This is a genomic window from Clostridia bacterium (assembly GCA_017438525.1).
GTDB lineage: Bacteria > Bacillota > Clostridia > Oscillospirales > RGIG8002 > RGIG8002.
The window spans coordinates 1-50289 of sequence record JAFRVI010000052.1 but is presented as its reverse complement, the minus strand read 5'-3'; the positions used below and the strand labels follow the sequence as shown (position 1 = coordinate 50289).

Below are 50289 nucleotides of genomic sequence, written 5' to 3'. Positions count from 1 at the left end.
GTTGAGCATTTCCGGCACTTCGCCGTTGGCGATCTTCAGCGCAAGCCCTTCCGCGATCGCGGTCTTGCCCACGCCCGGTTCGCCGATCAGGCAGGGGTTGTTCTTCGTGCGGCGGGAGAGGATCTGCGTGATACGCTCGATCTCCTCCTCCCTGCCGATGACGGGGTCGATCTTGCCCTGCGCCGCGAGCGCGGTCAGGTCGCGGCTGTACTTTTTCAGCGCGTCGCCCTTCGCCTTGCGGCCGCCTCCCTCGGGCTCGCCCTCCTCGGCCTCCTCCTCGTACGCCTCGCGGCATTCGGAAAGCAGCTCCTCCATAACGGCGCTGACGTTTCCGCAAAGCTCGCTGATGATGCGGCAGCCGATGTTGTTGTTCTCTTCGATTATCGCTATGAGCAGGTGCTCGGCGCCGATGAGCTGCTTGCCCATGCGGTTCGCCTCCGCGAGCGAAAGCTCGACGATGCGCTTGGTGCGCGGAGTCAGCTCCGCGTTGACCACCTGCGCAGGATCGCCCCTGCCGATGGCGGCTTCTATCTTTTCGCGGACGGCGTCTTCGGTGACGCCGTTGTTCTCAAGCACCTTCGCGGCGACGGAGCCGCCCTCGCGGAGCAGTCCGAGCAGCAGGTGCTCGCTGCCTATATAAGCGTGGCCGAGCTCCTTCGCGGCCTGCACGCTCAGTTCAAGCGCCTTTGACGCTTCTTCGGTAAATCTTCTGTTATACATAAGTCATTCCTCCTTTTCGGCGTTCGGGAAATCGCGCTTACGCGTTCTTTCCGCGCAGCACGTCCCTGATGCGCGCCGCCTCCTCGAAGTTTTCCTCGGCGACGGCCTTTTTCAGCTGCGCCTCGAGCTCCTCGCGCGAAGGCGTTTCGTTCTTCGGCGGTTCCTCGCCGGGCTCGCGCTTCGGCTTCGGCAGCGGCATGCCGCCGAAGACGCTGTAGCATTCGCCGCAGCCGAGGCGGCCGTTGCGGGTTATATCCGCGAGCGTGGAGCCGCAGACGGGGCAGCGCTTTTCGCCGCGGGGCTCGCGCCTGCCGCTTTCGAGCGCGAAGGACGGCATCGCGGCGTTCAGCAGGCCGTTGAAAAGGCCGCCGCCGAACAGACCGCTGCCGAAGTTCAGCATCTCCCTGCCGAAGTCGGGGATGCTGACTCCCTTTTCCGCCGCGCAGTCGGGACAGAGCTTGTAGCTCTTCTTCTTGCCGTTTATGTTTTCCTCGTAGAAGACGGTCGCTTCTCTTTTCTTGCAGTTTTCACACAACATATCAAACACCTCTTTCAAGTGATATTTATATAATGTAGGATTTGCGCTAAATATTCATGAGCATATTTTTGAGAAGGTCGGCGCGGATCGCGCCCGCGGTCTCCGGCGGAAGCGACGCTACGCTCCTGCTGCGGAGCGCGGCGAGGATCAGCTTGCCCTCCTTCTCGGTCAGGCAGCCGTTGGCGACGAGGTTGCGCAGTATCGCGAAGGCGGAGTTCATATCTATATATGCGCCGATGCTGTTGACTATATGCATCCGGTAGCCGTCGCGGCTGCCGTCCACCATTCTGATGCGGATGTAGCCGCCGCCTCCGCGCCGGCTCTCCACGATGTAGCCCTGCTCCGGCGTGAAGCGCGAGGAGATAACGTAGTTTATCTGGCTCGGAACGCACCCGAGCTTACCCGCGAGCTCGTTGCGGGCGATCTCCGCGGCGCCCTCGCTTTCGATAAGCTCACGTATCATCGCGTATATCCTGTCGGTCATTGCCATATCGTTTCGCCTCCGTTATTTGACTTTGACTTTCTTTGACCTTCCGAGACATATTATAGCACCCCTTTCGGATTTGTCAAGGGGTGCGGAGAAAATTTTTTGAAAATTTTTCGGGAGCGGTCAGCCGAGGGCTTTGCAGAAGACGGGGGTGTAAACGAGGCGGCCGTCGACGCGGTCGGAGCGCATGAGGACGAACTCCGTGACCGGCGCGGAAACGGCGGGCAGCTCGAGCCGCGGTTTCCCCTCGCAGACGGCGCGGCGCGCGAGGGTGACGTGCGGGCGGAAGGGCTTCGGGTCGAGCGCGAAGGCGGCGGCGTTGAGCGCTTCGCGCACCTTCGCGGCGAGGAAGTCGAGGTCGGGCTCGCGGCGGAGTCCCGCCCAGAGCAGGTCGCCGAAGGCGCCGGAGCCGCCGAGCGCGACGCGGAAGGGGCGCGCTTTCACGGTATCGAGCGCCGCCTTCGCCTCGGCAAGGCGGTGTGTCTCGCCGATGAAAGCGAGCGTCAGGTGCATATTTTCGCGGCGGGTGAAGTTCGCGGACACGCCCTGCTGTTTCAGCGAAACGATTGCGGCGGAAAGGGCGTCCTTTATCTCCGGCGGGAACTCTATGGCAACGAATAACCTCATAGGCGGCTCCTTATATAATAACGGTTTCTATCATTATATCACCCGACGGCGCGGATTTCAATTATAAAAGAGCGATGCTTTCGCATCGCTCTTTTGAATGTCAAAGACTGACCAAAAGGTACATTTTCAAGCTAAAACTGACCAAAAGGTACGCGAGCCTGCCTGCTCGACAAACCGGGATTTGTCTTAATATGTATTTGTGTTTTTTCATAAATCCGCGTCGAAATCAACACAGCTTATCAATTTCTTTTCTGAGAGCTAGTTTCATTTCTTCGAGCTTTTCTGACGACGGCATATTCAAAGGATCGTTCATTACCTCAATCGGTGTCCACCACACTGGACCTGGCAAACCATCCGGTCTGTATTGCAGAATATCATCTTTTCGTCGAGGAAAAATATGCCAATGAACATGTGCATCTCCGTTGCCAAGCAGTTCACAATTCATTTTGTCGGCACCGAATGCTTTTGACACTGCCTCCTGAACGATGGACATTTCTTCAAGAAATTTGATTTTGAAATCACGATCAAGATAATGCAGTTCCGTTTTATGCTCTTTGCATAGAAACAGTGTATAACCGTAAAAATGCTGGTGATCACCGATTACGACATACCCGGTTTCAAGTTCACGCACAAAATATGGATTTCTGCCTTCCTTTATCCAGTTGATTCTATCGCATATTACACACACAATATGCCTCCGCAAATTCTGATTTATCGCGTTCATTATAGCACAATTTCGTGAACTTTTCAACCGATTTCACTTAAAAAAGCCCTCGGCTTCCGACTGCTGACAGTTGGTGGAAAGAATGAAGTCACTCGCTTTGCTCGTTAATGAAGCGTCGGCGTTGCCGCCATGAAGACGGGCTTCGCCCTGATGAAGCGAAGCCGCCCCTTGTTTCTCCCGTTCTCCCATTTTCATTTCTTCATTAGCGGCAGTTGCTTCGCAACTGCTGGCGTCTTCATTCCTTCATTAGCCCACTTGTGGGCGACTTCATTCAAAAAACGCACTTTGTCTTGGTAGACAAAAGTGCGTTTTTTGTTGGAGCCGGTGGACGGACTTTCTTCTCCCTTGCGCAACGCTCCCCCGGAGCGTTGCTGCCGATTCGCCCGCCGCCGTCAGCGGCGGCGAACCGGAGTTCGTTTCAAGTCCGTTCACAACTTATAATAAATATCAGAGGGCGGGTCTATGACCCGCCCTCTGATATTTGGAGCCGGTGGACGGACTTGAACCCCCGACCTGCTGATTACAAATCAGCTGCTCTACCGACTGAGCTACACCGGCGACAAGCGTTATTATATTATCCGCGCGTCAATTTGTCAATATATTTTTCCAAAACGCGCCGCGTTCCGCCACGCCGCCGATACCCGCGATCGCACGTTTTCTTCCATATTAAAATAATTGACTATACATTTGCGAAAATTTGTGATATAATTCATATGGTATATACTAACACACAGGAGGACTTTTTATGAAACGTCTTATTTCGATCATTATCACTTTCGCAATGCTCATCGGAGCCGCGCCGCTCGCGGTCTTCGCCGGCGGCGGAAACGACTTCCCGCCGGAGGGCTGCATCAACAGCGAGCCGCTGCGCCCGGAGGGCAGCTTCACCTTCAACTTCACCGGCGAAGGAGTCTATATCGACTTCTATTCCGGCGCAGAAGGCATCTACGTCTTCGAGTCGTCGAGCGACCTCGATCTTTTTGTCAGAGTCTATGACGGCGAAGGCAACGAGATAGCGTATAACGACGACGGCGACAACACTCAGGACTTCAAGTGCTACTGCCCCGTCGGATACAGGACCGACGTCTACCTCTATATCGGCGAATGGGGCAGCGAAACCGGCAGCGTGACCGTCACCGCTACCTATTCCGACGTTGAAAGCGTCACCCTCAAGCAGTATCCGACGAAGACGACCTACCTGCCCACCGACTGGTCCCCCGACATCACGGGCGCCGTATTCGAGATCAGCTACAAGAACGGCGACAAGGCGACCTGGATCCCCGCGTCCGGCGGCTACACCGAGGTCGGCTCCCCCGACGGCGTCAACTGCAGCCGCGAATTCGTAAACGAGCTCCAGCCCGGCTACGCCAATCAGGTCAGACTCAGCTGCTACGGCTACGAATTCTACTACGACATCAGCGTTCGCGACTACTACTTCGACGAGGCGCGCGTCACGCGCATGCCCTACCGCTCGGAATATATCGTGGGCGTCGACGACCATTCCTTCTACCCCGACGGTATGCTCGTCCAGCTCTATAAAAACGGCTCGCCGGTCGAAACGGTAAACTTCCGCGGCGACTCCCCGATGCACCCGCTCTTCCAGCAGTTCGCCATGCCGGACGAATACGCCCTCGGCGAAAACGAGGTATCGGTGAGATTCGCTAACGGCGTTTCCGCCGAGCTGACCGTCACCGGCATCGAGAACCCCTATGAATCCATCGAGATGGTCAAACTCCCCGATAAGACGGTCTATGACACGACGCCCAACGGCTTCTTCCCCAACCCCGAACTCGCGGGCGGCGTGCTGCGCGTGCACTACAAGAACGGCGCATACTACGATCACACCTTCGACGACAGCTACGACAATCAGATACTCGGGCGTTATTACTATTATTCTTTCACGGAGTGGCAGCTCAAAGTCGGCGCGAACACGATCATGATCGATTTCTGCGGCCTGACATGCACTTTCGACGTCACCGGCGTCGAATCCACGATCAAGAGCGTCGAGCTGCTCAGGCAGCCCGACCGCCTCAACTATTATATCGGCGAGGTCGGTCTCTCGATCAAAGGCGCTCGGCTCCGCGTCAATTATACCGACAACACCTATAAGATCATCAACTTCACCGACGAAAACAGATATATAGACGGCTTCTACGTCGACTATGCGCTCGAAAGCGCCCCCGTCGTCGGCGAAAACGTCGCTACGCTCTGGTACGGCGGCTACAGCGCCGAAGTGACCGTCACCTTCCACGAGAACGACGTCAAGCGCGTCACCGTCGCGAAGGATCCCGACAAAACCGTATTCGGTCTCAACTCCGTGGTCCTTCCCGAAGACCTCGCCGGGCTCGTTCTCAACGTGACGTATAAGGACGGCACGCGCGAGACCTGGGACTATTCCGCCAACAACGGCGTCTTCAGAGGCGTCGAGGTCTTCGGCAGCGCGTATATCAGCAACTACGGCTACAACGCGCTGACGCTGAACATGGCCGGATACTACGCGAACGTCTACGTCCTCTCGAAGGATCTCTTCGTGATGAGCTACGACGTCGTAAGAGGCCCCGACGCCAACGGCAGCAACGCCGTGATCCGCTTTTCCCTCGAGGACGGCGCCTCCTTTGAGGCGACCTTCCCCGGCAACTACAACTCCGACGATTACGCCACCGGCTTTCTGAACCTCCCGGGTTACGGCAGATACAGCTACGATCTCTACCGCAACGCCAATATCGGCGGCGACAAGTACGTCGTGCTTTACGTCTTTGAGATGGAAAACCCGATCCTTCTGCCGATGGGCGGCTCCGCGGCACAGAAGGGCGACTTCAACGGTAACGGCAAGATCGAGGTAGACGACGCGCTCGCCGCGCTCCGCATCGCCGCGAAGCTGGCTGCGGAAACGCCCGAAGCGATCGCGATAGGCGACATCGACGGCAACGGCAAGGTCGAGGTCGACGACGCGCTGGCTATACTCCGCGTCGCCGCCAAGCTCGCCGACCCGAGCAGCCTGGGGTGAGTTTTTAGAAGGCAATTGAAGGCATCCATAATTACGGAGGAAAAAATGAAACGCATTCTTTCAATTATAATCGCGCTCGCGATGCTCTCCGGCATCGCTCCGCTCGCGGTCTTCGCGGACGGCGGAAAGCCGGTTGAATCGAGTTTCAACATCACCTACGATCCTTCGATGGTAATCGCCACCACCCGCCTGACCGGCAAAGACGTATCCAAAATGCTGAGGCGCGCCGTCACCTCGCTCAAGAGCACCGACTATTACGGCGACGATCAGGGCTGGTACGTTTACGCGAATCTGAACGCGGACGCCAGCGAATACACCTCGCTCGGATATTTCGAAGACGACCGTTTCTGCAGTCTTGCGGATTCGGAAGAGTACCTGACCGCAGACAGAGAGTATTATTACGAATTCAACGTCGAGAACACGAGCGGTTATATCTGGGACGTAGACAATCTGCCGGCCGTGACGGTCAACGGCGAACCCGCCGACGTCAAATGGAGAAACCGTGACGAAACCGGCGATATCGACGTCTTCGTCAAGGCGCCGCTCGACGATAACGGCCACGCCGTCGCGCAAGTCAAAGTAAATCCCGATCACGCCATAGTTCAGCGCGGAACGCAAAAGCAGTTCTCGCTCGAAGTGCTCGGCACCTCCAGCGCCGCCGAATGGACGGTCATCGGCGCCGAAAGCGCGTCTACGCGAGTCGGCTCCGACGGCCTGCTCACGGTCGCCGCAAACGAGACCGCGGACCTCATCCTCGTCAAAGCGTCCTCCGCTTATTCGACCGCGTGGGCGCAGGCGCAGGTAACGCTCATTGACGAGCCCGTCGGCATCGACAGCGTTACGCTCGACGTTTCCGAAGCAGTCGTTCCGAGAGGCGGCGCGCTGGATATCGAAGCGACCGTCACCGGTACGGACGTGCTCGACGTCGAATGGACGCTCGACGGAGACGGCATGGATACCGAAACCGAACTGACGGCCTTCGGATCGTCCGCTCACCTTAACGTTTCGGTGAACGAGGGGGAAAAGGTCCTGACCGTCACCGCGCGCTCCGTCGCCGACCCCACGAAATTCGCGGTCGCAAAAATCACCGTCGGCCCCGGCGTCCCGATCCCGTCGAGCATCAACGTCGAATATGACGCGGCTCAGGTCGCGCTCACGACCGCGACGACCGGAAAAGAAGCCACACAGGCGCTCCGCGACTCGCTGATCTCGGTTCACGGAACGGAATCATACCGCCCGGGTGAAACTTGGTACGTTTACTGCAATGCCAACGCCGACGACAGCGTCTACACCTGCATCGGCTTCTTTGACGAATACGGCGCCTTCACAGCGCTCAACGGCAGCGACGAGCCGCTTTCGGCGGACGTACAGTATTACCTCTGGTTCAATATCGAGAACTGCTCCGGCTGCGAATGGGACGTCGACAACCTCCCGACCGTGACGGTAAACGGCGCAAAAGCGGACTTAATCACATGGAGAACACAAGACTACAACGGCGACATCGACGTCTTCATCAAGGTCAGCGTAGCGCCCGCCGGCGCCCTGAAGGGCGACTTCAACGGTAACGGCAAGATCGAGGTCGACGACGCGCTCGCTGCGCTCCGCATCGCCGCCAAGCTCGCGCCCGAAACCGCCGCTTCAGTCGAAATCGGCGACACCGACGGCGACGGACACGTCACGGTTTCCGACGCGCTGGCGATACTGCGCGTCGCCGCCAAGCTGGCAAGCCCCGGTTCGCTTCAGCAGTAAAGCGAACTTTCCCCGCCGTCATCCCGAGCGAAGCGAGTGACCCCGCGCCTTTTGCAGACGGCTGCACGGGGATTCCCCGCCGGCGCGTCCGCGGCTCGGAATGACAGACCGAAACGCGATAACCGCAATTCAAAATACAGAAAGGAAAAACACCATGAGCATTTTCGATTCCCTGAAAAAAGCGGCGGAGAACGTCGCCGGCGGCTTCAAAAAGGAGCAGAAGACCGAGACCTTCACCTTCGCCGCGCTGCCCGAAAGCGTCGACGAGATGAAGGCGCTGCCCGAAGGCGCGCTCGACACCCCCTTCAAAACCGCGGCTATGTCAATCTGCGCGCTCTGCGCCTACGCCGCCGCGCCCGAGATCGGCACACAGATGCTGGACTTCCTCAAGGGACCCCAGCCGCTGAGCCCGCTCAACAAGCAGTTCCTGCGCGACCGCTTCATGGACGGCAGCACCTACGTACCCTTCTCCTATTTTGAAGGCGCCGTCCCCGGCAACGACTACACCCCCGCCGAGCCCTTCAAGGTGACCTTCTTCACCAACCCCTACTCCTTCGATAACGAGGGCTACGTCAAGCTCTTCGTCTGCTCCGGCGGCGCCGACAGCGAACGCTATCTCGTGCTTCGCCAGAAGGGCGAGCAGTGGTTCCTGTGGGAGTACGAAGGCCTGCTCTCCGGCATCCGCAAGCCGAAGTCGCAGGATCCGTGGGCGTAAGCTCGCTGCGCTCGCAGCTAAATTCGCGGGCGTTGCCCGCGAGCTGAATCGGCGCAAAGCGCCGGCTAAATTCGGCTTCGCCGAGCTAAATTCACGCTTCGCGTGAGCTGATGAAAAAAACCGCTTCCCGATATCGGGAAGCGGTTTTTTAACGTATCAGGGTTCCCCTTGCACAGGGGAGGCGTCGCCGCTGTTACAGAAGCTTTGCGGCGGCCTTGTCGATGAAGACGTTGACGTCGGGGTGGAGCTGCAGTATCGACGCCGGACAGAGCGGGTCGACGCCGCCGGTCAGCATCAACGCGATCGCCTGCGCCTTCGCTTCGCCGTTGGCGACGAGGACGATGCGCTTGGCGGACATTATCGCGCCCATGCCCATCGTGACGGCGAAGCGCGGAACGTCGGCTTCGCTCTCGAAAAAGCGGGCGTTCGCCTTTATCGTGTTCTCGGTCAGCGCGACCTTGTGGGTCGCGGCGGTGAAGAAGCCGTCCGGCTCGTTGAAGCCGATGTGACCGTTGCATCCGATACCGAGCACCTGCACGTCCGTGCCGCCCGCCGCGGCGAGCGCGGCGTCGTATTCGGCGCACTCCTTTTCCACGTCCTCGGCGACGCCGCTGGGCACGCGGGTGTTCGACTTGTCGATGTTGACGCGGTCGAAGAGGTTTTTATTCATAAAGTAGCGGTAGCTCTGGTCGTTCTCCGGCGAAAGCGGATAGTATTCGTCCAGATTGAAGCTGCGGACGGCGGAGAAATCCAGCTCGCCTGCCACGTATTTGCGGGTCAGCGCGTCGTAGATGCCGATCGGCGAGGAGCCGGTGGCGAGCCCGAGGATGATATCCGGCTTATCCAGCATCAGCGCGGCGATGTAATCCGCCGCCGCTTCCGAAAGCCCTTCGTAGCTGTCGAAGACCTCGACCTTTATGTTGCCTTTGTAGCCGTAACAGAGTTTTTCCATAACTGCCTCCTATTTCTCGCCGAGACGCTCTTTGACGGTGTCGGCGACCTGCGCGACAACGCGCTGCGCCTTCTCCTCGTCGCCGCACTCGACCATAACGCGTATCAGCGGCTCGGTGCCGGACTCGCGCACGACGATCCTGCCGTCGTCGCCGAGTTCCTTCCCCGCTCCGTCGATCGCCGCGCGGACGACCTTGTCGGTAAAGAGGCGCTCCTTGCCCGCGGGCGTGACGCGGACGTTGATAAGATGCTGGGGATAGCGCGTCATAACGCGCTTTAGCTGCCCGATGGGCGCGGCGCTGCGGGTGAGCATATCCAGCACCTGCAGAGCGGTAAGCTGCCCGTCGCCCGTCGTGGCGAATTCCTTGAAGATGATGTGTCCGGACTGCTCGCCGCCGAGGGAGTAGCCGTTTATCAGCATCTCCTCGAGCACGAAGCGGTCGCCGACCTTCGTGGGAATGAAGGCGAGACCGTTCTCCGCGCAGAAGCGGTTGAAGCCGAAGTTGGTCATTATAGTGCCTACGACGGTGTTTTTGTTCAGCGTGCCGCGCTGCTTCATATCGACGGCGGCCATCGCCATGATCATATCGCCGTCCACGACCTCGCCCGCCGCGTCTACCATAAGGCAGCGGTCGGCGTCGCCGTCGAAGGCGATGCCGAGGTCGTAGCCGCCGGCGACTACCTTTTCGCAGAGCTTATCCAGATGCGTCGAGCCGCAGCCGGCGTTGATGTTCACGCCGTCCGGCTCCGCGAAGATGACGTCGCAGTCGCAGAGCGACGGGAAAAGCACCGGCGCGGTCACGGAGGCGGAGCCGTTCGCGCAGTCGATCAGCGCGCGCACCTTGAAGCCGCCGCCGACGGTGGACTTCAGGTATTCCACGTAGTCCGCCACGGCGTTCTCCGCGCGCGAGATCCTGCCGACCGAGGCGCCGTCGCAGGCGTAGAACTCGTTACCGAGAACGAGCGTTTCGACCTTCTCTTCCAGCAGGTCGGGCAGCTTGTAGCCGTCGCCGCTGAAAATCTTGATGCCGTTATACTCCGCGGGGTTGTGCGACGCGGAGATCATCACGCCCGCGTCCGCCTTGTACCTGCCGACGAGGTACGCGACCGCGGGGGTCGGCACGACGCCGAGCTGAAGCACGTCGGCTCCGGCGGCGCAGATGCCCGCCGCGAGCGCGGAGGCGAGGAAGTCGCCGCTTATGCGGGTGTCCATACCGAGCGCGATGACGGGGCGTTTCCCGTCCGCATCCGTGAGCACACGCGCCGCGGCGTTGCCCACCTTCATGGCGAGGTCCGCGGTCAGCTCCTTGTTGACTACGCCGCGAACGCCGTCGGTTCCGAAAAGTCGGCCCATACTATCTCCTCTCGGTCACGTTGTTCTTCTCCTTGTAAATGCTGTTCGCGGCGAGCACGCCGCGGAAGCAGGAGGTGGGATATACTATACAGTTTTTGCCGAGCACCGAGCCGGGATTCAGCACGCTGTTGCAGCCGACCTCGGTGCCGTCGCCGACCATCGCGCCGAACTTTTTCAGCCCGGTCTCGATATCGCCCCCGTCGGCGCCGTGAAGCACGACGAGCGTCTTGTCGCTCTTGACGTTGGAGGTGACGGCTCCGGCGCCCATGTGCGCCTTCCAGCCCATGATGCTGTCGCCGACGTAGTTGAAGTGCGGCACCGTCGCCTTCTCGAAGAGGATCGCGTTCTTGACCTCTACGGAGTTGCCGACGACGGCGTCCTTGCCGATCAGCGCGGAGCCGCGGATGAACGCGCAATGGCGTATTTCCGCCCCCTCGTCGATGATACAGGGCGCGCCGATGAACGCCGTTGGCGCTACCTTCGCCGTCTTATGTATCCAGACGCCCTCGGACGGGTTGTCGAACTCGTCCGCCGACAGCGTCGCCCCGAGCGCGAGCAGGAATTCCTTTATTCCGCTCAGCGCCTCCCACGGACGCTCGAAGTTTTCGAGCCAGCTCCCCGCGCGCGACTTCGTCAGGTCGAAAAGCTCGGCCGTTTTAACGGTTTTCATGCAAATCACTCCCTAAAAATGCGTTTTCTTTTTATTCTATTCAAAGATCACGAAATCGTTACCTTGACCTCGTGCCTGCCGCCCTCGAACAGCGGCAGACGCGCGCCTTCGATCGCTTCGCCGTCGACGGTGACGGAAACGGCTCCCTTCTCGAGCCCCTTCGGGTTCTCGATCGTGATGTCGTATTCCGCGCCGCGATAGACGCGCTTGACGGTGCAGTGTTTGAACTCGGCGGGCAGGCAGGGATCGATGACGATGCCGCCGAAATCGGGCTTGACGCCGAGCATCTCGTTCAGCAGAACGGTGGTGAACCACGCGACCGAGCCGGTGATCCAGGTGAACTCGGTGATGTACGCGCTGTTCTTATGGTCGGGCCCGAAGTAGCAGTTGGCGTACATGAAGGGCGGGTTGTTATCCTTGTTGTCGTCCGCGGAGACGAGGTAGCCGGGCGAGACCTTCTTGAAGAGCTCGTAGGCGAGGTTGCCCTTACCGATGCGGAGCAGGCCGAGGATCATCCAGATATTGAGGTGTGAATAGATGGTGCCGTTCTCGGCGATGCCGGGCTCCATGCTGCTGATCCTGCCGATGCCGGGATCGAATTCGCGGAAGCAGGGCGCGAGCAGCAGGTAGCCGTATTTGCTGCCGAGCAGACGGTCGCAGGTCCTGATGACCTGCTCGGCGCGTTCGCCCGTCGCGACGCCGGAGATCAAGCTCCAGCACTGCGGCTCCATGAAGATCTCGGCGGCCTTCGCGCCGGCGGCGCCGACCTTCTTGCCGTAGTCGTCGATGCAGCGGATGTATCTGTCGCCGTCCCACGCTTTTTCGTTGATGACGGCCTTCATATCCTCCATACGCGCGAGGTAGTCCGCCTCCGCGTCCTTTTTGCCGAGGAAGTTCGCGAGCGCCGCCATTTCGGTCAGCGCCTCGACGTAGGCGATGCTGAGCCAGACGCTCTCGCCTCTGCCCTCCTTGCCGGTGCCGGTGAGCGAGTCGTTCCAGTCGCCGAACTTGATAAGCAGCAGGCGGTCGGCGCCCTTGTTGCTCTCGAGGAAGTTCAGCGCGCGGTCGATGTGGCCGCGGACGGTGGCGCTACCGCCGTCGTAGAACGGGACCTCTTCTTTCAGCAGGTCAAAGTCGCCCGTCTCGCGCAGGTACGCGATGAGGGTGAAGACAAGCCACATCGCGCTGTCGGAATACGCCTTTTCGTCTATCGGGTTCCAGCCGCGGACGGCGAGGCCGCTCGAATACTGGCGCTTGAGCGCTTCTACGAGGATCTCGCGGGTGCGGGCGGGAGTCTGCGCCGCGCAGCCGAGCCCCTGCTGAACGATGTCGCGGTAGCCGTTGTAGCCCCAGCGTCCCCAGGCGGCGCCGTAGAGGTTCGCCTGCTTCGCCCAGACGTTGATGAGGCGGTCGAAGTGTTCGTCCGGAGTCGTCGCCTTGTTCTTGCCGATGACGGAGGCGAAGTACGCCTTGACCTCGGCGAGCAGCGAATCGAGCTTGCCTATGTACTTATCCTTGAACGCCTTGACCTCGGCGGGCGAATCGACGACGCCGACGACGATCTCGACGTTCTTCTTCTCGCCGGCGGCGAGCTTGTAGTTATACTGCGCGGCGCCCACGGTCGCTTCCGCGGAGCCCTCGGTGTTCGTGCAGCTTCCGGCGGCGACGGCGTCCGGCGCGGCGAGCGAGCCGTATCTGCCGACGAAGGCGGCGCGGCTGCCGTCGAACGCGGCGATCTTTTCATCCGACGCGAAGAAGGCGGTCAGGTGGTTATGCGGCTTGATGAAGGGGTGCTTCGTGGCGACGATGGCGTTGTTCTCCTTGTCGAAGACGACGCTGCGGTAGATCATATCGCCGTAGCTGTCGAAGCCCCACTTGAAAGAAAACTGATACTGGTTATAGCAGAAAACGGAGATGTCGCGCTCTCTGCCGGAGACGTTCTCGAAGGAAAGCTTCCAGAGCTCCGCGGGCACGGGGCCGACGGGCAGGAAGACGGTCATTTCGGCGGCGATGCCGTTGGTCTGATTGCGGATTATCGAATAGCCGAGCCCCTGGACGCATTCGTACTTCTCATACTTCGCCTTTATCGGCTCCCAGTTGAGCGTCCAGAATTCGCCGGTCTCGTTGTCGCGGATGTAGATGAGGCGGCTCATGAGGTGGTCGCGGCCGAAAACGTCGAAGTCGCAGATGCGGCCGATGCCGGTGTAAAGCTGAACCGCTTCCTTGTCGCCTATCTGGTAGTCGAACCAGCCGATGCCGGTCTGCTCGACGTTCGCCTGCGAGCACTCGTTGAACAGGAAGTTGTCGAACGCTCTCGGGCAGTCGGGACGGGTAACGATGAACTCGGTGCCGTCGGAATTGAAATGTCCGTACTTGTAATCCATTTTTGTCTTTCCTTTCGGTTTTATATTTTTATTTTAATTATTTTTCAATAATTATTTCGCCGTGATTCTGAGCTCTTCGCCGGCGGCGGAAAGCGCGACGCCGGACTTGATCTTTCCGGTGACCATCAGCTCCGCGACCTCGTCCTCTACGTTGCGGCGTATCAGACGGCGCAGCTCGCGCGCGGACTGCTGACTGCCTTCCGCGCGGGCGGCGAGCCAGAGTCTGACGTCGTCGCCGTATTCGAGGTTAAGCCCCTTATCCTTCATGCCGGAGGCGAGCTCGTCGAGCATAAGGCCGGCGATGTCCTTGTAGTTATCGAGCGTCAGCCTGTTGAAGTAGATGACGTCGTCGATACGGCTGAGCAGCTCGGGGCGCATGATCTCTTTCAGCGCCTTCTCCGCCTTCGTCTTATCGAAGCTGCCCCCGCCGCCTCCGGTGAAGCCGAGGGTGGAAACGCCCGTTCCGCTGCCCGCGTTGGAGGTCATGACGACGATGGTGTTCTCGAAGTTCACGCGCCTGCCGTGGGCGTCGGTGAGGCGGCCTTCGTCGAGTATCTGAAGCAGTATGTTCAGCACGTCGGCGTGCGCCTTCTCGATCTCGTCGAAGAGGATTATCGAGTTCGGCTTGCGGCGGACGCGCTCGGTCAGCTGCCCCTGTTCGTCGTAGCCGATGTAGCCGGGAGGCGAGCCGACGAGCTTGCTGACGGAATGCTTCTCCATATACTCCGACATATCCAGCCGGATGAAGTTCTCCTTAGTGTCGAAAAGCTCCTCCGCCATGACGCGCACGAGCTCCGTCTTGCCGACGCCGGTGGGGCCCATGAAGACGAAGGACGCGGGGCGGCGGCGCGTCGTCAGTCCGGCGCGGGCGCGCTTGACGGCGCGGACGACGGCTTCGACCGCCTCGTCCTGCCCGATTACGCGGCGCTTGATGCGCTCCTCGAGCAGCGAGAGCTTGTCGAACTCCTGCTCCTTTATCCTGTCGGCGGAAATGCCCGTCCACAGCTCGATGACGGAGGCGAGCTCCGCGATCGTGACCGGCATTATGAGGTTCTTTTGGCGGAGCTTCTCGGCGTCCTCTTCAAGACGGCAGCGCTCGACGCGCAGGTCGGCGATCTCTTTGAAGATATCGTCCTTGTTCTCCTCGCCGCCTTCGGACGGCTCGTTGTTCGTAAGCTCCTCCTCGCGCGCGGAAAGCTCGGCGATCTTTTCCTCCAGCTCCGCGAGCTTCGCCGCTTCCTTGTTCTTGATGCTCGCGGTGGAGCACGCCTCGTCGATAAGGTCTATCGCCTTATCCGGCATGAAGCGGTCGGTGATGTATTTCGCGGCGAGGGAGGCGGCCTTGTAGCAGAGCCCGTCGTCCAGCTTCACGCCGTGGTGTTCTTCGTAATAGCCCTTTATCCCCTCGAGGATTGCGGCGGTCTCGGCCACGCTCGGCTCGTCGACGTTTATCGTCTGGAAGCGGCGCTCGAGCGCGGCGTCCTTCTCGATATACTTGCGGTATTCGCCGAAGGTGGTCGCGCCGATGACCTGTATCTCGCCGCGTGAAAGGGCGGGCTTGAGGATGTTGGCGGCGTTCATGCCGCCCTCGCTCTCGCCGGTGCCGATGAGGTTATGCACCTCGTCAATGAAAAGTATGATATTCCCCTCGCGCTTGACCTCGTCGACGAGCCCCTTGACGCGGCTCTCGAACTGCCCGCGGAACTGCGTTCCGGCAACCCGCGCGGTCAGGTCGAGCAGGTGAATCTCCTTTTTGCGCAGGCGCGGAGGGATGAAGTCCGCGTGCTGAAGCGCGTAAGCGAGCCCCTCGGCGATGGCGGTCTTGCCGACGCCGGCTTCGCCGATGAGGCAGGGGTTGTTCTTGATGCGGCGGTTGAGTATCTGTACGGCGCGGTAGATCTCCCTGTCGCGGCCGATGATGCGGTCGACCTTGCCCTGACGGACGCGCTCGGAAAGGTTGATGCAGAAGCCGTCGAGGAACTTGCGCTTCTGCTCCTTCTCCGGCTGCTCCTGCGTCTTTTTGCCTTTTCCCCTCTGCTTTTTGCCGTCGTCCCTGCTTTCCTTGTCGCCGGAAACCTGGAAGAAGGGCATCGGCGCGGTGCCGCCCGGCTCGAACATATCGCCGTCGCCGATAAGCTGCGCCATGCTCTCGTTGACCGCTTCTATATCCTCCTCGGTCATACCCATGCGGTCGATGATGTTGCGGATGTTCGGAAGGTTCATTTCGCGGGCGCAGGGTATGCAGTAGCCCTCGTTGACCGGCTTGCCGTTATCCATTTTCGTGACGAAGACTACCGCCACGCGTTTTTTACATTTGCTGCAAAGCATTTCAGTTCTCCTGTTCTTCGGTGGTCGACTGTATAGGTATCAGTCATCCGCGGTTTCGTCCTTGCGGGCGGCCTTCGCGGCCTCCCCCGCTTTCGCGGCGGCGCGTTCGGCGCGGTCGTTCGCCTTCTCGACCGCCTGCTCGGCGTTCCTGACGGCGATATCCGCGTGCTCCTTCGCCTTCTCGGCGTGCTTTTCGGCGCGCTCGGCGAGCTTCTCCGCCTTCTCGGCGTGACGCTCCGCCTTTATCTCGGCGCGCTTGTACGCGCCCTTGAAGCCCTCGATGTAGTAGCGGATGAAGGAGTACACGAGCAGCACTACGACGATGCCGAAGACTATATAGCATATCCATTCCGGAATGCCCCATCCGAACGAAACACCGCTGTCGTCGATGTGTCCTTCGAGCCCGTAGCCGCGCCAGATAAGCAAGCTCAAAAAGATGAAGATTATCGCCGTGTTCAGCTTGCCGTACCACTTTGAAGGCATTATTTCCTTCTTATCCTTTATCAGCTTGAAGCCGCCGATTATCTGCAGGACCTCCTTGGCGCAGAGCACCGCGAGCAGCCAGAGCAGCTGCGGGAACTCCCACGCGAGAAGCACGACCGCGCACATCTGCATCAGCTTGTCCGCGAGCGGATCGATTATCTTTCCGAGGTCGGTGGTCATATTAAACCTGCGCGCGATCCATCCGTCGAGCACGTCGGTCACGCCGGCGACGAAAAAGAGGATCGCCGCGAGCAGAAAGTTCTCCGCTTTGTATGCCCAGAAAAAGAAGGGAATCAGTATGAATCTGCAGATGGTCAGTATGTTCGGGATATTCATGGTATCGCCCCTTTATCAGAGTGTATTTATCGTTACTCGCCGTCGACGAGTGAGTAAGCGTATTTGAAAACCAGCGTTTTGTCTATGGTCTCACGGCTGATCGTGTTTGAGATCGCGGGAAGCGCGAGCCGCAGGACGAACGCCAGCAGCAGCACTATAAGCACACCCCGCGCGCCGCCGAGCACGCCGCCGAGCGCGGAATCGAACCCGCCGAGGTGCACCGCCTTCAGAAGCGGCCGTATGACGAGCTTCAGCACGAAGAGGATCAGCACGCCCGCGAGGATTATCGCGACCGCGGCGATAATACGCGAAACACTGCCGGAAAGCTTATCGACGAGCGAGAATATTCCTTTGACAATGCTGCCGGACGCCTCCTGCTCCGCCTGCTTTATCTTTTCCTTACCGATGCCGAGGACGGTCAGCCCCTCCTCACTATCGTTTTTCTGCTCTATCTCGGCCTCGAAGCTCTCGAGCTGGGCTTCCTTGTCGCCCTCCTGAAGCTCGACGCCTATCTTGTCGGCGATGCGGCTCGACGCCGTGCCGCGAAGCGAAGGATTGACGATCTTTTCGTCTATCACCTTCCCCAGCGGGACGGAGAGCTTATACGCAAGGAAGAAGACGAGGATCATTCCCGCGAGCGCGAGCACCGTCTTCAAAAAGCCCTTTTTTATGCCGAGAAGCACGGACGCGGCGACTATGGCGACCGCTATGATATCAAGCGCTATATTCATATGACGCTCCTTTCGTCAGATCGAGACCTTCGATATGCTGCCGACGCCGAAGACGAAGACGTTGTCGCCCGAAATACAGGCGAAGCTGCCGTCCGCGGAGGTTTCCGCGACCGCCTCCTGCTGCAGCTTCTTCGAGAAGACCGTTACCTCGTGCGAGCCGAGCACCGCGACTCCGCTCTTGCCGGCGGAAATGCAGCGGAAATCGACGGAAACGTCCGCCTTCGCCGCTTCTTCGCCGTCGTCATCGAGCGAAACTATGACGTAGTCTCTGCCGACGCCGTATTTGCTGAGCGCGAGCACCGTGCGGTCGGAGGTGCAGGAATATCCGCGCAGCCCCATCCCCTCGTAAGAGTAATCGAATTCAACGGCGCCCTCGTCGTTCAGCGTAACGGCGTTCGAATCGCCGATGACGGTGACGTTACTACCTTTATATGTCACGTAATAGAAATTATTACCGCCGAGCGCCGCCTTGACCGGCTCCGCCTTGCTGCGCGGCTCGAAGAGGAACGCGGTGACCGCGGTCTCTCCGCTGTCGGAGTTCATGCCGAGCGCGGTAAGCGCCCTGCCGTTCGACTTCATGCCGACCTTGTAGACGTAGTTTTCGGCGGAGTACCAGACGTATGTTTCCTCGCCGTCCGAGTCGTAGTAATGCAGCTCGTTGTGGTAACTCTTGGACGATGTGACGAGCGCCATGCTGCCGTTAGACGCGACGGCTGCGTCGATTATACCGTACGGCGCGGAGCCGGAGCGTATGAGCCCGTCCTTCGAGTAAAGCTCCCAGCGCATGCCCCCGCGGTCGAAAATGAGTATGCGGTTTTCGCAAACGGCGACGGCGGGATGCGCACAGCCGTGCTGGGCGGTCAGAAGTTCCCTGCCGCTGCCGCTCATGAGCATAACTCCGATATCGCTGACGACGAGCACGTCCGAGCCCATAAGCTTCACGTCTTCGACGGAGGTGCCGTTCAGCGCGGCGACCTTGTCGTCATTGCCCGAGGTGAAGGTCTCGATAAAGAAGTTCTTTATTCCCTTGAAGGAGATGACGTCGTTGCCGAAGAGGAAAAACCACGCGGCAACGCCGAGGACGGCTATCCAAAAGACCGTCTTCCATATGCGCTTGCGCCTGCGTATCTTTATTTTTTCGTCACGCGTCAGTTCGCGTTCTCCGGTTTTGCGTTTCATTCTCTCTCCGCTTTCAGTCGTAATAAACTTCGCTTAAATAGAGCCCCTGCGGCTTCGCCGTCGCGCCGGCGGCGTTCCTGTCGCCGGAGGCGATTATACCCGGGAGCGCGTCGGGCGCGATCTTGCCCTGTGCGATCTCAAGCAGTGTGCCGACCATTATCCGCACCATGTTGTATAAGAATCCGCTGCCGGCGACCGAGAAGACGACAAGGTCGCCCTCGCGCCGCACGGACGCTTCCGTTATCGTTCTGACTTTATCCTTGACCGAGCCGCCCGCCGAACAGAACGCCGAGAAATCGTGCTCGCCGAGGTACGCCTTCGCCGCTCTGTCGAGCAGCTTTTCGTCCAGCGGGTAGGGGTAGTGGAGCGCGCGCCCATCCCAAAACGGATCGCGGGTTTTTGAATTGAGGATGCAGTATTCGTACCGCTTGCCCGTCACGCTGAAACGCGCGTGGAAGTCCGGCGCCGCTTCGGAAGCCGCCTTCACCGCGATATCGCGCGGGAGCAGCGCGTTCAGCCCGCGCACGAAGGTTTCGGCAGATGCCTTCGACGGCGTCCTGAAGGAGCAGACGTAGTTTTTCGCGTGGACGCCGGAATCCGTTCTGCCGCAGCCGTGAAGCTTCGGATACGCGCCGGTCAGCTTCTCTATCGCGGCGGCGAGCGTTTCCTGCACCGTCGTGCCGTTGCGCTGGGACTGCCAGCCGCAGTAGGCGCTGCCGATATAGGTTATATCAAGTTTAATATTTCGCTCCATGGGGGCACGTCAATTCCTTTCACCCTTGCGAATATCACCGCGCCGAGCAGCGCGAGGACTATCAGCGCGGCAAGCGCGTCGCGGTATCCCGCCTTCATGACGCGGAGCTTCGTTCTGCCCTCGCCGCCGCGGTAGCAGCGGCACTCCATCGCCGTGGCGAGCTCCGGAGCGCGCCGGAACGCCGAAACGAGCAGCGGCACGAGCACCGGTATCAGCGCCTTCGCCCTGCGGAAGAGGCCTCCGCTCTCGAAGTCCGCTCCCCTCGCCTTCTGCGCGTTCATTATCTTATCCGCCTCTTCGAGCAGAGTCGGGATGAAGCGGAGCGCGAGGGTCATCATCAGCGCCGTTTCGTGCACCGGGAATCGCACGAGCTTCAGCGGCTTCATCAGCCATTCGAGCCCGTCGGTCAGCGCGACCGGCGTAGTGGTATACATCAGCGCGGAGCTGACGATTATCAAGCTTACTATCCTAACTATCATCTTCAGCGAGAAGAGAACGCCCTCGAATTTCGGGTGGAATATCCACCAGTCGAAAAGCGGTATCACGCCGGGAGTGTAAAAGATATTCAGCAGCGAGGTGAAGACGACGAGTATCAGCAGCGGCTTTAAGCTCTTCATATACAGCTTCAGCGGCACCTTCGTCATCAGCATCACCGCGGCGCTGAAAATGAAGACCGCGGCGTATGAAACGGTGCCGTTCGCGGTGAAGATCGCCGCCATCAGCACTATCATGAGCAGTATCTTCACGCGCGCGTCGAGCTTATGGATGACGGAATCGGCGCGATAGTAGCTGCCGAGGGTTATGTCTCTCATAACGGACCCCTCCCGAGCAGCTTTTTGACCGCTTCCGCGCCCTCCTCGACCGTGAGGACGGTGCCTTCGCAGCCGGTCTCGGAGCAGATGCGCGTGACCTGCGGCACGGAAAGCCCGTGCTCCGCGAGCTCGCCGACGCGGGAGAAGATATCGCGCGTCGCGCCCTGCATGACGAATCTGCCCTCGCGCATGACGGCGACCGTGGCGGTATAGGCGGCGATATCCTCCATCGAGTGACTGACGAGCAGGATCGCGGCGTTCGTCTCCTTCGCGTAGGCGAGTATGTCGAGCATTATGCGGCGGCGCGACATCGGATCGAGCCCCGCGGCGGGCTCGTCGAGCACCAGCGCCTCCGGCTCCATCGCGAGCACGCCCGCGAGCGCGGCGCGGCGCTTCTGACCGCCCGAAAGCTCGAAGGGCGACGCCTTCAGCTCGCGCGCGGTAAGTCCGGCGAACTCCGCCGCCTTCTCAACGCGGCGTTTTATTTCTTCATCGCCGCAGCCCATGTTGCGCGGGCCGAAGGCGATATCCTTCTCGACCGTTTCGTCGAAAAGCTGGTATTCGGGATACTGGAAAACGAGGCCGACGCGATGGCGCAGATTTCTGCGGTCGTAGCCCTTTGCGAAGATGTCCTCGCCGTCCGCCCTGACCGTGCCGGACGTCGGCTTCATAAGTCCGTTCAGGTGGCGGATAAGCGTGGATTTTCCGCTGCCGGTGTGGCCTATGACGCCCATGACGTCGCCGCTTTTCAGCGTGAAGGACACGCCGCTGACGGCGGTCTTTTCAAACGGACTGCCGGGCGAGTAGGTATGAGTCAGGTTTTCCGTGGAAATGGTTATCAATTCGGGTTATCCTTTCAAAAGGGCTTTTATCGCGGCTATACACTCGTCGGCTGTGAGCACTCCGGCGGGGAGGTCGAACCCTTCGCCGCGGAGCAGATCCGCGAGCTGCGACGGCTGCGGCGGTATCAGGCCGCTTTCCGCGAGCTTTTCGCGCTGCGAGAAGACCTCCCGCGGCGCGCCGTCGAGCAGTATCCCGCCTTCCTTCAGAACTATCACGCGGTCGGCGGAGACCGCTTCGCTCATGTGATGCGTCACGCAGACGACGGTCATGCCGCGCTCCTCGTTCAGCCGATGCGCTATCGCCGTTACCTCCCGCCTGCCGACGGGATCGAGCATCGAGGTCGCCTCGTCCATTATCAGACATTCCGGCTCCATGGCGAGCACACCGGCGATGGCGACGCGCTGCTTCTGCCCGCCGGAAAGGTTGGCGGGCGTATACTCGCGGTGATCGTACATCCCGACCGCGTTCAGCGCATCGTCTACTCTGCGGCGTATCTCCTCGCGCGGAAGCCCGAGGTTCTCCGGCGCGAACGCCACGTCGTCCTCGACGACGGTGGCGACGAGCTGGTTATCGGGGTTCTGGAAGACCATACCGGCGCGGCGGCGTATTTCAAACGTATTCGCCTCGTCGGAGGTATCCATGCCGGCGGTGAAGACCTTGCCCTCGGTGGGGATAAGGATGCAGTTGATGAGCTTCGCCAGCGTGGACTTGCCGCTGCCGTTATGGCCGAGGACCGCGACGAATTCGCCCTTCTCGATGGTCATATTTATATTTTTCAGCGCCGGCGTTTCGCTCTTGCCGTAGGTGAAGCCGGCGTTTTCAAAGCGTACAAACTCGTCCATTCGCTATTTCAAAAACTCCGTTATCGTGGTGTTGCCGCAGGGAAGCGCCCCGCCGCTGACTATCGGAAGCCCGATCTCGTCGCTGGCCGTGCGGCTGTTCGCGCCCTTGCCCGCGGTGAGGGAAAGTATCTGCCCGCCGACAGACGGCGCGAGCGCGGTGGTATACATATTCAGAATGAAGAAAACGGGATCGTCCGAGAGCAGCTTGGCGCACTCGGCGCAGAAGACGTAAAGGTCGTCCTCAAGCTTCCACACCTGCGAGCCGCTTCCCCTGCCGTAGGACGGGGGATCGCAGATTATCGCGTCGTAGGTCTTGCCGCGGCGCTGTTCGCGGCGGACGAAGGCGAGGCAGTCGTCCGCGATCCAGCGCACGGGCGCGTCCGCGAGGCCGGAGAGCGCGGCGTTTTCCTTCGCCATCGCGATCATGCCCTTCGACGCGTCGACGTGCGTGACCTGCGCGCCGGCGGCGAGGCAGGCGACGGTCGCTCCGCCTGTGTAGGCGAAGAGGTTGAGCACGCGCGCGCCGGGACGCTTTTTCAGCTTCGCCGCGGCGTAGTCCCAGTTGACCGCCTGCTCCGGAAAGATGCCCATATGCTTGAAGCCCATCGGCTTGATAACGAAGTTATAGCCGCCGTAGCTGATACGCGACTGCGCCGGAAGGCCTCTGTCCTCCCAGCGTCCGCCGCCCGTTTCGGAGCGGTGGTAGCGGCCGGCGAACTCGCGCCAGCGGCGGTCTTTTTTATCCGTCGTCCATATCACCTGCGGGTCGGGGCGCACGACGCAGAAGTCGCCCCAGCGCTCCAGGCGTTCGCCGTCCGAAGCGTCGAGCAGCTCGTAATCGCGCCAGCCGTTTGCAATCCTCATAGTTTCTCCTTAACGTCTCTTAAACGTCGAATTTGATCTGCGCGTCCTCCTTGACGGGGATGCCGAGGTATTCGTAAGCCGCCTTCGTCAGGCACCTGCCGCGCGGCGTGCGGTTGATGAAGCCGAGCTGCATAAGATACGGCTCGTAGACGTCCTCTATGCTCGCGGACTCCTCGCCCGTCGCGGCGGCGAGCGTTTCTACTCCGACGGGGCCGCCGCCGAAGGTGTTCGCTATCGCGCCGAGGATGCGGCGGTCGACGGTGTCGAGGCCGAGGGAGTCGATCTCCATCAGCTCCAGCGCCTTCGCGGTCGCCTCCGCGGTGATGACGCCGTCCGCCATGACCTCCGCGTAGTCGCGGACGCGCTTGAGCAGGCGGTTGGCGACGCGGGGCGTGCCGCGGCTGCATTTCGCGATCTGCATCGCGCCGTCCGGCGCGCAGTTGATGCCGAGGATGCCGGCGCTGCGCGTGACGATGTCCGCAAGCTCCCGCAGGGAGTACATTTCAAGCCGGAAAAGCACGCCGAAGCGGTCGCGCAGCGGGTTGGAGATCGAGCCGGGCTTGGTCGTCGCGCCTATCAGCGTGAAGCGCCGCAGGTCGAGACGTATCGAGCGCGCTGACGGGCCCTTGCCGATGATGATGTCGATGGCGAAATCCTCCATCGCGGGATAGAGCACCTCTTCGACCGCGGTGGAAAGGCGGTGTATCTCGTCGATGAAGAGCACGTCGCCTTCTCCGAGGTTGGTCAGCAGCGCCGCGAGGTCCGCCGGCTTCTCGATCGCCGGGCCGCTCGTGACGCGGATATTCGTATTCATCTCGTTGGCGATGACGCCGGCGAGGGTGGTTTTGCCGAGACCGGGAGGCCCGTAGAGCAGGCAGTGGTCGATCGGCTCGCCGCGCTTCTTCGCCGCTTCGATGAAGATGCGGAGGTTTTCCTTCACCTTCTCCTGCCCGACGTACTCGTCGAGCGTGCGCGGACGTAGAGTGTTCTCTATGTCTCTGTCGTATATATTTTCTTCGGGGGCGACGAAGCGGCCCTCGTCGAAATCTTCGTAATCCATCTGCATATCAACTTCTCCTTTCGGTTCAGCGCTTGCCGAGCGCCGCCGCGATCAGCTGCTCGACGGTCATATCACCGTCGAGGGAGGCGACCGCCGCCGCCGCTTCGCGCGGCTTCATACCGAGCGCCTCGAGCGCCTGCGCCGCTTCCGCCTTGTTGCCGCGCACCTGCGGAACGTCGCCGCCCACCAGCTCGGATATATCGCCGAGCTTGCCCTTCAGCTCGAGCACGATGCGCTGGGCGAGCTTCGGCCCGACGCCGTTAGCGAGCGTCAGCAGCTTGTAGTCCCCCGCCGACACCGCGGCCGCAAAGCGGTCGTGAGTAAGCTCCGAAAGTATCGCCAGCGCCGCCTTCGGCCCGACGCCGCTGACGGAGATCATGCTGCGGAAGCAGTCCAGCTCCTCCTGAGTCAAAAAGCCGTAAAGCTCGGCGGCGTCCTCGCGGACGACGTAGTGAGTGAGCAGCTTCACCTTTTCGCCGAGCGCGGGCAGACTGCGGTAGGTGTTGCTCGACACGCCGGCGTAGTAGCCTACGCCGCCGCAGTCGACGACCGCCCAGCCGGGGCCGGCGCTGTCAAGTATGCCTCTGAGATGATGATACATAGCGTTTCTCCGTTATCTTATATTTCTGCGGGCGGCGCCGCGGTTCATTTCGTAGACGTTCAGCGAGCCGGAGCAGTGCGCGTGGCATACCGCGACGGCGAGCGCGTCGGCGGCGTCGTCCGGACGCGGTATCTGCTTGAGATTCAGCAGCATACGGGTCATTTCCATTACCTGCTTTTTCTCCGCCTTGCCGTAGCCGACGATCGCTTGCTTGACCTCGGCGGGATTGTATTCGTAGACGCCGACCCCCGTCTTCTGCGCCGCGAGGAGCAGAACTCCCCTCGCCTCCGCGACGGGTATGCCGGTGGTGATGTTTTTGCTGAAATACAGCTCCTCCATCGAGATGGCGTCGGGGCGGTATTTCGCGAAAAGCGCGGAAGCGTCCGCGAAGATTTGCTCCAGCCGCTCGGGCACGGGAGTATGCGCCGGCGTGGTCAGCACGCCGTAGTCGAGCGTTCTGAAGCGCCCGCCCGCGTAGTCTATGACTCCGAAGCCGATGGTTGCGAGCCCCGGATCTATGCCGATGATGATCAATATCTTCTCCCCCGTACGAGCGCCGCGGCCGTTACCGCGAGCAGTATCGCGATCCCCGCGAGCATCCATATCCAGACCTTCAGTCCCAGAAACGTATTCATCAGGAAGGACGGGGCCTCGAATTTCGGGTTGTTGCCCTGATCGGAATACTCGCCTATCGCTGTCGCTTCGGTCCATTCGGAGTTCAGCTCCCTGCCTTCGGCGGCGTAGCTGAAGCGGACGCGGACGTTGCTGCGTTTGACCGAAGCGGCGGAGGCGAACTCCGGCTCCGCCGGAAGCGTGAAGCGCGCCTTGTCCGGCGCGGACTCCGCGGCGGGCGCGTCCAGCCATTCGCCCTCGTTGAGCGAGACCTGCGCGCGAAGGGCGACTCCCGCGCTGCCGTTTTCGCGGAGGAAGCGGTCGACGAGCTTCACCTGCACCGGCGGCTTCGCGGTCACGGAAAGCTCCGCGCCGTTCGCGCCGTCGAGCGGCTCGGCGGACACGACCGCGGGCAAGCGAAGCGTCTGCGGAAGCGTATCCTCCGTCACCTTCGTGGAGGCGGTCACCGCCGCCGACCACGGCGACGTGACGCTCTTCGTCACAAGGTCGTTTTTGTCTATCCATTCGAGCTCCACGCGGACGCGGAAGCGGAATTCGTGTTCCTCGTTCAGCAGAGTGCTGTTCTGCGGCAGCTCGGGATCGTAGTAGTAGACGTCGTCGGGGAGCTGCGAGCGCTCCTGCTCGCGCATCAGGTTGAGCACGGAAACGCTGTTTTTGCGCGTGACGGTCAGCTTTTTCCAGACGCGCTGCGCCTCGTTCCCCTCGTCGTCCGCGGAGGTGAAATAGAAGCTCGTCCAGTTGCCGCCGTCGATCGAGAACTGCACGTACAGCTTGCCCTCCATGGTCAGCGCGTTATAACGCGACGGCTCGGTGGACATAACTTCGATTATATCGTCCTGGAGCGTGAAGTAGACGAGCGTGCGGTACTGGTATTCCTCGGCGAGCAGATTTTCCGCGGCGACGCCGGTCGGGACGTTCAGCTTTTCCGGCACGGTCAGCGCGCATACGGGCGCTGCGAGCGCGAACGCAAGCGCCGCGGCGATCAGTATTGCAATCGGTTTTTTCATGCGTTCCACGCCCCTTTCCGACGGCCGTTTCCTTCGCCCGAAGGCGACAAAATACATTATCCCAAAATTATCCTACTATACAGAATATATTATAATACCAAACGGGCGATTTTGCAAGTGAAAGTTGACGCGGAAGCGAGTTTTCGCGCGTCCGCACTTGTTTTTTCGGATTATTTATGATAATATGTAAATAGTACACAAAACGTGTGATTATCTGCTCCGAAATCGTAATTTTTAAGGTTTTCTTGCAATAATCACAGCAAGGGAGTGAAACTCCGTGAGAAATATCGATACGCTTTATATCGTCGTGCCCTGCTATAACGAGGAGGCGGCGCTGCCGGAGACCTCGCGCGTGCTGCTCGGGCGCGTCGCGGAGCTCGCGGAAGCGGGGCGCGTTTCGGCCGAAAGCCGCGTGCTCTTCGTCGACGACGGCTCGAAGGACGGCACGTGGGAGTTCATCGCAGGGCTGAAGTCCGTCAGCCCCTACGCCGCGGGGCTGAAGCTCTCGCGCAACCGCGGGCACCAGAACGCCCTGCTCGCCGGACTGCTCGCCGCGAAGGACGACTGCGATATGACGATCTCCATCGACGCCGACCTGCAGGACGACGTCGCGGTCATAGACGGCTTCCTCGATAAGTATTACGAGGGCTTCGACGTCGTATACGGCGTGCGCTCGGATCGCAGCAGCGACTCCGCCTTCAAGCGCCGCACGGCGCGGCGCTATTATAAAACGCTGCAAAAAATGGGCGTTGAGATCGTGCCGGAGCACGCCGACTGCCGCCTGATGAGCCGCCGTGCGCTCGACGCGCTCGCGGAGTTCAAGGAGGTCAACCTCTTCCTGCGCGGGCTCGTGCCGCTGGTCGGCTTCCCCTCCGCGACGGTGGAGTACGCCAGACACGAGCGCAAGGCGGGCGAATCGAAATATCCGCTGAAAAAGATGCTCGCGCTGGCGTGGCAGGGCGTCACCTCGATGTCGGTGCGCCCGATACGGCTGATACTTACGCTCGGCGTGACGCTTCTCGCGCTCGGGCTCGCGGCGCTGATCGCCTTCTCGATAGTGACCGCCTGCGGACACCCCGAATGGCAGTGGACGATAATCCTCGCGGCGATCGCCGCCGCCTGCGGTCTGAACCTCACCGCCGTCGGCGTAGTCGGCGAATACGTCGGCAAGGTCTATCTCGAAACGAAGGCGAGACCGCGGTATATTGTTGAAGATTACTTCAAATAAGGCAGAACGAGATTGACATATAAAAAAAGAGCGCACGTCCGTGCGCTCTTTTTTATTCGGAAAAGCAGGTTTTATTCGATGATCAGCGTATTCCCGTTCGTTCCGACTCCGTCGGAGGGCGTCGCCGGGATCTGACCGCCGTTCAGCGTGCATCTCCTGAAAGCGACGGCCTGATTGCTGCCCCTGAGGTTGACCGTCTTGGCGGGCGTGCCGGTGAAGGCGCAATCCTCGAAGACAACGTTCATATCCGAGCCGTTCGTTCTGGCGAAGTACGCGATACTGCCGACGTCCAACACGCAGTCCTTCACGAGAGTTTCTCCGGCGCGGGCGCCGTTGATGAAGCCCTTGCCGTGGCCCGAATCGATGTTGCCCGTGCAGCCGATAAGCTGCAGGTCATACCAAACTCCGCTGATGCAGGCCGCATTATTAAAGGAACAGTTCTCGAAGATGACCGTTCCCGCAGCCCCGTTGCCGGAGGTGCCGACGTTGATATGCGTCTGATCGATGAAGGTGCAGTTCCTGAACACAACGTCGTGGGCGGCTTTAGCGAGTCTGACGATCACCGTGTCGACGTCGCCGCTCTGAAGGACGCCCTTGAATGTCAGACCATCGATGACGATTCTGCCGTTGCCCTGCCGCAGCGCGGAAAGACCGCTTTGCGCCCGGTTGCCTCCGTTGATCGTGAGCCCGCCTGTGAAGACGACGTCGCCTTCGCCCTTGAGCACTATGTCGTTGGCGTCGGCGGCGGCCATATTATTGATATAGCCGTTCGCGTGGTAATCCGCGGCGTTCGGATAGAGCTCGACGGATACCGGATCGCCGTAGGTGCCTTCGGCGAGCTTGATGACGGTCTCTTCGTTGGCGCGCTCGTTGCCGTTGAGCTCGGCGACGACAGCCGCAAGCTCCGCAGGCGTGGCGACGGAAATGGATCTGTCATAATCCGCCGCCGCGTCGTAGGTCTCGTCAAAGCTGTCCGCCTCGAAGCTGTACTGCGTCGCGGCAAGCTTGACGGAGAAGTCTGTGCCGATGGACAGCCCCTGATACTCGTTGCCGGCGGACTCGCGCATTTTGAGCGCGATAGTGAGGGTTTCGGAGCTCCTGAGTCCGTTGCCCTCCTTGCCGACCGGCACGAGCACGCCTTCGGCGGTGGCGGACATACCGGCAAGCGCCTCCGCGAGCGTGCCTATACGCTTGCTTTCGTCAAGATCGGCGCGGGACGCGATCTGCACGGCGGGATCGTAGTAATAAACGTCGATCACATCCGCAAGCGCGGATACTGTGCCGTTGGCGGCAATCTGCACCTTGTATTTAAGCGCAAGACTGCCATCGTTGGCGATAGCAATGTGACGGACCTCGGTGTAGCCGGGCTCCCAGAGACTATAATCGAAGATCGCTCCGGCGGACGCGTCGTTCCAGCTCGCTGCGGCGGGATCCTCCGTTCCGTTCGCCCATTTCATCGAGATCTTCAGATTGCCGGCTTTGATGATGTTGCCGGTGGACGTCACGCTGTCGGTAAACCACGCGAACGTGGTCCCCGCAAGCATTGTGAAGCACAGCGCCAGCACAAGCAGACTGCTTACCAGCGCACGCTTCGTTGAACGTGTTTTTTCCATTTCTTTTCCTCCTTGATAAAAAATAAAAAGGGGCCCGTGCCCCTCTTTTTTCTGAAAACAAAGAGGGGCCGAAAGCCCCTCTTTATCCGACATTTATATCTTTTTAGTATATTTCGCGCCCAAAAGAGTGCGGCTGAAGTTTTTATCTTATCAGCGGTTAGATTATATCACCAAAATCGCGCCGTGTCAATATCTTTTTTCTGATTTGCGTAAATTCTCCGCGATGTTTGCGTTTCGCGGCGCGAAACGCATTTTCTCTGCAACGTCGCGCCCGGAAAGAACAAAAAAGAACGTATACGACATGCGTATACGTTCCATTGTTTTCGCCTTACTCGGTAGCGAAGTTGGTGAAGTAGCCCTGGATCAGCACGATGGGGGTGCCTCTGTCGCCGCTTCCGCTGGTCAGGTCGCAAAGACTGCCGAGCAGGTCGGTCAGGCGGCGCGGAGTCGTGCCCTGCGACTGCATATTGCCGACGAGGCTCTTATCCTTCTCGCGGATGCGGGAGCGCATCGCCTCGGCGAGCGCCTCGCCCGTCAGTGAGGCGAACTCGTTATCCGCGAAGTACTTCATCTTCAGCTCGTTGGGCGTGCCCTCGAGACCGGCGGTGTAGGCGGGGGAAACGACCGGGTCGGCGAGCTCCCAGATGCCGCCGACTGGATCCTTGAAGCCGCCGTCGCCGTAGACCATGACTTCGATATGCTTGCCGGTCGCCTCGTAGAGCGCCGCGGCGAGCTTCTCGACGAAGGAACCGACGTCGCGCGGGAAGAGCTTGACCTTCTCCTCGGTCGCCTTGTTGCTGCCGAGCAGACCGTACTTCTCGTTGTAGCCGCTGCCGTCGACGGGCGCGGTCATGAGCTTATCCATCGCCCAGACGTTCGCGCCGGCTTCCTTCAGAATGCGCTCGGTGCGGCGGCGGGTGTGGATGTCGCAGTTGATGACGTTATTGGTATAGTTAAGGATGAAGCGCGGGTCGTTGGAGAAGATTATCTCCACGTTGTCGCCGAGCGTACGGTAGTATTCGATATAGTCGACGCCGGTGAACTTATGCACGGTGTCGTTGCCGAACTTCGCGCGGAACTGCTCGAGGGTGAAGCTGTCCTTGTAGGGATCGACTCCCGCGGCGTCGACCTGCTCCCAGGTCAGAAGCGGGTTGCCGACCTCGTCGGAGGGGTAGGAAAGCTGTACGATCAGCTTGCCCGCCGCGCGCGCGAAGGCGCGGAGCATTATCGCGAATCTGTTTCTGCTCAAAATCGGGAACACCAAGCCGATAACGCCGTCGCCGAGCTTGGCGCGGACGTCCGCGGCGATCTGGTCGCAGGTCGCGTAATTGCCCTGCGTTCTCGCGACGACCGCTTCGGTAACGCCCACGACGTCGCCGTCGTGAAGGGCGAAGCCCTCTTCGGCGGACGCCTTGATTATGCTCGACGTTACGCCGGCGATAAGGTCGTCGCCCTGCTGGAAAATAGGCGCGATTATTCCTCTTGAAGTTACTCCCGTATATCTCATCTTGTATCTTCCCTTCCGGCTTGCGCCGTAAAAATTACTCGTTTTCGCCCGCGGCTTCTTCGCCTTCGGGCAGCTTGGTGATGCGGACGCTCTGGATGCGGTGATCCTCGATCTTCAGCACCTCGAAGCGCAGGCCGTCGAACTCCACGACGGGCGTTTCGCCGTCGTCGGGGACGCGGTCGAGCCGGTCGATGAGCATTCCGCCGACGGTGGAATACTCTCCCTCGGGCAGCTCTACGCCGATGCTCTCGGAGACCTCCTCCAGATCGGACGCGCCGTCGATGACGAAGACGCTCTCGTCGACCTTGACGATCTCCTCGTCCTCGTTATCGTATTCATCCTGAATGCTGCCGACGATGGCTTCCAGAAGGTCCTCCATCGTGACGATGCCGGCTGTGCCGCCGTATTCGTCGAGCACGACCGCGATGTGCTGGCGGCGGCTCTGCAGCTCGCGCAGCACCTCGGAAACGGTGTTCGTATCCGGCACGAAGTAGACCGGACGCAGTATCGTTTTAATGTTGAAGTTTTTCGGCGCGTTCTTCGTGACGAACTTCAGCAGGTCCTTGACGTAAAGCACTCCGATTATATCGTCTATCGTATCATCGTAAACGGGGATGCGGGAATAGCCCTCTTTTATCGCGATATCGACCGCTTCGTCGATGCCGTCTTCAACGGAGATGGCTTCGATCTCGGTACGGTGGGTCATTATTTCGCTTACGCGGATGTCGTTGAGCTCAAAGACGTTGTCTATCATCTCTTTTTCCGACTGCTCGACGACGCCGGCTTCCTCGCCCTCCTCGACCATGATGCGTATCTCCTCCTCGGTCACTTCCTCGGAGTTGAGGTTCGGGTCGATGCCGCAGACGCGCAGCACGCCGTTGGTCGTCTTGGTAAGCAGCCAGACGAACGGGGCGAATATCTTTGATATCCCCGTCACGACGCCGGAAACCGCAAGCGCCAGCTTTTCCGATTTCTGCATCGCGATGCGCTTCGGCACCAGCTCGCCGAAGACGAGCATAAGAAATGAAAGCAGCAGAGTCAGCCCGATGAGCACCGCGACCTCGACCGCGCCTCTCGACGCGCTCGACGGCTCGCAGAACAGATTGCTGACCGGTGTCACGAAGCTTTTCGCCGCGCTTGCGCTCGCCATGAGTCCCGCGAAGGTCACGCCGACCTGGATCGTCGCGAGAAACTTCGCCGGATTGTCGATGAACTTCAGCAGCCGTTTCGCTTTTCTGCCGCCCTCCTCGGCCATCTTCCTGACCTTGCCTTCGCTGACGGAGATCACCGCGATCTCGGTCGCCGCGAAGAAGGCGTTGACGGCGATAAGCACTATCAATAAAAGTATCCTGAGCAATATGCCCGTTAAGTCTCCTCCGTCGGAGACCTGCGATGCGGCGTCAGCCGCTGATGTGCCGGCCAAAACCGGCATTATACTTCCACCATCCATATGGGTTACCTGTGTTTTCTCCTTTCAAATCAACGCGTCAAGCGCGGTTTGAGCGCGTAAAGCGCCCTCTAACAAACTATCATAATACAATATAACAGCGGTTTTGTCAAGTGAAAAATAAGACCGACAGCGGTCGATCCCGCTGCCGATCCCGGTTTTTCCGTTATTTTTTACAGCGAATAGAAACACAATCGCCCGTTCTCCGCGCAAACGACGGCGTGCTTACCGTCGTTTGAGACGGCGCAGCCGGCGGCAAATCCCGTCATTCCTTTCAATTCGTACCTGACGTTCAGCTCCGCGTCGCAGAGGAACGCCCTGCCGTCGTAGCCGACGCTGAGGACTGCCCCGCGCACGTCCGCTTCACATACCGCGGCGCCGTGAAGGGCGCGCACCGCGGTTATTTCGACCGGCTCGCTGAGCGCGTAGCGGCGGATCGCTCCGTCGCCGCCGGAGGTGTAGAGCGCGCCGCCGTAGTAATATATCCCGTTGATCGCGCTCAGGCAGTGGCTTGACGTATAATATCTGATATTCACGTAGAGATCCCAGAGCATCAGCTTGCCGGAGGCGTCGCCGCTGGCGAGCTTGCCGTCGTTTATGAAGTCAAGCGCGGTAACCGCGCAGTCGTGGCCGTTAAAGTAGGTGAAAAGCTTATGCGACTGCGTGTTGTAAACGCGCACGTAGCCGTCGTTGAAGCCGACGGCGAAGCGGTCGCCGACCGAATTTATATCCGCCGAGCGCGGCACCGATTCGGCGTTAATCACCGCGATCATATTGCCGCTTTCCGCGCCCCATATCCTTATCGTGCCGTCCCTCGCGCCGGTCACGCAGACGCCCGAGACCGCGAGCGCGCCGCAGGTTATGCTGTCGGTATGGCCGGAAAGCGTCTTATACGCGCCCGTCACGCAATCGATGACGTAGGCGTTTTTGCCGCCGCGGCAGAGGACGAGCAGAAGGTCGCCGCCGCGCGCGGGTATCAGCGACGTCGCGGTGCCGTCGAAACCGGAAACGACTCTGTATCTGTTTCCGCTTTCGGAATAGAACTCCACGCCGTCCGCAACGGCGATCGCGTAGCCGCCGTTCACCGCGGCCGCGCCGTGACACGCGCCGCCCGCGGAGGCGGTCGCCGTCGGGTCGAGAGGCGTTCCCCCTCCCGCGACGGAGAGCGTCTCGCCCCTGCGCTTGCGGAATTTCACGTAGTCGATATTCTCCGAATACGGCGGCGCGAAGCCCTCGATCGAGAGCGTCATCAGCGTGCCGCTGAAGGAGGCGCGCGCCGCGTCGGTCGTTACGTTGAAGACGGAGTACATAACGCCGTCAAAGTAGAAACGCACCTGCTCGGAATCCCATTCCACCGCGTATTCGTGCCAGTCGGTCAGCCCCGCTCCGACGCCGAGCTGCCCGTGCTTGACGGTGGTCGCGCCGTCGGTGAAGGAAACGCCGCAGCGCAGCGTTTCGTCGAAGGTCGAGGCGTCGAAGATATCGACGCGCGCCGCTTCGCCGGTCGCGGTCAGCGCGGTCATATACGCGCGGGCTCCCTGCTTCAGACGCGCTTTTATCTCTATCCTGCCGCCGTCGAAGACCCAGCTTCCGTCGGTCGTCAGGTCGTTGCCCTTGCGGGTCCACATCGCCGAGATGTATCCCGGCTCGAAGTTATCCACAAACACGCTCTGCCACGACGCCGACGGGTCGACCTCGTAGATGAACCACGCGTCGTCGTCCATCAGCTCCGCCTTTTCAAGCACGAGCTGGCCGTGGTACATATTCAGCACGCCGCCGTCGGAGAGAGAGGTTATGACGTACCTGCCGCTTTCCGCCTTTTTGACGTCCCAGCGGCGCCCGGAGACGAAGCCGGCGTCGCGCAGCATCGGATAACCGCCGACCTCGGCGAGCATCTTGCCGGAGGATTTCGAGATGATATAGTACCCGCCCTCCGCCGCCGGAGTCAGCAGGAACTCCTGCGAGTTCGAGTCGCGGCGCGGCTCGTGGTAGATCGTCACATCCGGAGTGACGACGGTGTTGAAGCCGTCCGAAGTGCGCGTCGTGCGCGCGTCGGTTATATCCGGCGCCACGCGGATCGCGTTGTCGTCAGCGCCGTAGACGATCTTATAGAAGCTGCCCGTTTTTATGCTCTTCGCGGCGGTCTCGGTGTAGCCCTCGCGCTCGACGTTGCACGCGACGGAATCGCGCAGCAGCTTCGACATACGCTCGTAGTACTGTTCGTCCGTCTCGCTCTGATCGCTGCCGGAATCGCTGCTCGATTCGGACACGTCGTCCTGCGAGAACTCCGACCAGCCGGGGTTGTAGCGGTGCTCACTGTAGCTTCTGGAATCGAATTGATACGGCGTTTTTTTGCCTACGATCATCAGCACGACGAGCAGCGCGACGATGACGGCGAGCGCGATTATGGGCAAGAAAAGAAGCTTCGAGCCCGCCCACGCGGGCCCGAAGCCGTGTGAAAACTTATTTTTGATGTTCTCAAAAATCCTCTTCATACCGTGATCAGCCGACGATGCCGGTCTTCTCGATGCTCTGCGTGAAGAAGCGCTGGAAGATGATATAGACTATCAGCGGAGGCGCTATCGTCAGCAGACAGCCCGCCTGCATGTAGGTTATGATCGAGTACGGGTCGAAGCTGACGCTCGCCTGGCTCATGCTGAGCAAACTGCGCAGGCCGGAAAGTCGCACCGAGACGGTGCCTATGTTCGAGAAGAACATTCCGGATACGTAGTAGTCGTTCCAGTACCAGACGAAAGAGAACAGGAAGACCGTGATGAACGCCGCCGAAGACAGCGGGATCATTATCTGGATGAACGTTCTGACAGGTCCGCAGCCGTCGATATACGCCGCGTCCTCCAGCTCCTTCGGGAGCCCGCGGAAGAACTGACGGAAGATGTATATCATTATGCCGGCGCGGATGCCGTTGGCGAAGATCGCGGGCAGATAGAGCGACCATCCGGTGTCGAGGATGTTCGTCGACCACAGTCTGCCGGTTATAAGCTGCACGATCTTGCCGATGCCGAAAAAGTCGAAGTATCTGAACTGGATGAACTGCGGGATTATCGTCGTCTGCGACGGGATAATGACCATCAGCAGCACCAGCACGAAGAGGAACTTCTTGCCCTTGAACTTGAATCTCGCGAAGCCGTAGCCGGTGATCGCGCAGGACGCGACCGCCAGCAGCGAGCTGAGGATACTGAAGAGCACCGTCTGTTTCAGCGCGTCCCAGTACTTCATCAGGTCGATCGTCATCTTGAAGTTGTCAAGCGTCAGCGTTTTAGGGATCCAGACGACCGAGGGGTCCATGACCTCTTCGGATACGCGGAAGCCCATCGAGACCATGTAGATGACCGGATAAATGATGATGAAGCTAAGGCCTATGAGCAGCAGCGTTCTGAATATCGCCCAGCCGATATGCGCGAGCTTGGCGCTCGCCTTCTTCGCCATATAGGGGTTCTTCTCATGCTTCTCGCGGATAAAGCTTTTCGCTCTGCCGGGGAAGCCGAATACTTTTTCTTTCAAATCCATATCAGCACCCCCTTAATCAACCGAATAGAAGACCATCCGGTCGATCACCACGTAAACGATGCCGATGACCAGCAGCGCGAGCAGCGAATAGATTATCGCAAGGACCGAGCCGTATTCGATTCTGCCGTTGTTCTTGACCTGATCGGTGATGTAGGTCATGGTGCTGCTGGAGTAGTCGGTGAAGGAGTCGACTATCGTATAGATCGACGCCAGCAGGATCATGGGTGAGATCATCGGGATCGTTATTTTCCAGAAGTCCTCCCAGCCGGTCGCGCCTTCTATCGAAGACGCTTCGTAGAGATCGGGCGATATCGTCTGCAGCGCCGCTATGAAGAGCAGTATCTGCACGCCCGACTTCCAGGCGAAGTTGAACATCTGGTTGGTGAAGTTTGAAATGAAGTTTACGATATCCGCGTTCAGATTCAGAGAATACAGGAAGTTGCTCAGTCCGAACGCCTGGACCATCGAGCCGCCCTTCGATCCGCTCAGAACAACGGTGGACATCGAGTCGCCCTGGATTATCGAAATGACGACGCCGCTGGTGACGATGACGGGCAGGAAGAATACCGCGCGGGCAAAGGTCCTGCCGCGGAAATTCTGATTCAGTATGACCGCTATGGTCAAGCTGAAAATGACGATGCCCGGAACCGAGTAGAACATACTCAGGAAGGAGGTCACCATGCTGCGCAGGAAGGACGGGTCGGTCTGGAACGCAAACTTTATCCACTTGAAGTTGTTCCAGCTCAGCGTGTAACCGCCGACCTGCTGATTGATATTGATATTGCAGAAGGCGAACTCAAAGACGCCTATCAGCGGACGGATGAAGAAGGTCAGCACGCCGATTATCCAGATGCCGATGAAGCCGTAGCCGTAAAGCCCCTTCTTGCGTTCGTAGGACATCTTGCGTCTGCGGCGCAGCGGGCTGCGCGAAGCGCCCTCCATTCCCGCGTAGGCGGGCTCGAGGACCTGTATGCGCTCCGTCTCCGCCTCCGCTTCGGCGGCGACTTCGGCGGCGGCAACGGTCTCCGCCGCAGCGGCTTCCGCGGCCTCGGCCTCGGCCTCGAAGGACTCGACGGCGGCTTCCGCTTCCGTCTCGACCGCTTCCGTCTCGACCGCTTCCGGCTCGGCGGCGGCCGCTTCGACGGCCTCTTCCGCTTCGGAAACGACGGCTTCGGCGTTCTCGGCCTCGCCGTTCACGCCGATCTCGTCACCGGGAATGAGTCTCTTTTTGAAAATCATAATACGCTTCCCTCCCCCGATACGATAACGTAACTGTCGGCGGGCACCGTGACACCCTGCTCTGTGACGAAGTCACGCTCCGTGTAGTTGAAAACGATCTTATTGCCGTTCTCGAAAGTGCTTTCACTGACGCCCTCCGCAATGTGCTTGTGGCCGCGCAGGACGTTGGATCCGAGCTTTTCGTAGACGCCGGTCAGCTCTCTGTACGCCGCGACTGCGCCGTCAAAGCCGTTCTCGTAGCTCGCGCCGTAGAGGAACTCGTACCAGGTATCCTTCAGCTCGTAGGGATCCTTGTAGATGAAGGTGTAGTAAAGCATGCTGCCGGTCTCCATCGTGCGCATCAGCGCATCGTGGATATCGCCCTCGAAGTTCAGCGCGGGCGAGGTGTAGACCAGACTGCCGCTGATTACCATCTGGTAGAAGGGTACGCTGTAATCCGTCAGGTCGTAGCCGGAGGATGTCGTCGGGACCTCGGCGGCATAGTCGACGTACTTCAACTGGTAATAGATCGGGAATCTGCTCATCACCGAGTTATTCTCGGTCGCTTTGGTGAACATATTCTCCTGATAGATGCTGTACGCCTCTCTGGAGATGAAGCCGGTACGCGAGAAATTGCTGTAGTGCGTCTGCTCGGTGTTCATGAAGACGCCGAAGTTCGTGCCGGTGTCGTTGGAGTTATCGAGGTATCGGGTTATCAGCTCCTCGAACTTCAGCGGCGTTATCGCGCTCGCGCCGCGGCTGTAAGCGCCGGCGTAGCCGGTGGCTACGGAGTAGGCGTAAAGCGCGACCGGACTGCCGCCCAAGCTCTTTGCGGTGTCGGAGTTCTTGGTCAGTCCGCTGCCGTTGCTGTTCAGGTTGATCGGGTTGTAGCTCAGATAGAGCTTGCCGTTCAGTCTGTCGTAAAGGTTGCGGAGCTTCTTGACCGAGCCGAGTCCGGACGGGATGCTGATATCGGTGATGAATTTGCTCTTCTTGATATCCGTCGTGTTGTATCCGGCGTATGTCGCGACAACGTTGTTTATGCCGACCTTGTCGAAGTCGTCGAGTATCTCGTTGATGTTGTCGACGCTGGTGAAGACCTTGAGTTTGTTGACCGGGATACCCGCGACGCTCTCCTTCTTGTACTGACCGCCGATGAAGTTCATGAATATCGGCAGCGTCTCGGCATCCTCTTCCTTCTCGTGAGCGACGAGGATAGCGTTGTCGGTCATATACTTGCGCACGGCGTCAGCCATTTCGACGTAGCCGGCGTCCTTCTCGAGCAGCAGGTAGTTGACCTCGGCGATGGAGAACTGCGCGCCTTTGGTGTAGTACTTCTCGACCTCGCGGGCCGTCCAGTCGCCGCGCTCGCCGATGGTAACGGTACCGTGGGTGTAGCGCTCGAAGTTCGGGTAGACCATGTTCTGCTCGTTCCTCTCGCCCGTCGGGTCCGAGGTGTAGGCGACGACGGTCGCCGCGGAATCGCCTTCGCTTATCACCGCAACGAACGAGGTGTCGTTGTTCTTGACGCCGAAGACGGGCAGCGCGGGAATGTAAACGCCGGAGGAACGGTAGTCGTAACGCAGCGCGGTATCCAGACCGTAAACGGGCACGGAGTACTTCGCGATGTTCTTATACTTGCCGTTGTTGAACTCGATTATCGCTCCGCTGCCGTCCGGAACGAGCATATAGCCCTCGTCCTGAACCGAGCCGGAGTTGAAGTACGGCAGGAGCACGATGTTGCTGATGACCAGCGGCTTGGTGCCGTCCTTCTTCGTCTTTTCCTTGATCTGATACTCGAGCGTGAACGCCTTGAAGCCCGTATCCGTCAGCTTGACGTAAAGCGGGACCGTGACGTCGTAAGACGAGGTCGTGAAGGTGTATTTGCATACGAATCCGTCGGGTATGCTCTGGATCTTAAAGCTGTCGAGGTTCTCGCCGGCGCGTTCGCTCGATGCGTGCCAATAGGAATTATACGGCTCGGCGGTCTGCGTCGCGTTGTCGTAGGTGGTGATGAGGAGCTGCGAATACATCTCCCATTTGAACTTGCCGCGCGCGCCCTGATCCTCGTATCTGTCCTGCGGGTTTGAGAACCATATCTGATCCCCGTCGCCCTTGACGATACAGAACTCGCCGCGGTTGCCGTAGCTCTTCGTGCCGTCTTCGTTCTCATACCTGCCGCCTTCGGCGCAGACGAAGAGCGTGTAATCGCCCTTGCGCGCCGCCGGCACCATGTATTCCGGCACTCCGACGGGAAGCGATACGCCCTCAAGCGGCGTGAACTCGGTCGCCTTTACATCCGCGGAAGCGGCCTTGGCAAGCGGTACTATGTCTCTGCGCCCGAGCACGGGAAGCACGAGGGAAGCGAAAAGCTGCCATAGGATCAAGAGGACGATCAGGATGATAAGCACGGGCTTGAGCCACTTTTTTGTTCTGCCCCACTTCGTTTCATCTTTTGTCAGCACGAGCGAAGCTTTGTCGAATTCGACTTCTTCGGTCTGCTCGGGCTGCTTTTTCTTTCCGAATTTCATATAACTGCTCCCCCTTCCCTTAAGATATCCTGTATGCTATCTCGTTGTAGACCGAGAGCAGGAAAACGTAGAACTGCTGAATCAAGCTGATCGACAGTGCGACAAGGACCGCGACGACAATCATGAATACAACGGTGAAGACTATCGTCAGCACCGAACCCGCCATTCTGAACTGGTGTACTCCCTTGACCATGTTCATCAGCAGCCAGACGCTCCAGAGGGTGCCGATGTAGGTGATGACGTTCAGCAGGGCGGTCTCGTCGTAGGTGATGAAGTTGCTGGCGATCGCCTTGATTATTATGGATACGCTGTAAGGCAGCAGTGAATAGCACGTGCCGTAGAATATCTTGCGCAAGCTGCCTTCGCCGTTGGTGAAGGTCGTTACCGCCCAGTTGGACGCGATGAACAACAGCGCAATGACGACCGTCTGCAGCAGGACCATTCCGATATTCAGGTCCTCCGGCTTGTTCGTGTTCAGAATAAATCCGGTGGACTGTCTCTCGATAACGCGGGAGATGAAGAAGAGGAAAAGTATTCCTATAGAATAATATATCTGTCTGTTGCGCCACTGGAATCGCAGATCCTCAAAGCCGTCGATCGGGTGACGGGCGATATAGAACGGACTGAATATGTCCTTATAGTCGTCCGGCTTGTGACGCAGGCGGTTGAACCAGCGCTTGAAACGTCCCGTCTGACTGAGCAGGACTATTACCACGACAAGTATGACGATGACCCATACGAAGTTTTTGCGGATCAGGTCGGCGCGGTAATATTTATACGCCTGCGAATAGGTCTCGCGGTCGAAGCCGAGCTTCAGATACTTGAGCGCCTCTTTGTAGTTCTCCTCCTCGTAATACGCCTTGCCTATGCCGGTGTATGCCATCTCGAAGTTGGAGTTGCGGAGGATGACCTCCTGCCAGATCTCCTTGGCTTCGGCGTATTTGCCTTCGTTGAAGAGCAGCGTCGCCTTGTGGATCATCTCGCCGTATTCGGTGGGAGACCACTTCGTGACGTAACCCTTCTGCATATCGAGGACGAGCATGCTTTCGTCCGGCAGCGATTCGATCGCTATCGGCTGGCTGGAAGTGCCGCTCTGGTCGCCGAGTCCGCTGAAGATGAAGAGCAGCTCGCCGTCCTGGTCGTACTGGAAGAGTCGGCCGCGGGTGTAGTCGATGACGTTGATGAAGCCGTTGTCGGAAATGTCGATATCCTTGAAGCGCGTCTCCTTGGAAACGCCGAGGTCCCAGGACATTTCAAGGTCGCCGAAAACGGCCTTGTTTCTGCCGACGCGGACCGTCTCGGTCTGCAGCACGTTATCGCCGACGGCGTTCAGCTTCTTGATCGCGTTCGCGCCGTTGTCGGAGATGGTGTAGATGAAGTTTTCGTTGTCGACGTCGAAACCGTTATACGCCGTGGGAACGTAGTTGGCGGTGTAGCTGGTCGCCTTTTTCGTCATGATCTTACGCCAGGCGCGCTCGACGAGCAGACCGGCGGTGACCGCGACCTTGTTCGCGCCGTAGAAGCCGACGAAGGTGCCGTCTTCACGGTAGACGATGGCGCCGTAGTAGAAGCCCTCGGAGAGAATGTAGATCTGGCCGAGCCCGTCCTTCAGGACCGCGGTGGGCTTCATCTTGATATCCTGGCGGAAGATGTCGCTGTCCGGCTTGGTGAACTCGGAGACGATCTTGCCTTCCTCGTCGATGCAGACGACCTTGTTGCCGACGGTTATCTCTTCTCTGCTGCCGTCGGCCTTGTATTCATACTGCGTTTCACTGTTCGTATCGGCGATGTAGATGTGCTTCTCGTCGGTGTCGACGAAGAAGCCGTTGGGATCGTGCAGGAAGTATTCGCTGCCGTCGGGAGAATAGAAGCGGTCGATGACCTTGATGAGATTGAAGTCGAAATCCGTTACGACTATTCTGCCCTTTCTGAAGCTGTTCGGGCCCTCGCCGGTGACCTGCTCATCCGTTCCGCTGTCGGAAACGACCTCGGTGACGGCGTCAGCGAATTCGCCGGACGCCTCCTCGGCAGCCGCGGCTTCGGCGACGTCGGAGCGGACGTAGCCGGAGTCGAGGATGTAAATGTGGTCGTTGCGGACGAATATGTCCTTCGGGTTGGTCAGACTGCCGACTCCGATATCGACGCCGCTGACCACCTTCGTCACCTGGTAGCCGTCCGGCGCGACGCGCGCGGTGCTGTAGGTGTCGTAGGTGTAGGTGTCGTACGCGACGGCCGCGGAAGCGGGCATCGCGGCGAGCGACATCGCGAACGCAAAAACGAGCGACAGCGTTATGAATCTGATGAAGTACTTACTGTTTCTCTTCATACGCCTTACTCCTTTATGCCCGAATACGCCATGGTCTCGATAACGTTCGACTGCGTCAGGATGAAGACGAGCAGCGGCGGGATTATCATAATGACCGAGGCGGCGGCCGCGGCGCCGGAACGCGCGATTCCGGACGCGGTTATCTGGGAGAGCACCGTCGGGAGCATCTTCCATGCTTCGTCGTAGATGTACGTTCCGCCCGAATTGTTCCAGAGGCCCTGGAAGGTGAAGATTATCAGCGTCAGCCACGCCGGCTTGACGGAGGGCATTACGATCCTCGTGAAGATCTTGAACGTCCCCGCGCCGTCGATAGTCGCCGATTCGATAATGGACGGATGTATCTGCTCCATGAACTGCTTCATAAGGAAGAGTCCGAAGGAGCCGCCGATGGCGGGTATGATGATCGCCAGCGGTGTATTGATCAGGTTCAGCTTATTCATCACTATGAACGACGGCATCGCGGTGACGGAGCCGGTGAAAAGCAGCGAATAAACTATGATGGTGAAGAATGTCTTGGAGCCCGGGAACTTGTACTTCGCGAGCACGAACGCGCCCATCGAGGCGACGATGACGTGAAGCAGAGTACCCGTGACGGAGACCATGACGCTGTTGGTGATGTATCTGGAAAGCGGTACCCACAGCGAGTTGGTCAGCTGACCGAGGACGATGAAGTTATCGATCGTCGGGTTTCTCGGGATCAGACGCGGCGGATAGCGGAACAGCTCTTCCGCGGGCTTGAACGCCTGCATCAGCGTGAAGACGAAGGGAAGCATAAAGAACGCGGCGAACGCCAGCAGCAGCACGAATATCGCGATATTGCCGGCGCGGCTTCTGGCGTGCCTGCCCGCGCGCTTCGCGCGGACGCGGCGGTTTCTCGCCTTTATCGCCTTTTTGCGCGCCTTCATTTCCTCTTTGGACATAAAGTCCTCTGCGGTGAGGATGCGCTTTTCGCCGTTAGCGTTCTGCCCGGCATCTTTCTTTTTCTTTGACATATTGCCGACGTCACCCCCTTACAGATATTTCTGGAGTACCTTACGCACTCCGACGTTGGCGAAGATCATCAGCACGAACAGCACGGTCGATATCGCACAGGCGTAGCCCATTTCGTATCGTCCGCTGACGTCGTAAATATGCGTCAGTATCGTCGCCGCCGAATAGTCTGTCGACGGGTTGCCCGCGAACGCCACGCAGATGTCGCCCGCCGCGAAGGAGGACGCGATCTGCATGACCGCGCCGAAGAGCAGCTGCGGCCCCATCGACGGGAGCGTGATGTGAAGCAGCTCCTGCCAGCGATTGCTTACGCCGTCGACCGCGCCCGCTTCATAAAGCGAGGTGTCGACGTTCTGGAAGCCGGCGACGAACGCGAGGAAGCCGGTGCCCAAACTCGCCCAGACCTGAACGACCATTATGATCGTCAGGTTGTACTGCGGGTCACTCAGCCACAATATCGGTTCGTCTATCAACCCCCAGCTCATCAGGATACCGTTGGCCCAGCCGTACATATCGCCGGAGAAGATCAAGCTCCAGATCATATACAGCGAGCCGCTTATGCTCGGGGCGTAGAACATCAGCGTCATAAGCGTGCGGAGCTTCGGGCCGAGCTCGTTGACGAACCACGCGAGCATAAGGCAGGCGAAGTAGCTGAGCGGGCCGGTGATGACCGCGAAGACGAGGGTGTTCTTTATCGCTTTCGGGAATATGGTATCCGAAAGCAGCAGGCGGATGTAGTTGTCGAAGCCGACGCCGCCCGGGCTCTGCACCATGTTGTAGTTGGTGAAGCTCAGGATTATCGCCGCCGCGACGGGAATTACGGTGAATATCGTGAAGATGATGAAGAAGGGGGCGAGCATAACGTACTTATCCCAGTTGCGCGCCACGAGAGTACCCTGCAGCTTTATGTATTCTTTCGGCTTCAGCTTGCGCTTGACGGGCATCTTTACTTCTGTCGTCATTTCTCATCCACCTCCAGTCCGAATTCCTTGCGTTTGGTAGTTATCTCCGCGTTTATCTCCTTGTTGTAGCTCAGGAGCATCTCTCTGGGGTTCTTGGCGTAGATAACGACGTTTCTGAACGCGAAGGTTATATTTCTCGAATAGTAGTAGTCGCCGATGACAACGGGATTGATGAACATGTTATCCCACTGTTCTTTCAGCACCTTCCACTCCTTTGCGCTCCAGGGAAGGCGCTCCGCGGCGGCTCTGTTGGCCGTGTCGTAACGGCCGGCCGCGCCGAGCAAGGTCTCGATGTCGAAGCCGTACTTTGCCTGCGCGTCCTCGCTGGTGAACCAGTCGATGTAGGCCCACGCGGCGTCCTCAACTCCGCGCTTGACCGCGCGCTGATAGATCAGAGCGCCCGCGCCGCCGCCGGAATCGATGTTGTTGATCGTGCCGTCCTCCATAACGGTGCCGGGGATCGTGGTCATCTGCCACAGGCCCTTCAGCTCGGGCGCCGCGTAGTTCAGCTGGTTGACGAAGGTGTAACCCGCGAAGCCCATCGGCATTTCGCCCGTTCTGAAACGTGTGTAGAGGTCGTAGCGCTGCGGCATACTGTATTGCGAGTAGAAGCCGGTCCACTGCTTGAACACCGCGAGGGCGGTGGTCGTGTCGAGGTTTGTCTTCTTCAGGTCGTCGCTGTAAAGACTCAAGCCGTTCTGCTTCAGAAGCGTCAGGAAGATACCGCTGTCGACGGCGCTGTCGCTGCCGTTCGGGATACCGACCTGCATGTTGTTGTTCTGCAGCACCGTCAGGACTTTGTAGAACTCGTCCCAGGTCTTCGGCGGCTCGAGCCCGAGCTCGTCGAAGATGTCGGTGCGGTAGAAGAGCATATTGAAGTTTTCGGTTATCGGGATCGAATAGTGGCCGGTGTGACCGGTCTTGTCGGTGAATCTGTACGGCTCGCCGGCGTACTTCGAGAAGCGCTTCATGACGTCCTCGTAGCTGCTGACGGTGTACGGCTCGCCGTTGACTCCGGTCAGCGTCCTCGCGCCGAACTGTGACATATCGACCAGCGCTTCACGGGCGGACAGGTTGACGACGTCGCCGCCGCCGACGAAGAGGACGACGTCAGGGCCGTCGTTGGCGATGTTCGCCTGGATCAGATTCTGCTGGACGAGACTGACCTTGACGCGAATGCCCGTCTTCGAGGTGAAGTCGGAGTCGCTCATTTCTTTTATCAGGTTCGCCTGGTCGCGTCCGAGGTTGACCCAGACGCGAAGGACATCCTCGCCCTCGGCGTTGGAGCCGACGGAGTTGTAGTCCTCGACGTAGGTGGCGAAATACGCCTTGATCTTGTAGCTGAGGTTTTTGAAGAAGCCCTTGTCCTCGACGAACTCGTCGACTCCCTTGGCGGTGGCGGTCAGGTAGTCGAGCTCCAGCGGCTGCTCCTTCAGCTTGACGGAGAGCGCCGCGAGGGCGGAAATGTTATCCTTGAACATCGAGAGGCGGACCGGTATGGTCTCGGGATCCTTCAGCAAGCTCTTGAGCTGGACGCTCATGTTCGTCAGCGAGGCGACCTCGGAGGAGGACGAACCGCCGCGGATCTCGATCAGGCGTTCTCTGATGTCTTCGCACTGCTCCTTCAGACGCGTGAAGGTCGGCAGCAGCGTCGGGATATCGGACTCGAGGTGATAGTCGCGGTAGGGGTCGGGGTCGAGGCCGGTGATCATGATGATCTTTCTGTATATGTAGTTGAACTCATAGACCATATCGTCCAGCTCGGCGATGATGGAGCCGGTCGGTCCGGTTATCGCTTCGATGCGGATCTCGTTCTTGCCGGCGTTCAGGTGGAACCAGTACGGCTCCTCATTGTTGTCTATCTCGCCGATGACAGTCTTCTGCCAGTAGTCCGAATACTCGAACGTGAGGCAGTCCGCTTCGGCGAACGGCACCTCGCCGTTGATATAGATGCGGCGGTAGGTCTTCAGTCCGCGGGCGACGTTTTGTCTGTAGCGGACGGCGATCTTGTACCAGCCGTCCTGCGGGACGGTGAAGGTGTATACGGCGTACTGTCCCTGCGACGCCCAGTTGCCGCCGCCCATCGTGTTGCGCTTGAGCAGTATCGGGTCGGCGGGCAGCGTATTCACGCTGGAACGGTCGTAGATCGGGTGGAGCGCCGGGTCGCAGGTGAAGGACGGCATTTCGCCCTGCACCAGCTCGAAATAGTTATTTTCGCTCGGGGAGGCGTTTTTGGAATACTCGGCGTAGGAGATGCGGTCCGGCTCGTTGTAAAGCGAGATGCCGGCGATCGCGAACTGCGCTCTCGCGCCGATGATCGTCAGCGTGTTTTCGCCGGCGTCGAAGCAGAACGTGAAGGGCGCGTCGTAAAGGCCTTCGTTATCGCGGGCGGGCCCTTTTATCCACGCCTTGTACGCGACCTGTGACGGGTTCAGGTCGTTTCCGCGGACATCCTGCTCTATCGTGTCGTTCTCGTTGTGCCAGAGGCGCGTCATATTGATACGCTCCGCCTGGGAGAAGGTCTTTTTGCCGTTGACGTAGAGCTCCAGCTCTATGTTGCGGGCTTCGTCGGACAGCGCGAAGTAATCGAACCAGATCGCGTAGCGGCCGGCCTGAGCGACGTTGAACTTAACGTCAAGGCGGCCCTCGGCGTTCTTCCATACGATTATGCTGCCTTCCCTTCCCTCAAAACTGTTGACAAGCTCGTAGTCTTCAGTAGTGAAGGCGGAGGCGTCGGCCTCCGGCGCGGTCTCGGCTTCAGCGGGCGCAGCGGTCTGCTCCGGCTGTTCCGGCTCGGCTTCGGCGGGCTGTTCGGCTTCCGGCTGTTCCGGCTCGGCTTCCGGCTGTTCCGGCTCGTCCTCAACGGGCACGAAATTCGTGTCCATCGAGAAGGCCGCAGCCGTCAGGTCGGCTTCTATCGGATCGGCGTAGACCATTTTGTAGTCCGGATTCGCCTTCAGATAGTCGTCGTAGGTCGTGCGGACGGTCCCGACCATACGCATATCGCCGCTCCCGTTTCCGGAAGCCGCGGGCGTACCGTCAGAGCCGCTCCCCGTGCCTGTCGACTCGGTCGGACTGCAGGCGCAGAGCGATACTATCATTGCCGCCAGCAGCAGCGCAGACAATATCCGCTTGAGGTTTGAGATCTTCAAAGTGTTTGCCTCCCGTCAGTTTGTGTTTGCTTTGCGTAAAACGCAAACGCTCCGCTTTCCCCGCCGGCGCTGCGGAGGGGCGCGGAATATTGTTTAATAAGTAAATACCCATATCAGAAGACGCGCGCTGGCTATTCTCCTAATATATACTATTAGTTAGATTATAGCGCACGATTTCCAAAATGGCAATAGAAAATGTTCAATAGTACTATAACTTTCGCGATATTTTCGACTTTTTATCACAATTTGAAGATAAAATCGCGGTTAAAATATGAATTTCGTTCATTTTTCTTACAAAAGGGTTTATTATGCGTTCGTAATATGTTATTATTATCTCAAAGAAAAAATACGGAGGTCATATATGAGAATACTCGTTTGCCGTCACGGCTACCCCGATTATGAAAACGATTCGCTTACCGAGCGCGGAGTCATGGAGGCGGAACTGCTTTCGCGCCGGCTCGCGCCGCTGAAGCCCACGGACATATACTGCTCGATCCTCGGCAGGGCGAAGCTGACCGCGAAGCCCACCGTCGAGAAGACGGGCGTTGAGCCGGTCATCTGCGACTGGCTGCAGGAATACCCGATCTCCGCCAACGTCTTCCCCGAACGCGACGGCGATATGAGCTGGCTCTGCCCCTGGGCGATCGGACACGAGGAGTGGTTCGACGACGAGAAGTCGATCAGCCCGACGAAGTGGCTCGAATGCGACCGCTGCATAGGCAAGAAGTTCCCGGAGCATCAGCAAAACATCATCACCCACCTCGACGAGATCTTCGCGGCTAAAGGGCTCGTGCGCGAGGGCAGCTTTTACCGCAAGACGCCCGAATACGAAGCGCACAAGGACGACGTCATCCTTATCTTCTGCCATTACGGAGCCGCGATGGGCATACTCGCCGCCCTGCTGCCGCTCTCCGCGGTCACCCTCTGGAACGGCTTCAACATCGACCCGACCGGCGTCACGGAGTTTATGCCGGACAAGGTCGACGGCGAGCGTTTCATCATGCGCTGCATCCGCCTCAACGACGTTTCGCACTTCTACGGCAGCGGCAACGAATACACCGGCGCTCCGCGCGAGGGCTGGTATCTGCCGCGCGAGGAAAGGGACGCGCCGAAGGTGTAAACTAACGCGGATTCCGCGTTAGCTTACACAATGATATCGCCGCCGACGCGGCGGTGATATATCCGCTGCGCGGATATTATCGACCAAACCGCGCCTTTCGGCGCAGTTTGAATGTACAGCCGCCTGCGGCGGCGAAAACAACCCCTCGGTCAGCTTCGCTGACAGCTCCCCTTGCACAGGGGAGCCTTTCACCGCAGATACGCGAGGTAATGTATGCCGCTGTTTATCGTTGAAAACGACATAACCCGAATGGAATGCGACGCGATAGTCAACGCCGCCAACAACTCCCTGCTCGGAGGCGGCGGAGTCGACGGCGCGATACACGCCGCCGCGGGTCCGGAGCTGCTCGCCGAATGCAGAACGCTCGGCGGCTGCGAAACGGGCGGCGCGAAGATCACGGGCGGCTATATGCTGCCCGCGAAGCTCGTCATACACACCGTCGGCCCCGTCTGGCGCGGAGGCGCGAACGGAGAGGAAGCACTGCTCCGCTCCTGCTACCGCCGCTCCCTCGCGCTCGCCGAAGAGAACGGCTGCGCGACCGTCGCCTTCCCGCTCATCTCCGCCGGCGCCTACGGCTACCCGAAGCGCGCGGCGTTCGAAGTCGCCGTCGACGAGATAAGCGCCTTCCTGCGCGGGAGCGAGATGACGGTCTATATAGTCGTCTATCGCCGCGAGGACGCGCTTTTTGACGAAGCGGTCACCGCGTCGGTGGCAGAGGCGCTGCGCGAAAGCGCGGAGCCGGAGCCGGTGAACGCCGCCGAGCCGCCGGAACGCGAAAGGCGGCGTTTCGGACTGCTCTCCAAGCGCTGCAAGCCCGCCGCTCCGCGCAGGCGCGAAACGGAGGAGTACCGCGATTCCGCCGCGCCGGAGGAGTGCTTCGCCATGCTCGCCGAGCCGTGCGGCTCCGCGGCTCCGGAGCTGGAGAATCAGCTCAGCAATCTTGACGAGAGCTTTTCGCAGTCCCTCCTTCGCCGCATAGACGAAAAGGGTATGACCGACGTGGAATGCTACAAGCGCGCGAACGTCGACCGCAAGCACTTCTCAAAGATACGCGGCGACGTCCGCTACCGCCCGAGCAAGCAGACCGCCGTCGCCTTCGCGATCGCGCTGCGCCTGACCCGCGCCGAGACGGACGACCTGCTGATGAAGGCGGGCTTCGCCCTCTCCCGCAGCAGCAAGTTCGACGTGATAGTCGCCTATTTCATCGCGCGCGGCGACTACGACGTCAACCGTGTCAACGAGGCGCTCTTCGCTTTCGACCAGCCGCTGCTCGGCTGCTGAAAATGTCGCCCGGCGGGCGACCTCTTCACCTCCGAAACGGTATAAAATAACAGCCGTAAGGTCAAGAAAACGACCGCACGGCTGTTTTTTCAAAACTATTTTTACGGAGGAAACGAAAATGAAAAAGAACGAACTTAAAAACAACGGGATCGGGAAGAACGAAAACCTCACCGAGCTGGTTTTCATCCTCGACCGCAGCGGCTCGATGTCCGGCCTTGAGACCGACGTCGTCGGCGGCTTCAACTCGCTGATCAAAAAGCAGAAGGAGCAGGAGGGCGAATGCCTCGTGACCACCGTGCTCTTCAGCAACGACAGCGAAACGCTGCACGACCGCGTTGCGCTTGAAAGCGTGCCGGAAATGCGCGCGGAGGACTTCGGGGTCGGCGGCTGCACCGCGCTCATCGACGCCATCGGCGGCGCGGTGGAGCACATCGCGGCGATCCACAAGTATGCGCGTCCGGAGGACGTGCCCGCGCACGTCGTCTTCGCGATCATGACCGACGGCATGGAGAACGCGAGCCGCCGCTTCTCCTCAAAGCAGGTAAAAAAGGAGATCGAAAAGCGCAGGGAGGATGGCTGGGAGTTCCTATTCATCGGCGCGAACATCGACGCCGTGGAGACCGCCGGCCATTTCGGCATCGCCGCCGAGAAGGCGGTCAACTACCACGCCGACAACCGCGGCACCGGATTGGCTTTCATGGCGGTCGGAAAGGCGATGCGCGCCGCCCGCAAGGGCAAGGTCTGCGAGGAGTGGAGAGCGGAGCTCGACGCGGATTACGAAGAGAGAAAGTAACTACCGACCACGCGGATCCGGAACGCCGGCGCAAAAAGGAAAACCGCACCCTGAAGGGCGCGCAAATTAGGGATAAGTCGGGTTTTGAACGGCTGTTTCCCGCCCATGCTTCACAAAAAACAGCGGCCATACATCAAGTATGACCGCTGTTTTGTTGTTTTGCCTGAACGATAAACATCTCGTTCAAAACTGCT

At 59.5% G+C, this 50289-nt stretch carries 40 protein-coding genes and 1 tRNA gene; 7 read left to right on the top strand and 34 right to left on the bottom strand.

Features of this window, described 5'->3' with window-relative positions:
* The 6 genes from IJL83_05240 to IJL83_05215 form a co-directional block, all read right to left on the bottom strand.
* Positions 1-720, bottom strand: a 720-nt coding sequence (locus tag IJL83_05240; GenBank protein ID MBQ6552999.1) for an ATP-dependent Clp protease ATP-binding subunit, incomplete at its 3' end; no start/stop codon positions are given.
* Positions 721-757: 37 nt separating this feature from the next.
* Positions 758-1258: a UvrB/UvrC motif-containing protein gene (locus tag IJL83_05235; GenBank protein MBQ6552998.1), complete on the bottom strand. Its 501-nt coding sequence runs from the start codon at positions 1256-1258 to the stop codon at positions 758-760.
* A gap of 46 nt (positions 1259-1304) precedes the next feature.
* On the bottom strand, positions 1305-1748 hold the full coding sequence (locus IJL83_05230) for a CtsR family transcriptional regulator (protein ID MBQ6552997.1): 444 nt from the start codon (positions 1746-1748) through the stop codon (positions 1305-1307).
* Positions 1749-1868: 120 nt separating this feature from the next.
* Entirely contained in the window at positions 1869-2372 is a 504-nt protein-coding gene (thpR, locus tag IJL83_05225; protein ID MBQ6552996.1) for an RNA 2',3'-cyclic phosphodiesterase, read from the bottom strand.
* A gap of 226 nt (positions 2373-2598) precedes the next feature.
* Positions 2599-3060, bottom strand: a complete 462-nt coding sequence (locus tag IJL83_05220) for an HIT family protein (protein MBQ6552995.1) — start codon at positions 3058-3060, stop codon at positions 2599-2601.
* Positions 3061-3578: 518 nt separating this feature from the next.
* Positions 3579-3654 (bottom strand) — tRNA-Thr (locus tag IJL83_05215).
* A gap of 187 nt (positions 3655-3841) precedes the next feature.
* Between IJL83_05215 and IJL83_05210 the strand changes: the two genes are divergently transcribed.
* The 3 genes from IJL83_05210 to IJL83_05200 all read left to right on the top strand — a co-directional run bounded on the left by IJL83_05210 (position 3842) and on the right by IJL83_05200 (position 8567).
* Positions 3842-6103, top strand: coding sequence for a dockerin type I repeat-containing protein (locus IJL83_05210; protein MBQ6552994.1), 2262 nt, complete (start codon positions 3842-3844; stop codon positions 6101-6103).
* Positions 6104-6148: 45 nt separating this feature from the next.
* Entirely contained in the window at positions 6149-7852 is a 1704-nt protein-coding gene (locus IJL83_05205; GenBank protein MBQ6552993.1) for a hypothetical protein, read from the top strand.
* Positions 7853-8006: 154 nt separating this feature from the next.
* Complete coding sequence (locus IJL83_05200) at positions 8007-8567, top strand: hypothetical protein (protein ID MBQ6552992.1); 561 nt, start codon at positions 8007-8009, stop codon at positions 8565-8567.
* A gap of 193 nt (positions 8568-8760) precedes the next feature.
* Here the strand turns inward: IJL83_05200 and nagB are convergent, their stop codons facing one another.
* The 17 genes from nagB to IJL83_05115 are packed head-to-tail and all read right to left on the bottom strand — an operon-like array spanning position 8761 to position 26399.
* A complete protein-coding gene (gene nagB, locus IJL83_05195) occupies positions 8761-9486 on the bottom strand; it encodes a glucosamine-6-phosphate deaminase (GenBank protein MBQ6552991.1) in 726 nt (241 codons plus the stop codon).
* A gap of 42 nt (positions 9487-9528) precedes the next feature.
* Positions 9529-10872, bottom strand: coding sequence for a phosphoglucosamine mutase (locus tag IJL83_05190; protein MBQ6552990.1), 1344 nt, complete (start codon positions 10870-10872; stop codon positions 9529-9531).
* 1 nt (position 10873) lies between these two features.
* A complete protein-coding gene (locus tag IJL83_05185; protein ID MBQ6552989.1) occupies positions 10874-11542 on the bottom strand; it encodes a UDP-N-acetylglucosamine pyrophosphorylase in 669 nt (222 codons plus the stop codon).
* Between the two features lie 47 nt (positions 11543-11589).
* Complete coding sequence (locus IJL83_05180) at positions 11590-13926, bottom strand: hypothetical protein (GenBank protein ID MBQ6552988.1); 2337 nt, start codon at positions 13924-13926, stop codon at positions 11590-11592.
* 51 nt (positions 13927-13977) lie between these two features.
* Complete coding sequence (locus IJL83_05175) at positions 13978-16254, bottom strand: ATP-dependent Clp protease ATP-binding subunit (GenBank protein MBQ6552987.1); 2277 nt, start codon at positions 16252-16254, stop codon at positions 13978-13980.
* A gap of 39 nt (positions 16255-16293) precedes the next feature.
* A complete protein-coding gene (locus tag IJL83_05170; protein ID MBQ6552986.1) occupies positions 16294-17073 on the bottom strand; it encodes a CDP-alcohol phosphatidyltransferase family protein in 780 nt (259 codons plus the stop codon).
* A gap of 32 nt (positions 17074-17105) precedes the next feature.
* Entirely contained in the window at positions 17106-17804 is a 699-nt protein-coding gene (locus tag IJL83_05165) for a CvpA family protein (protein MBQ6552985.1), read from the bottom strand.
* A 15-nt stretch (positions 17805-17819) separates the two neighbouring features.
* A complete protein-coding gene (locus IJL83_05160) occupies positions 17820-18983 on the bottom strand; it encodes a hypothetical protein (protein ID MBQ6552984.1) in 1164 nt (387 codons plus the stop codon).
* A 13-nt stretch (positions 18984-18996) separates the two neighbouring features.
* Positions 18997-19737 carry a tRNA pseudouridine(38-40) synthase TruA gene (gene truA, locus IJL83_05155; protein MBQ6552983.1) on the bottom strand — a complete coding sequence of 247 codons (741 nt, stop codon included), beginning with the start codon at positions 19735-19737 and terminating at the stop codon, positions 18997-18999.
* Complete coding sequence (locus tag IJL83_05150; GenBank protein MBQ6552982.1) at positions 19710-20549, bottom strand: energy-coupling factor transporter transmembrane protein EcfT; 840 nt, start codon at positions 20547-20549, stop codon at positions 19710-19712. Before IJL83_05150 ends, truA begins: the two co-directional genes overlap by 28 nt.
* Complete coding sequence (locus tag IJL83_05145; protein MBQ6552981.1) at positions 20546-21391, bottom strand: energy-coupling factor transporter ATPase; 846 nt, start codon at positions 21389-21391, stop codon at positions 20546-20548. Before IJL83_05145 ends, IJL83_05150 begins: the two co-directional genes overlap by 4 nt.
* Positions 21392-21397: 6 nt before the next feature.
* Positions 21398-22234 carry an energy-coupling factor transporter ATPase gene (locus tag IJL83_05140; protein ID MBQ6552980.1) on the bottom strand — a complete coding sequence of 279 codons (837 nt, stop codon included), beginning with the start codon at positions 22232-22234 and terminating at the stop codon, positions 21398-21400.
* Between the two features lie 3 nt (positions 22235-22237).
* Positions 22238-23098 (bottom strand): class I SAM-dependent methyltransferase, encoded by an 861-nt coding sequence (locus IJL83_05135; protein MBQ6552979.1) that lies wholly within the window; start codon positions 23096-23098, stop codon positions 22238-22240.
* 19 nt (positions 23099-23117) lie between these two features.
* A complete protein-coding gene (gene ruvB / locus IJL83_05130) occupies positions 23118-24164 on the bottom strand; it encodes a Holliday junction branch migration DNA helicase RuvB (protein ID MBQ6552978.1) in 1047 nt (348 codons plus the stop codon).
* A 19-nt stretch (positions 24165-24183) separates the two neighbouring features.
* A complete protein-coding gene (gene ruvA / locus IJL83_05125) occupies positions 24184-24759 on the bottom strand; it encodes a Holliday junction branch migration protein RuvA (protein MBQ6552977.1) in 576 nt (191 codons plus the stop codon).
* A 12-nt stretch (positions 24760-24771) separates the two neighbouring features.
* Positions 24772-25293 (bottom strand): crossover junction endodeoxyribonuclease RuvC, encoded by a 522-nt coding sequence (gene ruvC / locus IJL83_05120; GenBank protein MBQ6552976.1) that lies wholly within the window; start codon positions 25291-25293, stop codon positions 24772-24774.
* Positions 25290-26399 carry a hypothetical protein gene (locus tag IJL83_05115; protein MBQ6552975.1) on the bottom strand — a complete coding sequence of 370 codons (1110 nt, stop codon included), beginning with the start codon at positions 26397-26399 and terminating at the stop codon, positions 25290-25292. The genes ruvC and IJL83_05115 overlap by 4 nt, the downstream gene beginning before the upstream one ends.
* A gap of 286 nt (positions 26400-26685) precedes the next feature.
* Here IJL83_05115 and IJL83_05110 point away from each other — a divergent pair, with 286 nt between their 5' ends.
* Positions 26686-27627: a glycosyltransferase family 2 protein gene (locus IJL83_05110; protein MBQ6552974.1), complete on the top strand. Its 942-nt coding sequence runs from the start codon at positions 26686-26688 to the stop codon at positions 27625-27627.
* A 71-nt stretch (positions 27628-27698) separates the two neighbouring features.
* Here IJL83_05110 and IJL83_05105 read toward each other — a convergent pair whose 3' ends face one another.
* The 11 genes from IJL83_05105 to IJL83_05055 form a co-directional block, all read right to left on the bottom strand.
* Complete coding sequence (locus IJL83_05105; GenBank protein ID MBQ6552973.1) at positions 27699-29240, bottom strand: hypothetical protein; 1542 nt, start codon at positions 29238-29240, stop codon at positions 27699-27701.
* A gap of 328 nt (positions 29241-29568) precedes the next feature.
* Complete coding sequence (locus IJL83_05100) at positions 29569-30747, bottom strand: coenzyme F420-0:L-glutamate ligase (GenBank protein ID MBQ6552972.1); 1179 nt, start codon at positions 30745-30747, stop codon at positions 29569-29571.
* A 34-nt stretch (positions 30748-30781) separates the two neighbouring features.
* A complete protein-coding gene (locus IJL83_05095) occupies positions 30782-32179 on the bottom strand; it encodes an HlyC/CorC family transporter (protein ID MBQ6552971.1) in 1398 nt (465 codons plus the stop codon).
* A gap of 188 nt (positions 32180-32367) precedes the next feature.
* Entirely contained in the window at positions 32368-34689 is a 2322-nt protein-coding gene (locus IJL83_05090) for a family 16 glycosylhydrolase (protein MBQ6552970.1), read from the bottom strand.
* 7 nt (positions 34690-34696) lie between these two features.
* Positions 34697-35722, bottom strand: coding sequence for a carbohydrate ABC transporter permease (locus tag IJL83_05085; protein ID MBQ6552969.1), 1026 nt, complete (start codon positions 35720-35722; stop codon positions 34697-34699).
* A 12-nt stretch (positions 35723-35734) separates the two neighbouring features.
* Entirely contained in the window at positions 35735-36961 is a 1227-nt protein-coding gene (locus IJL83_05080; protein ID MBQ6552968.1) for a sugar ABC transporter permease, read from the bottom strand.
* Positions 36958-39471 carry a hypothetical protein gene (locus IJL83_05075; GenBank protein MBQ6552967.1) on the bottom strand — a complete coding sequence of 838 codons (2514 nt, stop codon included), beginning with the start codon at positions 39469-39471 and terminating at the stop codon, positions 36958-36960. The genes IJL83_05080 and IJL83_05075 overlap by 4 nt, the downstream gene beginning before the upstream one ends.
* A gap of 19 nt (positions 39472-39490) precedes the next feature.
* Positions 39491-41797: a YIP1 family protein gene (locus IJL83_05070; protein MBQ6552966.1), complete on the bottom strand. Its 2307-nt coding sequence runs from the start codon at positions 41795-41797 to the stop codon at positions 39491-39493.
* Positions 41798-41802: 5 nt separating this feature from the next.
* Positions 41803-42702: a carbohydrate ABC transporter permease gene (locus tag IJL83_05065; GenBank protein MBQ6552965.1), complete on the bottom strand. Its 900-nt coding sequence runs from the start codon at positions 42700-42702 to the stop codon at positions 41803-41805.
* 105 nt (positions 42703-42807) lie between these two features.
* Positions 42808-43731 (bottom strand): sugar ABC transporter permease, encoded by a 924-nt coding sequence (locus IJL83_05060; protein ID MBQ6552964.1) that lies wholly within the window; start codon positions 43729-43731, stop codon positions 42808-42810.
* A gap of 14 nt (positions 43732-43745) precedes the next feature.
* Complete coding sequence (locus tag IJL83_05055; protein MBQ6552963.1) at positions 43746-46901, bottom strand: extracellular solute-binding protein; 3156 nt, start codon at positions 46899-46901, stop codon at positions 43746-43748.
* Between the two features lie 361 nt (positions 46902-47262).
* Between IJL83_05055 and IJL83_05050 the strand changes: the two genes are divergently transcribed.
* The 3 genes from IJL83_05050 to IJL83_05040 all read left to right on the top strand — a co-directional run bounded on the left by IJL83_05050 (position 47263) and on the right by IJL83_05040 (position 50095).
* Positions 47263-48021, top strand: coding sequence for a histidine phosphatase family protein (locus IJL83_05050; protein MBQ6552962.1), 759 nt, complete (start codon positions 47263-47265; stop codon positions 48019-48021).
* Between the two features lie 213 nt (positions 48022-48234).
* Positions 48235-49302 (top strand): O-acetyl-ADP-ribose deacetylase, encoded by a 1068-nt coding sequence (locus IJL83_05045; GenBank protein ID MBQ6552961.1) that lies wholly within the window; start codon positions 48235-48237, stop codon positions 49300-49302.
* 118 nt (positions 49303-49420) lie between these two features.
* The gene (locus tag IJL83_05040; GenBank protein ID MBQ6552960.1) at positions 49421-50095 is read left to right on the top strand and encodes a VWA domain-containing protein; all 675 of its coding nucleotides are present in this window, start codon (positions 49421-49423) and stop codon (positions 50093-50095) included.
* Positions 50096-50289 lie beyond the last annotated feature (194 nt).

Coding starts and splice junctions, on each gene's coding strand:
- IJL83_05235 (MBQ6552998.1), bottom strand. CDS start 1,258: ATGTTGTGTGAAAACTGCAAGAAAAGAGAAGCGACCGTCTTCTACGAG.
- IJL83_05230 (MBQ6552997.1), bottom strand. CDS start 1,748: ATGGCAATGACCGACAGGATATACGCGATGATACGTGAGCTTATCGAA.
- thpR (MBQ6552996.1), bottom strand. CDS start 2,372: ATGAGGTTATTCGTTGCCATAGAGTTCCCGCCGGAGATAAAGGACGCC.
- IJL83_05210 (MBQ6552994.1), top strand. CDS start 3,842: ATGAAACGTCTTATTTCGATCATTATCACTTTCGCAATGCTCATCGGA.
- IJL83_05205 (MBQ6552993.1), top strand. CDS start 6,149: ATGAAACGCATTCTTTCAATTATAATCGCGCTCGCGATGCTCTCCGGC.
- IJL83_05200 (MBQ6552992.1), top strand. CDS start 8,007: ATGAGCATTTTCGATTCCCTGAAAAAAGCGGCGGAGAACGTCGCCGGC.
- IJL83_05190 (MBQ6552990.1), bottom strand. CDS start 10,872: ATGGGCCGACTTTTCGGAACCGACGGCGTTCGCGGCGTAGTCAACAAG.
- IJL83_05185 (MBQ6552989.1), bottom strand. CDS start 11,542: ATGAAAACCGTTAAAACGGCCGAGCTTTTCGACCTGACGAAGTCGCGC.
- IJL83_05180 (MBQ6552988.1), bottom strand. CDS start 13,926: ATGGATTACAAGTACGGACATTTCAATTCCGACGGCACCGAGTTCATC.
- IJL83_05175 (MBQ6552987.1), bottom strand. CDS start 16,254: ATGCTTTGCAGCAAATGTAAAAAACGCGTGGCGGTAGTCTTCGTCACG.
- IJL83_05170 (MBQ6552986.1), bottom strand. CDS start 17,073: ATGAATATCCCGAACATACTGACCATCTGCAGATTCATACTGATTCCC.
- IJL83_05165 (MBQ6552985.1), bottom strand. CDS start 17,804: ATGAATATAGCGCTTGATATCATAGCGGTCGCCATAGTCGCCGCGTCC.
- IJL83_05160 (MBQ6552984.1), bottom strand. CDS start 18,983: ATGAAACGCAAAACCGGAGAACGCGAACTGACGCGTGACGAAAAAATA.
- truA (MBQ6552983.1), bottom strand. CDS start 19,737: ATGGAGCGAAATATTAAACTTGATATAACCTATATCGGCAGCGCCTAC.
- IJL83_05150 (MBQ6552982.1), bottom strand. CDS start 20,549: ATGAGAGACATAACCCTCGGCAGCTACTATCGCGCCGATTCCGTCATC.
- IJL83_05140 (MBQ6552980.1), bottom strand. CDS start 22,234: ATGGACGAGTTTGTACGCTTTGAAAACGCCGGCTTCACCTACGGCAAG.
- IJL83_05135 (MBQ6552979.1), bottom strand. CDS start 23,098: ATGAGGATTGCAAACGGCTGGCGCGATTACGAGCTGCTCGACGCTTCG.
- ruvB (MBQ6552978.1), bottom strand. CDS start 24,164: ATGCAGATGGATTACGAAGATTTCGACGAGGGCCGCTTCGTCGCCCCC.
- ruvA (MBQ6552977.1), bottom strand. CDS start 24,759: ATGTATCATCATCTCAGAGGCATACTTGACAGCGCCGGCCCCGGCTGG.
- IJL83_05115 (MBQ6552975.1), bottom strand. CDS start 26,399: ATGAAAAAACCGATTGCAATACTGATCGCCGCGGCGCTTGCGTTCGCG.
- IJL83_05105 (MBQ6552973.1), bottom strand. CDS start 29,240: ATGGAAAAAACACGTTCAACGAAGCGTGCGCTGGTAAGCAGTCTGCTT.
- IJL83_05100 (MBQ6552972.1), bottom strand. CDS start 30,747: ATGAGATATACGGGAGTAACTTCAAGAGGAATAATCGCGCCTATTTTC.
- IJL83_05095 (MBQ6552971.1), bottom strand. CDS start 32,179: ATGCCGGTTTTGGCCGGCACATCAGCGGCTGACGCCGCATCGCAGGTC.
- IJL83_05090 (MBQ6552970.1), bottom strand. CDS start 34,689: ATGAAGAGGATTTTTGAGAACATCAAAAATAAGTTTTCACACGGCTTC.
- IJL83_05085 (MBQ6552969.1), bottom strand. CDS start 35,722: ATGGATTTGAAAGAAAAAGTATTCGGCTTCCCCGGCAGAGCGAAAAGC.
- IJL83_05080 (MBQ6552968.1), bottom strand. CDS start 36,961: ATGATTTTCAAAAAGAGACTCATTCCCGGTGACGAGATCGGCGTGAAC.
- IJL83_05075 (MBQ6552967.1), bottom strand. CDS start 39,471: ATGAAATTCGGAAAGAAAAAGCAGCCCGAGCAGACCGAAGAAGTCGAA.
- IJL83_05070 (MBQ6552966.1), bottom strand. CDS start 41,797: ATGAAGAGAAACAGTAAGTACTTCATCAGATTCATAACGCTGTCGCTC.
- IJL83_05065 (MBQ6552965.1), bottom strand. CDS start 42,702: ATGAAGGCGCGCAAAAAGGCGATAAAGGCGAGAAACCGCCGCGTCCGC.
- IJL83_05060 (MBQ6552964.1), bottom strand. CDS start 43,731: ATGCCCGTCAAGCGCAAGCTGAAGCCGAAAGAATACATAAAGCTGCAG.
- IJL83_05050 (MBQ6552962.1), top strand. CDS start 47,263: ATGAGAATACTCGTTTGCCGTCACGGCTACCCCGATTATGAAAACGAT.
- IJL83_05045 (MBQ6552961.1), top strand. CDS start 48,235: ATGCCGCTGTTTATCGTTGAAAACGACATAACCCGAATGGAATGCGAC.
- IJL83_05040 (MBQ6552960.1), top strand. CDS start 49,421: ATGAAAAAGAACGAACTTAAAAACAACGGGATCGGGAAGAACGAAAAC.